Origin of the sequence: Streptomyces bobili, from assembly GCF_002154575.1 — a bacterium.
In the GTDB taxonomy this organism is placed as follows: domain Bacteria; phylum Actinomycetota; class Actinomycetes; order Streptomycetales; family Streptomycetaceae; genus Streptomyces; species Streptomyces bobili.
Genome location: NZ_MUBA01000039.1, coordinates 1 through 54298 on the forward strand (window position 1 = coordinate 1; position 54298 = coordinate 54298).

General features: G+C 70.8%; 54 protein-coding genes, 1 tRNA gene and 2 pseudogenes. 32 read left to right on the plus strand and 25 right to left on the minus strand.

Going from position 1 to position 54298, the window contains the following annotated elements:
- Both BZL64_RS03645 and BZL64_RS03650 read right to left on the minus strand, forming a co-directional pair.
- A partial coding sequence (locus tag BZL64_RS03645; protein WP_483025091.1) for a recombinase family protein occupies positions 1 to 255 on the minus strand: 255 nt, incomplete at its 3' end.
- A gap of 347 nt (positions 256 to 602) precedes the next feature.
- Positions 603 to 1265 carry a GntR family transcriptional regulator gene (locus tag BZL64_RS03650; protein ID WP_086766079.1) on the minus strand — a complete coding sequence of 221 codons (663 nt, stop codon included), beginning with the start codon at positions 1263 to 1265 and terminating at the stop codon, positions 603 to 605.
- A gap of 128 nt (positions 1266 to 1393) precedes the next feature.
- Between BZL64_RS03650 and BZL64_RS03655 the strand changes: the two genes are divergently transcribed.
- The 6 genes from BZL64_RS03655 to BZL64_RS03680 all read left to right on the plus strand — a co-directional run bounded on the left by BZL64_RS03655 (position 1394) and on the right by BZL64_RS03680 (position 5759).
- Positions 1394 to 1825: a VOC family protein gene (locus tag BZL64_RS03655; protein WP_086766081.1), complete on the plus strand. Its 432-nt coding sequence runs from the start codon at positions 1394 to 1396 to the stop codon at positions 1823 to 1825.
- Positions 1826 to 1874: 49 nt separating this feature from the next.
- Positions 1875 to 2528: an NAD(P)H-binding protein gene (locus tag BZL64_RS03660; RefSeq protein WP_086766083.1), complete on the plus strand. Its 654-nt coding sequence runs from the start codon at positions 1875 to 1877 to the stop codon at positions 2526 to 2528.
- Positions 2529 to 2576: 48 nt separating this feature from the next.
- The gene (locus BZL64_RS03665) at positions 2577 to 2978 is read left to right on the plus strand and encodes a RidA family protein (RefSeq protein WP_086766085.1); all 402 of its coding nucleotides are present in this window, start codon (positions 2577 to 2579) and stop codon (positions 2976 to 2978) included.
- 2 nt (positions 2979 to 2980) lie between these two features.
- Positions 2981 to 3649: an SDR family oxidoreductase gene (locus BZL64_RS03670; RefSeq protein ID WP_086766087.1), complete on the plus strand. Its 669-nt coding sequence runs from the start codon at positions 2981 to 2983 to the stop codon at positions 3647 to 3649.
- Positions 3650 to 3731: 82 nt separating this feature from the next.
- Positions 3732 to 4841: an NADH:flavin oxidoreductase/NADH oxidase gene (locus BZL64_RS03675; RefSeq protein ID WP_086766089.1), complete on the plus strand. Its 1110-nt coding sequence runs from the start codon at positions 3732 to 3734 to the stop codon at positions 4839 to 4841.
- Positions 4842 to 4922: 81 nt separating this feature from the next.
- Positions 4923 to 5759, plus strand: coding sequence for an ATP-grasp domain-containing protein (locus BZL64_RS03680; protein WP_086766091.1), 837 nt, complete (start codon positions 4923 to 4925; stop codon positions 5757 to 5759).
- Positions 5760 to 6024: 265 nt separating this feature from the next.
- On the opposite strand, the pseudogene BZL64_RS03685 reads toward BZL64_RS03680, so the two are convergent.
- A pseudogene (locus BZL64_RS03685) lies at positions 6025 to 6536 on the minus strand (Tn3 family transposase); the annotation flags it as partial.
- Positions 6537 to 6542: 6 nt separating this feature from the next.
- Entirely contained in the window at positions 6543 to 7481 is a 939-nt protein-coding gene (gene sigJ, locus BZL64_RS03690) for an RNA polymerase sigma factor SigJ (protein ID WP_086766093.1), read from the minus strand.
- A gap of 275 nt (positions 7482 to 7756) precedes the next feature.
- Here sigJ and BZL64_RS03695 point away from each other — a divergent pair, with 275 nt between their 5' ends.
- From BZL64_RS03695 to BZL64_RS03705, 3 genes are all read left to right on the plus strand, one after another.
- Positions 7757 to 8293, plus strand: coding sequence for an allene oxide cyclase barrel-like domain-containing protein (locus BZL64_RS03695; RefSeq protein ID WP_086766095.1), 537 nt, complete (start codon positions 7757 to 7759; stop codon positions 8291 to 8293).
- A 92-nt stretch (positions 8294 to 8385) separates the two neighbouring features.
- A complete protein-coding gene (locus BZL64_RS03700; protein ID WP_244205163.1) occupies positions 8386 to 8808 on the plus strand; it encodes a YybH family protein in 423 nt (140 codons plus the stop codon).
- A gap of 53 nt (positions 8809 to 8861) precedes the next feature.
- Positions 8862 to 9527, plus strand: coding sequence for a YceI family protein (locus BZL64_RS03705; RefSeq protein WP_208639352.1), 666 nt, complete (start codon positions 8862 to 8864; stop codon positions 9525 to 9527).
- Between the two features lie 302 nt (positions 9528 to 9829).
- On the opposite strand, the pseudogene BZL64_RS42110 reads toward BZL64_RS03705, so the two are convergent.
- Positions 9830 to 10893 (minus strand): annotated as a pseudogene (locus tag BZL64_RS42110) (Tn3 family transposase); the annotation flags it as partial.
- Between the two features lie 93 nt (positions 10894 to 10986).
- Between BZL64_RS42110 and BZL64_RS03715 the strand changes: the two are divergent.
- Positions 10987 to 11409 (plus strand): helix-turn-helix domain-containing protein, encoded by a 423-nt coding sequence (locus BZL64_RS03715; protein ID WP_086766101.1) that lies wholly within the window; start codon positions 10987 to 10989, stop codon positions 11407 to 11409.
- A 21-nt stretch (positions 11410 to 11430) separates the two neighbouring features.
- Here BZL64_RS03715 and BZL64_RS03720 read toward each other — a convergent pair whose 3' ends face one another.
- Together BZL64_RS03720 and BZL64_RS03725 are read right to left on the minus strand one after the other, a co-directional pair.
- Positions 11431 to 12033: a ClpP family protease gene (locus tag BZL64_RS03720; RefSeq protein ID WP_086766103.1), complete on the minus strand. Its 603-nt coding sequence runs from the start codon at positions 12031 to 12033 to the stop codon at positions 11431 to 11433.
- 1 nt (position 12034) lies between these two features.
- Positions 12035 to 12688, minus strand: a complete 654-nt coding sequence (locus tag BZL64_RS03725; RefSeq protein ID WP_086766105.1) for an ATP-dependent Clp protease proteolytic subunit — start codon at positions 12686 to 12688, stop codon at positions 12035 to 12037.
- Between the two features lie 256 nt (positions 12689 to 12944).
- Here BZL64_RS03725 and BZL64_RS03730 point away from each other — a divergent pair, with 256 nt between their 5' ends.
- The gene (locus BZL64_RS03730) at positions 12945 to 13427 is read left to right on the plus strand and encodes a VOC family protein (protein ID WP_086766107.1); all 483 of its coding nucleotides are present in this window, start codon (positions 12945 to 12947) and stop codon (positions 13425 to 13427) included.
- Between the two features lie 16 nt (positions 13428 to 13443).
- On the opposite strand, the gene BZL64_RS03735 is transcribed toward BZL64_RS03730, so the two are convergent.
- Positions 13444 to 14337: an aminoglycoside phosphotransferase family protein gene (locus BZL64_RS03735; RefSeq protein WP_086766109.1), complete on the minus strand. Its 894-nt coding sequence runs from the start codon at positions 14335 to 14337 to the stop codon at positions 13444 to 13446.
- Between the two features lie 450 nt (positions 14338 to 14787).
- Between BZL64_RS03735 and BZL64_RS03740 the strand changes: the two genes are divergently transcribed.
- A complete protein-coding gene (locus BZL64_RS03740) occupies positions 14788 to 16488 on the plus strand; it encodes a cellulase family glycosylhydrolase (RefSeq protein ID WP_208639353.1) in 1701 nt (566 codons plus the stop codon).
- 126 nt (positions 16489 to 16614) lie between these two features.
- Positions 16615 to 17379, plus strand: coding sequence for a cupin domain-containing protein (locus BZL64_RS03745; RefSeq protein ID WP_244205166.1), 765 nt, complete (start codon positions 16615 to 16617; stop codon positions 17377 to 17379).
- Positions 17380 to 17458: 79 nt separating this feature from the next.
- On the opposite strand, the gene BZL64_RS03750 is transcribed toward BZL64_RS03745, so the two are convergent.
- The 5 genes from BZL64_RS03750 to cpt all read right to left on the minus strand — a co-directional run bounded on the left by BZL64_RS03750 (position 17459) and on the right by cpt (position 21498).
- Positions 17459 to 18043 carry an AMIN-like domain-containing (lipo)protein gene (locus BZL64_RS03750; RefSeq protein WP_208639354.1) on the minus strand — a complete coding sequence of 195 codons (585 nt, stop codon included), beginning with the start codon at positions 18041 to 18043 and terminating at the stop codon, positions 17459 to 17461.
- A gap of 238 nt (positions 18044 to 18281) precedes the next feature.
- On the minus strand, positions 18282 to 19028 hold the full coding sequence (locus BZL64_RS03755; RefSeq protein ID WP_086766113.1) for an SDR family oxidoreductase: 747 nt from the start codon (positions 19026 to 19028) through the stop codon (positions 18282 to 18284).
- A gap of 180 nt (positions 19029 to 19208) precedes the next feature.
- Entirely contained in the window at positions 19209 to 20114 is a 906-nt protein-coding gene (locus BZL64_RS03760; protein WP_086766115.1) for an RNA polymerase sigma-70 factor, read from the minus strand.
- A 56-nt stretch (positions 20115 to 20170) separates the two neighbouring features.
- A complete protein-coding gene (locus tag BZL64_RS03765) occupies positions 20171 to 20806 on the minus strand; it encodes a DUF4232 domain-containing protein (RefSeq protein ID WP_086766117.1) in 636 nt (211 codons plus the stop codon).
- Between the two features lie 167 nt (positions 20807 to 20973).
- Entirely contained in the window at positions 20974 to 21498 is a 525-nt protein-coding gene (gene cpt / locus BZL64_RS03770) for a chloramphenicol phosphotransferase CPT (protein WP_086766119.1), read from the minus strand.
- Positions 21499 to 21694: 196 nt separating this feature from the next.
- Here cpt and BZL64_RS03775 point away from each other — a divergent pair, with 196 nt between their 5' ends.
- The 6 genes from BZL64_RS03775 (at position 21695) to BZL64_RS03805 (ending at position 25454) form a co-directional block, all read left to right on the plus strand.
- Positions 21695 to 22261 carry a snapalysin family zinc-dependent metalloprotease gene (locus BZL64_RS03775; RefSeq protein ID WP_086766121.1) on the plus strand — a complete coding sequence of 189 codons (567 nt, stop codon included), beginning with the start codon at positions 21695 to 21697 and terminating at the stop codon, positions 22259 to 22261.
- A gap of 537 nt (positions 22262 to 22798) precedes the next feature.
- Positions 22799 to 23002, plus strand: coding sequence for a cold-shock protein (locus BZL64_RS03785; protein ID WP_073499692.1), 204 nt, complete (start codon positions 22799 to 22801; stop codon positions 23000 to 23002).
- Between the two features lie 49 nt (positions 23003 to 23051).
- Positions 23052 to 23125, plus strand: a tRNA-Met gene (locus tag BZL64_RS03790).
- A gap of 112 nt (positions 23126 to 23237) precedes the next feature.
- Positions 23238 to 23735: a winged helix-turn-helix transcriptional regulator gene (locus BZL64_RS03795; protein WP_086766176.1), complete on the plus strand. Its 498-nt coding sequence runs from the start codon at positions 23238 to 23240 to the stop codon at positions 23733 to 23735.
- A 118-nt stretch (positions 23736 to 23853) separates the two neighbouring features.
- Positions 23854 to 24387 carry an SRPBCC family protein gene (locus tag BZL64_RS03800; protein WP_086766125.1) on the plus strand — a complete coding sequence of 178 codons (534 nt, stop codon included), beginning with the start codon at positions 23854 to 23856 and terminating at the stop codon, positions 24385 to 24387.
- A complete protein-coding gene (locus BZL64_RS03805) occupies positions 24387 to 25454 on the plus strand; it encodes an LLM class flavin-dependent oxidoreductase (RefSeq protein WP_086766127.1) in 1068 nt (355 codons plus the stop codon). Before BZL64_RS03800 ends, BZL64_RS03805 begins: the two co-directional genes overlap by 1 nt.
- 61 nt (positions 25455 to 25515) lie before the next feature.
- Here BZL64_RS03805 and BZL64_RS03810 read toward each other — a convergent pair whose 3' ends face one another.
- Complete coding sequence (locus BZL64_RS03810) at positions 25516 to 29178, minus strand: LamG-like jellyroll fold domain-containing protein (protein ID WP_086766128.1); 3663 nt, start codon at positions 29176 to 29178, stop codon at positions 25516 to 25518.
- A 399-nt stretch (positions 29179 to 29577) separates the two neighbouring features.
- Here BZL64_RS03810 and BZL64_RS03815 point away from each other — a divergent pair, with 399 nt between their 5' ends.
- The 5 genes from BZL64_RS03815 to BZL64_RS03835 all read left to right on the plus strand — a co-directional run bounded on the left by BZL64_RS03815 (position 29578) and on the right by BZL64_RS03835 (position 35622).
- The gene (locus BZL64_RS03815; protein ID WP_086766178.1) at positions 29578 to 30624 is read left to right on the plus strand and encodes a LacI family DNA-binding transcriptional regulator; all 1047 of its coding nucleotides are present in this window, start codon (positions 29578 to 29580) and stop codon (positions 30622 to 30624) included.
- A 58-nt stretch (positions 30625 to 30682) separates the two neighbouring features.
- Positions 30683 to 31936, plus strand: a complete 1254-nt coding sequence (locus BZL64_RS03820) for a sugar ABC transporter substrate-binding protein (protein WP_086766130.1) — start codon at positions 30683 to 30685, stop codon at positions 31934 to 31936.
- Positions 31937 to 31956: 20 nt separating this feature from the next.
- Positions 31957 to 32928 (plus strand): carbohydrate ABC transporter permease, encoded by a 972-nt coding sequence (locus BZL64_RS03825; RefSeq protein ID WP_086766132.1) that lies wholly within the window; start codon positions 31957 to 31959, stop codon positions 32926 to 32928.
- A gap of 11 nt (positions 32929 to 32939) precedes the next feature.
- On the plus strand, positions 32940 to 33761 hold the full coding sequence (locus BZL64_RS03830; protein WP_086766134.1) for a carbohydrate ABC transporter permease: 822 nt from the start codon (positions 32940 to 32942) through the stop codon (positions 33759 to 33761).
- Positions 33762 to 33837: 76 nt separating this feature from the next.
- Positions 33838 to 35622 (plus strand): amylo-alpha-1,6-glucosidase, encoded by a 1785-nt coding sequence (locus BZL64_RS03835; RefSeq protein WP_086766136.1) that lies wholly within the window; start codon positions 33838 to 33840, stop codon positions 35620 to 35622.
- A gap of 21 nt (positions 35623 to 35643) precedes the next feature.
- On the opposite strand, the gene BZL64_RS03840 is transcribed toward BZL64_RS03835, so the two are convergent.
- Positions 35644 to 35934 (minus strand): hypothetical protein, encoded by a 291-nt coding sequence (locus tag BZL64_RS03840; RefSeq protein ID WP_086766138.1) that lies wholly within the window; start codon positions 35932 to 35934, stop codon positions 35644 to 35646.
- Positions 35935 to 36027: 93 nt separating this feature from the next.
- The gene (locus BZL64_RS03845; protein WP_086766139.1) at positions 36028 to 36690 is read right to left on the minus strand and encodes a phosphoribosyltransferase; all 663 of its coding nucleotides are present in this window, start codon (positions 36688 to 36690) and stop codon (positions 36028 to 36030) included.
- Between the two features lie 297 nt (positions 36691 to 36987).
- Between BZL64_RS03845 and BZL64_RS03850 the strand changes: the two genes are divergently transcribed.
- The 5 genes from BZL64_RS03850 to BZL64_RS40480 all read left to right on the plus strand — a co-directional run bounded on the left by BZL64_RS03850 (position 36988) and on the right by BZL64_RS40480 (position 40401).
- On the plus strand, positions 36988 to 37494 hold the full coding sequence (locus BZL64_RS03850; RefSeq protein WP_143662969.1) for a hypothetical protein: 507 nt from the start codon (positions 36988 to 36990) through the stop codon (positions 37492 to 37494).
- An 8-nt stretch (positions 37495 to 37502) separates the two neighbouring features.
- Positions 37503 to 38132 carry a baeRF2 domain-containing protein gene (locus BZL64_RS03855; RefSeq protein WP_143662971.1) on the plus strand — a complete coding sequence of 210 codons (630 nt, stop codon included), beginning with the start codon at positions 37503 to 37505 and terminating at the stop codon, positions 38130 to 38132.
- A 109-nt stretch (positions 38133 to 38241) separates the two neighbouring features.
- Positions 38242 to 38946: a dienelactone hydrolase family protein gene (locus BZL64_RS03860; RefSeq protein WP_086766145.1), complete on the plus strand. Its 705-nt coding sequence runs from the start codon at positions 38242 to 38244 to the stop codon at positions 38944 to 38946.
- Between the two features lie 55 nt (positions 38947 to 39001).
- On the plus strand, positions 39002 to 39865 hold the full coding sequence (locus BZL64_RS03865; RefSeq protein ID WP_086766147.1) for a universal stress protein: 864 nt from the start codon (positions 39002 to 39004) through the stop codon (positions 39863 to 39865).
- A 200-nt stretch (positions 39866 to 40065) separates the two neighbouring features.
- Positions 40066 to 40401: a DUF6343 family protein gene (locus BZL64_RS40480; RefSeq protein ID WP_086766149.1), complete on the plus strand. Its 336-nt coding sequence runs from the start codon at positions 40066 to 40068 to the stop codon at positions 40399 to 40401.
- Positions 40402 to 40461: 60 nt separating this feature from the next.
- Here BZL64_RS40480 and BZL64_RS03875 read toward each other — a convergent pair whose 3' ends face one another.
- From BZL64_RS03875 to BZL64_RS03910, 8 genes are all read right to left on the minus strand, one after another.
- The gene (locus BZL64_RS03875; RefSeq protein ID WP_086766151.1) at positions 40462 to 40914 is read right to left on the minus strand and encodes a YbhB/YbcL family Raf kinase inhibitor-like protein; all 453 of its coding nucleotides are present in this window, start codon (positions 40912 to 40914) and stop codon (positions 40462 to 40464) included.
- Positions 40915 to 41117: 203 nt separating this feature from the next.
- On the minus strand, positions 41118 to 43502 hold the full coding sequence (locus BZL64_RS03880; protein ID WP_086766153.1) for an Orn/Lys/Arg family decarboxylase: 2385 nt from the start codon (positions 43500 to 43502) through the stop codon (positions 41118 to 41120).
- A gap of 294 nt (positions 43503 to 43796) precedes the next feature.
- The gene (locus BZL64_RS03885) at positions 43797 to 44732 is read right to left on the minus strand and encodes a carbohydrate kinase family protein (protein ID WP_086766154.1); all 936 of its coding nucleotides are present in this window, start codon (positions 44730 to 44732) and stop codon (positions 43797 to 43799) included.
- Between the two features lie 37 nt (positions 44733 to 44769).
- On the minus strand, positions 44770 to 45507 hold the full coding sequence (locus BZL64_RS03890; RefSeq protein WP_086766156.1) for a CPBP family intramembrane glutamic endopeptidase: 738 nt from the start codon (positions 45505 to 45507) through the stop codon (positions 44770 to 44772).
- 5 nt (positions 45508 to 45512) lie between these two features.
- The gene (locus tag BZL64_RS03895; protein WP_086766158.1) at positions 45513 to 48083 is read right to left on the minus strand and encodes an MMPL family transporter; all 2571 of its coding nucleotides are present in this window, start codon (positions 48081 to 48083) and stop codon (positions 45513 to 45515) included.
- A complete protein-coding gene (locus BZL64_RS03900) occupies positions 48080 to 49012 on the minus strand; it encodes a class I SAM-dependent methyltransferase (protein ID WP_086766159.1) in 933 nt (310 codons plus the stop codon). The genes BZL64_RS03895 and BZL64_RS03900 overlap by 4 nt, the downstream gene beginning before the upstream one ends.
- A 150-nt stretch (positions 49013 to 49162) precedes the next feature.
- Positions 49163 to 49720, minus strand: coding sequence for a hypothetical protein (locus tag BZL64_RS03905; protein WP_086766162.1), 558 nt, complete (start codon positions 49718 to 49720; stop codon positions 49163 to 49165).
- Entirely contained in the window at positions 49717 to 50955 is a 1239-nt protein-coding gene (locus BZL64_RS03910) for an aminotransferase class I/II-fold pyridoxal phosphate-dependent enzyme (RefSeq protein WP_086766164.1), read from the minus strand. The genes BZL64_RS03905 and BZL64_RS03910 overlap by 4 nt, the downstream gene beginning before the upstream one ends.
- A 454-nt stretch (positions 50956 to 51409) precedes the next feature.
- Here BZL64_RS03910 and BZL64_RS03915 point away from each other — a divergent pair, with 454 nt between their 5' ends.
- Genes BZL64_RS03915 through BZL64_RS03925 form a run of 3 tightly spaced genes read left to right on the plus strand, consistent with a single transcriptional unit; the run spans position 51410 to position 52769 of the window.
- Entirely contained in the window at positions 51410 to 51952 is a 543-nt protein-coding gene (locus tag BZL64_RS03915) for a TetR/AcrR family transcriptional regulator (protein ID WP_086766180.1), read from the plus strand.
- The gene (locus BZL64_RS03920) at positions 51952 to 52278 is read left to right on the plus strand and encodes a DMT family transporter (RefSeq protein ID WP_086766166.1); all 327 of its coding nucleotides are present in this window, start codon (positions 51952 to 51954) and stop codon (positions 52276 to 52278) included. The genes BZL64_RS03915 and BZL64_RS03920 overlap by 1 nt, the downstream gene beginning before the upstream one ends.
- On the plus strand, positions 52278 to 52769 hold the full coding sequence (locus BZL64_RS03925; RefSeq protein ID WP_086766168.1) for a DUF5360 family protein: 492 nt from the start codon (positions 52278 to 52280) through the stop codon (positions 52767 to 52769). Before BZL64_RS03920 ends, BZL64_RS03925 begins: the two co-directional genes overlap by 1 nt.
- A gap of 53 nt (positions 52770 to 52822) precedes the next feature.
- Here BZL64_RS03925 and BZL64_RS03930 read toward each other — a convergent pair.
- A partial coding sequence (locus BZL64_RS03930; protein WP_086766170.1) for a DUF4139 domain-containing protein occupies positions 52823 to 54298 on the minus strand: 1476 nt, incomplete at its 5' end.

Here is a 54298-nt window from a genome sequence, read left to right on the forward strand (position 1 = left end):
GGCGGCCCGCAGCCCGTCGTAGGTCAGTTCCCGCTGGAGGTCGCGCTGGAGTTCGCCGGCGGCGGCGAGGGTCTGCACCATGAACTTCACGGTGGACAGCAACTCTCCGGTGCGCGGGTGGCGGGCGGTGAGGTCCGGCGCGGAGAACGCGCCGTCGTGGATGCGCAGGGCGAGACGGTCGCGGTGCAGGACGTCGAGCACGTCGAGGATGTGCCCGGTGCCGCGTACGAGGCGGAACATCTCGGAGATGTGCACGGTGTCGCCCGGCCGCGCGTACGTCAGCAGTTCGCCTTCGGTCGCTGGAGCGCCTGGAGGCGGCTGGAGGTGCCGGCCTCCTCCTCGAACGGGATGGGGTCCTCGATCCCGGCCTCGTCCAGGACGAGTTCTGACGGTCGGTCGACTGCTGGTCGGTCGAGACACGCTGGTAGACCAGGTTCGCCATCGGGGACCCCTCCGTGCGGAGGATCGGACCCTACCTGTCACCAAACCCTGTCATCAATCGCCAACGGATCTGATGGGATTCGAGCCGCCGTGAACCCCCGGATTGCACGGGTTCATTGGACGTCCGGGTCGTCTGTCGTCATGGGTTCGTTTGCCGACACTCAGGCAGTGGTTCCGGCGACCACGTCGACGGCGTGGCGCCGGTGTGCTGCGAAGAGGTCGAGGGCGCTGTTGGTGTCCCGGGCGCGCAGTGCGGTGACGAGTCCGTGGTGCTCGCGCGGGATGCGGTCGAGGTAGCCGGCGGTGCTGCGGCTGATCCGGGTCAGCAGGAACAGGTGGACCTGGCACCGTATGCCGTCCCAGGCGTCGGCGAGGCGCTGGTGCCCTGCGGCGGCGAACACCGCGTCATGGAAGGCGATGTCCAGGCGCACCATCTCGTGCGCATCGCCGGCCCGCTCCATCATGTCGGCCGTCTTCGCGATGGACGCGAGGTCCTCGTCCGAGGCGTGGGCGATCACCTGCCGTACGGCGAGGTCCTCCAGCGCGCCGCGCAGGCTGTCGAGCTCAGCCACGTCTTCGGCGGACAGCGTCGTCACCGTCGTGCCCCGGTGCCACGCACAGTGCACCAGGCCCTCGCGCTCCAGCAGCCGCAGCGCCTCGCGCACCGGGCCGCGGCTGACGTCCATCTCGCCGGACAGCTCCACCTCGCGCAGCTGCTCGCCCGGGGCGTAGGCCCCGTTGAAGATGGCCTCGCGGATGCGGTCCGCGACCTCGTCGGCCAGACCCCGGCGGCGGGCCGGGGCCACCTTGCCCTGAGCACCCATGTCCGAATTGCACCTCCTCAGTCAATGGCCTAATGTTAACATTCAATCGTTGTCGTGATGTCAACATTAGGACAAGTCGAGCAGGATCGCCCACGGGCCACTCCGCTCCCCGGCAGGAAGGCAGTGCCATGACCGTTCTCGACTCCCCGATCCCCCGCTTCCACCTGGCCGTTCCGGTCGATGACCTGGCTGCGGCGCGCCGCTTCTACGGCGACGTCCTGGGCCTGGAGCAGGGCCGCAGTGCGGACACGTGGGTGGACTGGAATCTGCACGGCCACCAGTTCGTCACGCACCTCGCACCGGGGCGCGCCCAGCGCACACACAACCCGGTCGACGGCCACGACGTCCCGGTGCCGCACTTCGGTCTGGTCCTGACGATCCCGGCCTTCCAGCAGCTTGCCGAGCGGCTGCGGGCGGCGGGCACCGAGTTCGTCATCGAGCCGTACGTGCGTTTCGCGGGCCAGAAGGGTGAGCAGCGGACGATGTTCTTCCTCGACCCGGCCGGCAACGCGCTGGAGTTCAAGGCGTTCGCCGACGACTCCCAGGTGTTCGCCGCCTGACCGGCGGCCGATACCACCCACCCCCACACGCGACAGACGGGACGAGCTCATGAAGGTGTTCCAGATCGGCGCCGCCGGAGAAGTCGGCCGCCGCCTCACCCCACTCCTCACCCAACGCGGTGACGTCGTGACCGGCATGCACCGCGGGCCCGCTCAGGGCGAGACCGTACAGGCGGGCGGCGGAACTCCCGTAATCGGTGATCTCATCGCCGACTCGGTCGACGACCTGGCCAAGAAGATGCGCGGCCATGACGCCGTGGTCTTCTCGGCCGGCGCACACGGCACCGGTCAGGACAAGACGACCCTCATCGACGGCCGCGGCCTTCAAAAGGCCGCCGACGCGGCCGTGCTGGCCGGGGTGGCGCGGTTCGTCCTCGTCTCGGTGTTCCCCGACGCGCTGCGCGACGGGACACGTAGTGAGGGCTTCGAGCACTACATCAAGGTCAAGAAGACCGCTGACGTCTATCTGACGCACACCGATCTGGACTGGCTGATCGTCCGTCCCGGAACCCTTCTGGACACCCCCGGCTCCGGCCGGGTCACCGCCGGTCCTGCCGTCGAGTACGGCGACGTGCACCGCGACGACGTCGCCGCGTTCCTCGACGCCGCCCTGCACGCTCCGGCCCTCAGCCGCGTGATCGTCGAGCTCACCTCCGGGGACACCCCCGTCGCGGACGCCGTCACCCGCCTCGCGGCCGCCTGAGCTCACACCAGCACCTCAACCACAGCACCATCAGCAAGGAGAAGCACCATGACCGCCATCGATTCCTACAGCCACGACGTCTCCGGTGAGAAGGAGTTCGGTTTCGCCCAGGCCATCAAGGTCGGCGACACGATCTACGTCTCCGGGCAGCTCTCGCACGACGAGCAGGGCAACTTCCTCTACCCGGGCGACTTCGACGCCCAGCTGAAGCAGTCCTACGCCAACTTCGAGAAGGTGCTTGCCCACTACGGCGCCACCCGCAACCAGGTCGTCTCCGAGACCCAGTTCATCGTGGACCTGCCGCGATACAACATGGCGATGGCCGCGGCGAACCTGGCCTACTTCGGTGACCACCGCCCCACCAGCTCCACCATCGGCGTCGCGTCGCTGTTCTTCCCGGGCCAGCTCATCGAGGTCAACTTCGTCCTCGACACCCGCCTGCCGGCCTGATCATGAAGGTCGTGATCGCCGGAGGGCACGGCAAGATCGCCCTTCTCCTGGAGCAGCTGCTGTCCCGGCGCGGCGATGCGGTCACCGGCCTCATCCGCAACCCGGCCCAGGCCGAGGCGTTGGAGGAGGCCGGGGCCCGGGCCCGGCTCGTGGATCTGGAGAAGGCCACCGGCGACGAGGTCGCCCGCCATCTGACGGGTGCCGACGCGGTGGTTTTCGCCGCCGGGGCGGGTCCCGGGAGTTCGGTGGGCCGTAAGGACAGCGTGGACCGCGGCGCGGCGATCCTGCTGGCGGACGCCGCCGAGAGCGCCGGTGTCGGACGCTATCTGCTGCTCTCCGCCATGGGCGCCGATCTGCGGGCCGTCGACGATGAGAGCCTCGCCCCGGTCTTCCGTACCTATCTGCGGGCCACGCTCGCGGCCGAGAACGCGATGCGGTCCCGGTCCGCGCTCCGGGCGACGATCGTCCGCCCCGGTCTGCTCAACGACACCCCCGGCACCGGCCGGGTCACGCTCGCCGAGCGGACCGGTCCGGGCCCCATCTCCCGGGCCGATGTCGCCGCCGTCCTGCTGGCACTGCTCGACGAACCGCGGCTGACCGGCCGGACCGTCGAGGTCATCGGCGGCGCCACCCCTATCGCGGATGCCGTGGCGGCCCACGCAGCCCACTGAACTGCCCGTTCCGCCTCTCCCCTCATCTCCCCATCGACGGCGTTGTCCCGGCCGGCGATGCCCCACCTGAAAGAGAAACACCGTGAGCACTCTGTTCACCCCCCTCAAGCTGCGCTCCCTCCAGATACCCAACCGGGTGTGGATGTCGCCGATGTGCATGTACTCCGCCGCCCCCACCGGCCTGGAGACCGGCGCGCCGACCGACTTCCACCTCACCCACCTGGCCTCACGCGCCGCCGGTGGCACGGGCCTGGTCATGGCCGAGGCCACCGGGGTCCGCCCCGACGGACGGATCAGCCCCTGGGACCTGGGCCTGTGGAACGACCGTCAGCAGGAGGCGTTCGCCAGGATCACCCAGGCCATCAAGGCGTACGGCGCCGTCCCGGCCATCCAGCTCGCCCACGCTGGCCGCAAGGCTTCCGTCGACAAGCCATGGCTGTCCGACCGGTACGTGCCCCAGAGCCAGGGCGGCTGGCAGACGGTGGCGCCCAGCGCGGTCGCGTACGACAGCCTGCCCGTCCCGCACGAACTGACCGTGGCCGAGATCCAGCAGCTCGTAGCCGACTTCACCGACTCCGCCAAGCGCGCCCTGGCCGCCGGCTTCCAGGTCGCCGAGGTGCACGGCGCCCACGGCTACCTCATCAACTCCTTCCTCTCCCCGGTCTCCAACCACCGCACCGACGCCTACGGCGGCAGCTTCGAGAACCGGATCCGCTTCGCCCTGGAGGTCGTCGACGCAGTGCGCGCCGTGTGGCCCGCCGAGCTGCCGGTCTTCTTCCGCACCTCGGCCACCGACTGGCTGACCGAGGACCGCGAGGACACCCGCGAGGGCTGGACCGGTGAGGACACCGTCCGCCTCGCCAAGGAACTGACCGCTCACGGCGTCGACCTGCTCGACGTCTCGACCGGCGGCATGGTCCGCGACGCGAAGATCGTCGCCGGGCCGAACTACCAGGTCCCCTTCGCCGCCCAGGCCCGCAACCAGGCCGGTATCCCCACCGCCGCCGTCGGCATCATCACCGAGCCGCAGCAGGCCGAGGACGTCATCGCCTCCGGCCAGGCCGACGCCGTCTTCCTCGGCCGCGAACTGCTCCGCAACCCGTACTGGGCACAGCACGCCGCCCTCGCACTCGATGCCGAGCCGACCTGGCCGGACCAGTACGCCTACGTCGTCCAGCGCCGCAAGTGCTGACCCTCAAGCCACCCTCCTGACCACCAACCGTCTGCCTCACCAGGCACGATGCGTTGCACCACCTGCCTAGGAGATTGCACGATGGCCGAGCGCCGCAGAGTTCTGTTCGTGACCGACCTCGCCTACCCAGCCCGGGGGCGGCGCTACGGCGACGAAGACATCTTCCTGACCTCCCGACTGCGCGACGCCTTCGACATCGCCCTGTGCCACCCCCTGGACGCCGCCGCGCTGATGGACGCCTTCGACGTGGTCGTGGTCCGCAACAGCGGGCCCGTGCTGCACTACCAGAAGGAGTACGACGCCTTCCGGCAGCAGGCCGTGGCCCGTGACATCCGGGTCTACAACCCGCTGTCCGGCCGGGGCGACATGGCCGGCAAGCAGTACCTGCTGGACCTGACCGCCGCCGGATACCCGGTCATCCCCACCATCGACCGGCCCGAGGACCTGCACCTACTGCCCGAGGCCGCCCAGTACGCGGTCAAGCCGAAAGCGGGCGCGGACTCCATCGGCCTGACTTTCCTGCCCCGAGAGCAGCTGAGCGACCTCGTCTACGGCGACATCCTGGTCCAGCCGCGCATCGACTTCCGCTACGAGGTGTCCCTCTACTACGTCGACGACACCTTCCAGTACGCCCTTCACGCCCCCGATCCCGAGCGGCGCTGGGTCCTCGAGCCCTACGAGCCCACCGACCCCGACCTGGCCTTCGCTCGGCCCTTCATCGACTGGAACACCCTCGACCACGGCATCCAGCGCGTGGACGCCTGCCGCACCCAGGAAGGCGAGCTGCTCCTCGTAGAGCTGGAGGACCTCAACCCGTATCTGTCCCTGGACCTGGTCTCCGACCGGACCCGTGACGCGTTCGTGGCGAGCATGGCGGCATCCCTCCACCGGTTCCTGGACGCTCAGCCCCGCGTCTGAGGTGACCTACGAGCCCTCAAGAGCGATCGCGGCCCTGGGCAGGCATGCCCCGACACAGGTTGACGACAGGCGGCAAGGCTGCCGGTGCTCAGGCAGCTCGGAGCACCGCAGCCCAGGTCGCCCCGCCGGACGAGCATGTTCGGCCAGGTGACGACCTCGCACCAGCTCTAGGACGCCTTGGGGAAGGTGAAGGTCAGGTGCCGGTAGATCCCGTCGTCCTTGAGGACGGTCATCGTCGCGCCCTTGCGGTCGGCGGCGAACCGCTCGTGAGCTGCTTGTGCATCTGCCGCCGGTAGGTGTCGTCGACCGGGTCGACGACAGCGAGCAGGTGCAGGGTCTTGGCGATCCGCCCGTACTCGGCGAACGCCTGCCCCAGCGGGGCGGGGTGGCCCTCGCGGCCGAACATCCGCAGCAGGTCGTAGGCGCGGACCTGGTTGGTGACCAGGGAGCCGGCCACCCGCAGCATGTCTGGCCAGTTCGTGATCACCTTCTTCACGTTCACCTTGTTCCGCGCGATCGCCTCCAGCGGCCCGTACCCGCCCGCCGGCTCCCGATGCCGATCACCTGGTCGTTGATCGCGTTCAGCCACGTGATGCCGGTCTTCTTCGCGAAGCACTTGGGCGAGGGCGCGGCGTTGATGGTGCGGACGGGGACGACGAAGCGCAGGCCGTCGACGGAGGCGAGCAGGCCCTTGCCCCAGAACTGCACGATCGGCACCTGGGCCTGGGCTTCGATCAGCGCCGCGTTCGCCGCGGCGATGGTGTCGGCGCGCAGGTACACGCCTCAACCCGTCGTCCAGCGATGGAGCTTCTCGGGGTTGCGTACGACCCAGATGTGCTTGATCCGGTCGTCCGCGACCTCGAACGCGTACACCGACACGATGACGCCGTCCTGCTGGGCCACCAGACCGGGCTGACCGTTGACCGTCCGTTCCAGGAGCGTCATGGTGTCGGGCTTGCGGTGGGCGATCTCTCGCCAGACGTGCGCGATCTGCTCGGCGCCTTCGATGGGGTGCGGGAAGGTGATGGCAAGGCCACCGCCGTCGGCGATCGCCGTGGCATCGGGGTCGAGCAGGCCGATCAGGGCGTCGATGTCCTTGGCCTCCCAGGCTTGCTTGAAGTCCCTGACGAGGGCGGCGCGTTGGGCTGCCGAAGTCGTGGGAAACCGCGCGGCCCGGATGCGGCGGCGGGCCGAGGAGGCCAACTGGCGGCATGCCGCCGGGGTACGGCCGACGATCTCGGCCACTTCGGTAAACGAGTGGCAGAAGACGTCGTGCAGGATGAAAGCGACGCGTTCGGCCGGGGTCATCGCTTCGAGCACGACCAGGAAGGCCAGATTGACCGACTCGTCCAGGGTGACCCGGTCGGCCGGATCGGCCGCCGCACCGTCCGCCCGCCCACTGATCCACTCCGAATTCTCGGGCAGTGGCTCTGGGATCCATTCGCCCACGTAGGTCTCTCGCCTGGCCCGTGCCGAGCCGAGCAGGTTGAGGCAGATGCGACCGGCGACTGTCGTCAGCCAGGCGCCGGGGTTCTCGATGGCGTCCTGCTGTTGCCGTGACATGGCGTACCAGCGGGTGTAGGTCTCCTGGACGGCGTCCTCGGCCTCGGCCAGGGAGCCCAGAAGCCGGTACGCGCGGTTGATCAGTTGGCGCCGCTCGCTCATGAGCGCGTCCAGGCCCGGATCGGGCCGGCCGTGTCCTGGCTCGGATCTGGTGTTCATGGTGCCGAAGGCTCCCTTCGTCGCATCTGGCCTTACCGGTTCGACAACACAGCGCCGCGGAATGTGAGGCGACGCACCAGCCTCACATTCCGCGGGCCTGTGTTGTCGAACCGCTGAGACGAACACATCACCCAGCGAGCACGTCGGCGCTCAACTCGTCGGCGTACCTGCCGGGTGCTCCAGGGCCGGCGGCGAGGTCGGCCCTCCGGCGCCCGCTTGACCGGCAACGCCCACCAGGGGCAGAAGCTGCTTGAGCAGATGAGGAGGTTTCCATCATGGTCACCAGAAGACTGGGATCCGTTGGCGCGCATGACAGGGAACGGACGAACAACAACACACGAGCGTCGCTCACAAAACTCTTCTTCATTTCGCTGGTCACCGCTTTGGTCGGCGTCTTTGCCGTAAATAGCGCAGACGCCGATACGCCGGAAAGGCGACAAGTCGAGGTCCTCGAACTCAAGGTTCAGAACGATCAGTACGCGTATACCGATCTCGACCCGAAAGGGCCGAGCCTGGGTGATACGCACGTCTACTCCGGCACCGCGATAAAGGACGGCCGCAGTGTCGGACGCGGGGGCGGGTCGTGCCAGGTCATCCACATCAAGGGCGACGAACTCACGACCCAGTGCCTGATCACGATGGAACTTGAGCGCGGCTCTCTGACGATGCAGTCGCTCTGGGGGAGCGGAACGAGCTCGCTCGACATGGCGATCACCGGCGGTACGGGGGACTTCCGTGAAGCGCGGGGCACCGTCCGCTACTGGGACATCGCAACGCCGGAAGAGAGGGTGCGGGCCGAAATTCTGCGCTGATAGGTGAAGCGTAATCCGCAGAGCGGAGCGTGTGAGAAGCCAAGGTTCCACCACGAAAGGGAAGTGAGGTCGCGATGCCTACGCAACGCGAGATGGACGAAGCCGAGATTCGCCGGCAAGTCGACATGATCGCCCAGGGACTCCAGGCCAAGGATCCCGGGGGCCTGAAGAATCTGTACGCAACGGACATCGTGTCCTTCGACATCGAGCCGCCGCTCCAGAGTGTGGGGATGGAGGCGAAACTCAAGAACTGGGCGCCCGTGTTCGCGTTCTTCGAGAGCGTGACCTACGACGTTCGCGAGCTGACCCTCACCGTGGGCGATGACGTGGCCTTCGGGCACGCCTTTGCTCGTCTCAGCGGCACGCTGAAGGACGGGACGGCGATGAGCGGTATGTGGGTCAGGGTCACGTACTGCTTCCGGAAGATCGACGGGACCTGGCTGATCACGCACGACCAGGTCTCGGTGCCGCTCGACATCGCGAGCGGCAAAGGAGCGGTCGACCTCGAGCCCTGACAGATCACGGGAGTTCGAGCAATACCAGGCAACTGTCCGCGACGACCGACGTCTTGGGCCCCAAGCGCCGACGGGCGCGCCGCTCGCGATGGATCACGGGCACCAACCCCGACCCACCATCCCCCTCGCGGCGCTGCCGCGGCCGCACAACCACAGAGGAAGCCATGAATGAAACCATGAACAGCGCTCCCGCGACCGAGATTCCGGGCTATCTGGCCGGCACGTGGAAGGCCGACCCGGCGCACTCCGAGATCGCCTTCTCAGTCCGCCTCCTCGGGATCAGCAAGACGCGGGGCCGTTTCACCACCCACGACGTCACGCTCGTCACGGACAAGAACCCACTGCGCTCGTCGGTCACCGCGACGATCGACCTCGCATCCATCGACACCGGCAACGAAAAGCGAGACAGCCACCTCCACGCCGCCGAATACCTCGACGTCGGCACGTACCCGGCGATGAGCTACCGCTCGACCGGCATCCGCCAGACAGTCGACGGTTGGGCCGTCGACGGTGAGCTGACCTTGCACGGCGTCACACGGCAGGTGCCGCTGACCCTCAAGGTGAACGCCTTCAGCTCGGACCAGCGGGATGGACAGCGGGCCGGCTTCTCCGCGACCGCAGAGATCGACCGGCGCGACTTCGGCATCAACGCCGGTGGCGTGGCACTCAGCAACAAGGTGTCGATCGGCCTCGAAATCCAGGCCGTTCTCCACAAGTGACCCGCCCAGGACGGGCGGCCACGCCCCCATCCACCGATCGTGCATTGTCCCGATTCCGCAGTTCGACCGAGCGGGATCGGGGCACCCCCCCCCGCCACCCTTCACACGTGGACACGTGGAATCACCATGCCCACCTGGACCAGGTCGCCGTCGCCCTCGACCAGCAGCAATGGCAGCACACGAACCCGGCCGGAGGCGAGTCCTGCACGCGCCGGAACGCCAACCCCTTCTCACAAACGACCCTTTGCGGGAGCAAGATCGGAAACGGTCGCCGGAAACGGCCCAGGGCCCCCGATCGGTTCTCAGAACTCGTTCTCACGCAAGTGGTGACGGACCATGTTCTGGGAATCGGCGGCGTCCTTGTCCCGCAAGGGGCGCAGACCGCGGGTGGGCAGGTCGGGGAGCTGGAACGAGTACCGGCCGAGCATGTTGATGTGGTGCCGCACGAACGGTGACAGCTGGGCGACGTCCTCGTCGCGGACGTCGAACCCGTCCGCCCGCAGCTGCGCCACCGCGGCGTCCATGTAGCGGGTGTTGAAGAGCACGACGGCGTTGAGGACCAGGCCGAGCGCGCCGATCTGGTCCTCCATGCCTTCCTGGTAGCGCTGGTAGAGCTGCCCTGAGCGGCCGTGGAAGATCTTCCGGGCGAGGGAGTGGCGGCCCTGCTGGAGGTTGGCCTGCGCCTTGATCTGGCGGCGGTAGCCGGGCTCGTCGGCCAGGCGCAGGATGTGCAGGGACTTGGCGATCCGCCCGTAGTGCGCGATCGCGTCCCCCAGCGGGGTCGGCCGCCCGTCCCGCGACAGCATCCGGATCACGTCGTACGCACGGAGGGCGCCGGTGTGGACGGAGCCGATGATCCGAAGGATGTCCTCGCACAGGCCCGGTAGGTGGCCAGCCGCAGCTACGTCTGGTCCACGTGGGACAACCTGCCGTATTTCAGCTCGTCGGTCCCGCCGATGACCGGTGTGTAGCCGACGTTGCAGCCGTGCGCGACCAGCAGCGCGGCGACCGTCACGTGCAGGTCCTTGAGCCTGGCCTCACCGCCGGTGATCGAGGTGAACGCCTGGTCGGCGCCGGTCCAGGAGAACACCTCTAGCAGGACCTCCGGCAGGTCGACGCGGGGCATCATCGCCTCCACCGCCTCCACCGCCTTCCGCAGGTCGATCAGGGAGACGGGTTCGGGCTCCGGCTGAAGGGCGGCGAAGTGCAGGCGGCCGTCGTCGCCGAACACGATCTGTGAGGTCGCCGGCACCCGCCCGGCGACCTCCCGGTACGTGCCGTCCAGCAGCGCGGCCCGCGCCGCCAGGTGCTCCCCGGCCTAGGCGGGCAGGTTCAGGGAGGCCAGCACGGTCGGGCGGACCTTCTCACGCGAGGGCGCGCGCGTCCGGGCGCCGGGATTTCCCTGAGGGCGGAACGTCGGAGCCCTCCCCTCGGCGGCCGGTCCTCCTAGGCTGGGAAGGTGAGCAACCAAGCGCCGAACCACGCCCGCGTGATCCCGCTGCGCCCCTCGGCGGGGCGCCCGGGGACCACCCGCCCCGCCGACCGGCAGCCCACCCCCAGAGAACCTCTCTGGCGCGACCTGGTGGGCGACGTCCTGCGTCGCGAACGCCAGGCCCAGGAGCGCACGTTGAAGGACGTCGCCGACACCGCCCGCATCTCCATGCCGTATCTGTCGGAGGTGGAGCGCGGCCGCAAGGAGGCCTCCTCGGAGGTCCTGGCGGCTGCCGCCCGCGCCCTCGGCCTGAGCCTCGGCGACCTGCTGGCGCGCGCCCAGGGCGAGCTGGTCAGGCTCACCAGCCGGACCTCGCGCACCACGCAGACCTCGCACGCCGGCAGCACGGCGACCACGTCCTCGTACAACGGGCTCTGCCTGGCCGCCTGACGGCACCAACGGGCCGGCGTCCTACACCCGCACGGGGCGCCGGCCCAGTACCTCGTCGACCAGGCCGTACGCCACCGCCTCCTGCGCGGTGAACACCTTGTCGCGGTCCATGTCCGCGCGCAGCGTCGCCACGTCGTGGTGAGTGTGCCGGCTCAGCACCTCCTCGACCTGGGCGCGGATGCGGACCATCTCCTTGGCCTGGAGCGCCAGGTCCGACACCGTGCCCTGCCGCCCGCCACTCGCCGGCTGCCCGAGCAGCACCCGCGCGTGCTCCAGCGCGAACCGCCGCCCGGGGTCCCCGCCCGCCAGCAGTACGGCCGCGGTGGACGCCGCCTGGCCGACACAGAACGTCGCGATGGGCGCCTGCACGAACGTCATCGTGTCGTAGATCGCCATCAGCGAAGTGAACGAGCCGCCGGGGGAGTTGATGTAGATCGCGATCTCGTTCTCCGGCCCCGACGACTCCAGATGCAGGAGTTGCGCGATGACGACGTTGGCCACGCCGTCGTCGATCTCGGTACCGAGGAAGATGATCCGTTCGGCCAGCAGCCGGCTGTAGACGTCGTAGGACCGCTCGCCCTGCGGGGTCCGCTCGACCACGTTCGGAATCGTGTACGTCCCCATGTCAGAGTCCCATCCGTCGCTTCGAGGCGGCCGGGCGGACGTCGGCCAGCGACTCCACGACCCGGTCGACGATGCCGTACTCCCTGGCCTCCTCGGCCGTGAACCAGCGGTCGCGGTCGCCGTCACGGGAGATGGTCTCCGGGCTCTGACCGGTGTGCTCGGCGGTGATCCGCTCGATGGTCCGCTTGGTGAACTCCAGGTTCTCCGCCTGGATCTCGATGTCCGCGGTGGTGCCGCCGATCCCCGCCGACGGCTGGTGCATCATGACGCGCGCGTTCGGCAGCGCGTACCGCTTGCCCGCCGTACCGACGCTCAGCAGGAACTGCCCCATGCTGGCCGCGAATCCCATCGCCAGCGTCGAGACGTCGTTGGGGACGAGCCGCATCGTGTCGTAGATGGCCAGGCCCGCGTGGACCGAGCCGCCGGGGCTGTTGATGTACAGGCTGATGTCGGTGCGCGGGTCCTCCGCCGACAGGATCAGCAACTGCGCGCAGACCCGGTTCGCGGACACCTCGTCGACCTGGGTACCGAGCAACACGATGCGCTGGTTCAGCAGTTGGGCCGCGAGCTGGTCGTCGAAGCGGCCGGGAGAGGTGTCGCCCTCCTCGGCCCGAGGGAGCAGGGCCGGCGCGGCACCGGCGAGGAATGGGGACATGGGCGCTCCTTGTCGAGGGGTGGTGCGGCAGCGCTCCTGCCGCGCCACCCACTCTCGGCGCGTGACCGCCCCCGTGGCGGATTTCCCTGCCCTGGGCAGATTCGCCGACAGCAGAGGCCGAAGCCGGGGGAGGCCCGCATCGGCAAGACGGCGAAGCCGGTCGAACGAGTACGCCTTCGAGCGATGAGTTTCGGGACGCGGACCGGTCCACACCCATGACCGCGCTCCACGTACTCCCGCGCTCCCGGAGGAACTCATGACCACCGACGGATTCACCACGTGTCTCTGGTTCGACGGCCAGGCGGAGGAAGCCGCCCACCACTACGTGTCCATCTTCAAGAACTCCAGCGTCGGCACCGTCGCCCGCTACACCGAGGCGGGACCGGGCCCCGCCGGCTCAGTGGTCACCGTGGAGTTCACGGCGAACGGTCAGAGGTTCATCGGCCTCAACGGCGGCCCGCAGTTCACGTTCAACGAGGCCATCTCCTTCCAGATCGACTGCGCCGACCAGGAAGAGGTCGACCACTACTGGAACAAGCTCGTCGAGGGCGGTGGCGAACACGGTCCCTGCGGCTGGCTCAAGGACAAGTACGGCGTGTCCTGGCAGGTCGTGCCCACCGAGCTGACCGAGATGGTCACCGACCCGGACCAGGAGAAGGCCGCCCGCGCCATGAAGGCCATGCTCTCCATGAGCAAGCTCGACATCGCCGCCCTGCGCAAGGCGTACGACGGGGAGTAGAGGCGCCGCTTTCCCGTCAGCCTCCGGTCTCCGCCAGGATCTCCCTGATCACATGCCGGGAGTTCTCCGCCAGCGATGGATTGGTCTCCCAGTAGTACGGCAGCTGGATCAGCGAGATCGACAGCGCCCAGCCCCGGCCGCGCGCCCACTCGGCGTCGTCCGCGCCCACCTTCTCCCGGAAGGTGGCGCGGGCCGACGCCGGCAGCAGGTTCCAGGCCACGATCAGGTCGACGGCCGGGTCCCCGATCCCCACACAGCCGAAGTCGATCACCGCGGCGAGCCGGCCGTCCGCGACCAGCACGTTTCCCGGCGACAGGTCGCCGTGGGCCCACGCGGGCGGCTCCGTACGGCCCGGCGCGCGCAGCGCCTCCTCCCACAGGGCGGTGACCGCGGCGACGTCGATCCGGCCCTCCAGTTGGGCCAGGGCCGAGCGGGTCGGCGCATCCCGTTCCGCCAGCGGCATACCCCGGTATCCGGGCGGCCCGCCCCGCGCGTCGACCTCGCGCAGCCCCGCGACGAACGCCCCCAGATCGGCGGCCAGCGCCTCGGGCCGCTCCAGGGCTCCCGCGACGGGATTACGGCCGTCCAGCCACCCGTAGACGGACCAGGGCCACGGAAACCCGTCGCCGGGGCCGCCCCGCGCCAGCGGCACCGGCGCGGCCACGGACAGCCGCGGCCCGAGCCGCTCCAGCCAGCGCACCTCGTACGCCACGCTCTCCACCGCCCCCGGATGCCGGGGCAGGCGCACCACCTTGTCGGCGCCCAGCCGGAACATCGCGTTCTCCGTCCCGGAGGACGTCAGCCGCTCCACGGGCAGCGACGCCCATCCCGGGAACTGCGCGGCCACCAGCCGCCGTACCAGCGCGGAGTCCACGTCGACCTCGTCGGGGTGCATCTTCAGGGCACACATGCCGCTCACTCCAGGTGATCGGAGCGACGGCTGTCCAACGAATTGCGGGGCCGCGAGCCCGGCCGCGACCGAGGGCGGCACATGGTGGTCGAACCCCACGTCGACGCTCGCCCTCCGGACGGTCAGGACCTGACGTGGGAAACCGGCTGCGAAAACTTTCGAGAAGCCGCGGCAAAAGGCCCCGCCGAGAAGCTGCCGCGGAACGCCCGCCCGGAAGCCGCGGTGAAAACGTCGGAAACCGGTACGGAAACTGCTGCGGAAGTAGTCCGTCGGCCGCCACACCGCTCGGACCGGGCGGCCGACGGCCTCTGCGCGATGCCTTGACGTGTACTTGCCGCAGTGGCTTCATGGGAGCGCTCCCACCCATCACCTCCCTCGTATCACCTCCCACCCGTCACCTCCCATCCGTCCTCCCTGCCTGAGTTTCTGGCGCTCACTCCTGGAGTCGCAGTGAGAAGAGCACGCAGCACGACACGAAAGAGGTTCCCGACCGCCTCCGCCGCCCTCTCCGGCCTCACCCGCCTGCCCGCCCTCGCCGCTCTGTTCGCGCTCACCGTGGTCCTGGGCCTCCTCGCCCCGGCCGGCGCGCAGGCCGCCGAGTCCCCCCGTGCCCTCGCCACCGGCCTGCACATCAGCGACGGCCGTCTGCTGGAGGGCAACGGGAACGACTTCGTCATGCGCGGCGTCAACCACGCCCACACCTGGTACCCCGGCGAGACGCAGTCCCTCGCCGACGTCAAGGCGCTGGGCGCCAACACCGTCCGCGTCGTCCTCTCTGACGGCCACCGGTGGACGAAGAACTCCCCCGAGGACGTGGCCGCCGTCATCGGCCAGTGCAAGGCCAACCGCCTCATCTGCGTCCTGGAGGTGCACGACACCACCGGCTACGGCGAGGAGGCCGCCGCCGGCACCCTCGACCACGCCGCCGACTACTGGATCGGCCTGAAGGACGTCCTCGCCGGCCAGGAGGACTACGTCATCGTCAACATCGGCAACGAGCCCTGGGGCAACACCGCCCCGGAGGGCTGGACCGACCCGACGGTCGCCGCCGTGAAGAAGCTCCGCAACGCCGGCTTCCAGCACACGATCATGGTCGACGCGCCCAACTGGGGCCAGGACTGGCAGGGCGTCATGCGCGCCAACGCCCGCACCGTGTACGACGCCGACCCCACCGGCAACCTGATCTTCTCCATCCACATGTACAGCGTCTTCGACACCGCGGCGGAGATCACCGACTACCTCAACGCCTTCGTCGGCGCCGGACTCCCGCTCCTCATCGGCGAGTTCGGCGGACCCGCCGACCAGTGGGGCGACCCCGACGAGGACACCATGATGGCCGCCGCCGAACAGCTCGACCTCGGCTACCTGGCCTGGTCCTGGAGCGGCAACACCGACCCGATCCTCGACCTCGCGATCGACTTCGACCCGACCCGCCTCAGCTCCTGGGGCCAGCGCATCTTCAACGGTGTCAACGGCATCGCCCAGACCGCCGAGGAAGCCACCGTGTTCGGCGGCGGCAACCCCGGCGACACCCAGGCGCCGACCGCCCCCGGCGCTCCGGTCGCCTCCGCCGTATCGGCCACCTCCGCGACCCTCACCTGGGGCGCGGCCACCGACAACGTTGGCGTAAGCGGTTACGACGTCGTACGGATCAGCGGCGGTACGGAGACGACCGTGGCCGCCTCCACGACGAACACCGCGACTTTGACGGGCCTCACCGCGGAAACGGCGTACACATTCGCGGTCTACGCCCGTGACGCGGCCGGCAACCGCTCGGCGCGCTCGGCCACGGTGAACGTCACCACGGACGAGGACGGCGGCACCCCGGGCGCCGCGTGCTCGGTCGGCTATCGCGTGGTGGGGCAGTGGCCCGGCGGTTTCCAGGGCGAGATCGCCCTCCGCAACACCGGCACCGCGCCGGTCAGCGGCTGGACCCTTGCCTTCGCCTTCGCGGACGGCCAGACCGTGTCGAACATGTGGGGCGGGACCCCCACCCAGACCGGCGGCACGGTCAGCGTGGCCGCGGCGTCCTACACCTCGGCCGTCCCGGTCGGCGGCACGGTGACCGTCGGCTTCATCGCCACCAAGGGCGCCACCAACACGGCACCGGCCGCGTTCACCCTCAACGGCACCACCTGCAGCACCGCTTGAGGCACTCGGCACCGGCCGGCGCGGGCATCGAGCCCTCGCCGGCCGACGCGCTTGTCCCGGCCCGGCCCCTGGCCTAGGCTCACAAGGAGGGGGTAAGCGCTTTCTGACCTGAAAGGTCCGCTGCTGGTGAGCCACTCCGACTCCGACTCCGACGGCGAGTCCGCGCTGCCGCACCCGCTGCCCGGCGCGGTCGGGCTGTCCCATCTGACCGCGTACGACTGGGAGGCCGCCGACGGCGTGTGCGGCGGCAGCCCTCACCTGCACCTCGTGTGCACCGAGGCGTACGTCGTCACCGGCGGCCGGGGAGCGGTGCAGACCCTGAGCCCCGACGGCTACCGGGACATCCCCCTGGAGCCCGGCTCGGTGGCGTGGTTCACGCCGGGCACCGTGCACCGGATGGTGCAGGGCGGCGGCTTGCGCGTCACGGTGCTGATGCAGAACAGCGGCCTGCCCGAGGCGGGGGACGCCGTCTTCACGTTCCCGCCCGAAGTGCTCGCCGATCCGGAGAGGTACGCGGCAGCGGCCGTACTCCCGCCCGGTACCGGCGCGGAGGTGGCGCGGGCCGCACGCAGCCGCCGGGACCTCGCGGTCGAGGGCTACCTCGGTCTGCGGAAAGCGCTCGTCGCCGGGGACACCGAGCCGTTTCTGGCCTTCCAGCGGGCCGCCGCCGCTCTGGTGCGGGAGCGGGTGCCGGTGTGGCGCGAGCTGTGGCGTGCGGGCGCACTGGCCACGGCCGTGCGCACCGGCGCCCAGTTGGACGCGCTGGCGGCGGGGCAGCCCTCGTATCTCGGCGAAGCGACCGCCTACGAGGCCGCTCCGACCCGGCTGGAGGGCTTCGGGATGTGCGGACGCAGGGACGAGTACACGCTGCCCGGTACCACGGTGGTGTGACCACCTACGGCTCCTCGCGCCCCGGCGCCGTCGGCCCGTCGTGGGCCGGCGGGCACCGGGGCGGCGGTGTGGGCCGGCCTCAGCGGGTGGCGGTCCAGCTGTGGGCGACGTCGATCACGAGGCGGCCGTCGAGCGGCAGCACGCGGAAGGGCAGCCTCGCACGCACCCCGAGGCCGAGCTGCGTGTCGCCCTCGAAGCTGCCGGCGTACCGCGTGTCGCGGAACGTGCGGTAGCCGGTGATGTTCACGCCGGGCAGTGGCTGGCCGGCCCGCGCGGGATAGGTCGGGGTGCCGGTTTCGGGGTCGTAGGCGGGCGCGGTCACCCGCACTTCGAGGATCGCTCCGCCGGCGACGGGGATGTAGCGGCCGGAACCGTCCTGGTAGAGCCGGGTGACGTACTGGACCGTGTACCCGAGCTGGGCGGCGGTCGCGCCGGGGACGTCGATGACGAGCCGGTCGTAGCAGGTGTGCTGCCCGGTCCGGGCGTTGCGCACCGACTCCATCGTGCCGGCGCTGTACGTCTTGGCGATGCTGCCCCAGCCGGTGGCGCAGACGGTGGCGGTGCGGGCGGCGGCGGCCGGGGCGGCCTGGGCCGGGATCGCGGCCACGCCGAGCGTGGCGGTCATGAGAGCGGCGGTGGCCCAAATGGTTCTGGTTCGCACCATGGTGTCCCCCTTGAGGTGCGTGTGACTGATATCAGGTAGGACATTCCGATCGGCTGAATGGTTGCACCGTTCGGGGGACCAGTCACCAGGGAGTTTCCTCGGCGAGGATGTCGGGCGGCGCGGCGGTCGGCCACCGGATCGCCGGCGTCCAGCCCGACCACCAGTGGCCCCTGCCGTCCGGACGCGTCCGCTCGGCAGGGGCCACTGGTGGGAACCCGACCCTTGGGGGAGGCGGGAACTACCGCTGCCGCGCGAGCCAGTCGGCGAACCTCGTCTCCGCGAGGTGCGCGTCGGCACCCGGCAGAAGGGTGGTCTCCTGCAACTGGGCGCCCGAGTAGAGGGCGTTCGGGTCCGTGACGACCGTGCGCGGGTCGTTGTCGGCGGCCAGCCGCGTGCGGATCAGCTCGTCGAGCTGGAAGGCGTCGGGGCCCGCCACCTCCACGATGCCGTTGAGCGGGGTACCCACGGCGGTACGGCCGACGGCCGCGGCCACGTCGTCGGAGTACACGGGCTGGATCTTCGCCGGCGACACACGCACGGTGTCGCCCTCGGTCGACATGTCCGCGAGCGCCCTGACGAACTCGAAGAACTGGGTGGCGTGGACGATGGAGTAGGGCACCCCGGAGGCCTTGATCAGCTCCTCCTGGGCCTGCTTGGCACGGAAGTAGCCACTTTCCTGGAGGCGGTCGGTGCCGACCACGGACAGTGCCACGTGGTGCGTCACACCGGCCTGGACCTCCGCCTTGAGGAGGTTGGTCGTGGAGGTGCGGAAGAACTCCATCACCGCCCGGTCCTCGAACGAGGGCGAGTTGGACACGTCGACCAGGACCGACGCGTCCTCCATGGCCTCGGCCAGGCCCGCACCCGTCAGCGTGTCCACGCCGGTACTGGGGGCGGCCGCGACGGCCTGATGACCGTGTTCGCCGAGCTTGCCGACCAGCTTGGAGCCGATGAGCCCGGTGCCACCGATCACTACGATCTTCATGACGTTTCCTCTCGGGGGGTGGTCGTGGTGCGGGCACGATGCCTTCCGCTGCGAGCGGCTCACCGGCACCGCGTTCTGCCCGCACTGGAAGAGACCGGACAGCTTCCCCGGCTGTGACACGGGATCCGGGGACCGGGGCCACGGACACCACGACGCTTCCGCGGGGAGCGGCATGGGGCCTCAGGCGTCCGGGGCGTCCAGGGCGGTCACGTAGGGCGCGAGCTTGTCCGGATTCATGATCCACATGATGCGTTCGATGCCTCGTGCCGACACGTCGACGCTCAGCAGAGCGACCGGCTGTCCCGCGGCCGAGACCAGGACGGCCGGCCTGCCGTTGGCCTCGACCCGGCGAACGTCCGCCGAGGGCCAGAAGCGGGGCGCGAACGCGGCGAGGTACCTGGAGACGTGCGTACGCCCGACGACCGGGATCCTGGACGCCCCGCGCATCCCTCCGCCGTCGGAGTAGCTGACCACGTCCGCGGTCAGCACCTCCTCGAGCGCCGACAGACTGCCGGTCTGCGCCGCGGTGAGGAAGACCTCCAGCAGCCGCCGGTGGGCCTCGGGACTGACCGGCGCCTTGCGCTCCGCCGCCAGATGCCTGCGGGCACGGCTCACCAGCTGGCGCGTGTTGGCCTCACTGGTCTCCAGCATGTCCGCGATCTGCCGGTAGGGGTAGTCGAAGGCTTCCCGCAGCACGTAGGCGGCCCGCTCCACCGGGTTCAGCTTCTCCAGGAGGAACAGCAACGCCAGGTCGAGCGCCTCGGCCCGCTCCGCACCGAGCTGCGGATCGTTGCTCGTGTCGACCGGCTCCGGGAGCCACGGCCCGACGTACGTCTCACGCCGTACCCGCGCCGACCGGGCCAGGTTGATCGCGAGCCGGGCGGTGACCGTGGCCAGGAACGCCGCCGGCTCCTGGACGTCGGCCCGGTCGGCCTTCTGCCACCGCAGCCACGCCTCCTGGACGATGTCCTCGGCCTCCACGGCACTGCCGAGCACGCGGTACGCGATACCGAAGAGCCGGGGCCTGGCGGCCATGAAGTCCCTCGTCGCCAGGGCGAGGGAGTCTGCGTCATCCCCGGCTTGCATACACGTCCTTCCCGAGCCGGCCACCATGCTAAGCCGCGGTGCGGGACAGCGCCCGCCTACAGGCTCAGTGCGTCCTCCACGTTGTTCACCCACGGGGTCACGGAGTTGATGTCGGGCGAGACGTACAGGTCGGGGGTCGACGCGGTGAGAGGGGTCTGTTCGAGGTCGGACTCGGTGTTCATGGTCATCGCGATCGAACCGACCGTCCTGCCCCTGCCGTCGTCGGCGCCGCCCATGAGGCCGGCGTACGCCGATTCACCCGGCTCCAGCCGGAGCGCGTCCTCGATGCCGGGGGCCGTGCCCCGTTCCGTGGCCGCGCCGTCCAGGTCGCCGAAGGTGACGACCGGGTGGCCGAGCGCACGGCAGGCCTTCGTGCCCTTGTTGGTGACCTTCAACAGATAGCTGCTGGTGGTCGGTTCGGCGAGGCTCGCGGTGAACGTGACGTCGAAGGTGCTGCACGGGAAGACGTCGTGGTCGGCCGAGGAGCCGCCGCCGGAGGACGTCGACGGTGCTGAGGGCTTCGACGGCTTTGACGGCTTCGACGGTGGCTCGGACGACGCCGTGGAGGGGACGGCGGGCGTTGCCGTGACGGTCCCGCCCGCCGCGTCGTCCTCGGCGGGCCCGCAGGCGGTCAGTGCCAGCGCGGCGGACAGGGTGGTGAGGACGAGTGCGGCTCTGCGTACGGTGCTCATGGCGTGGTTCCCCCGACGTGAAGCGTGATGTTCCGGACTGCTGCTCCAGAGTCCCGCTGATTCTTCACAGCTTGGTGACAGGATCTCGCCGGAACCAACACCGTTGACGGCGGCGGGGGAGCCGACTCGTCCACCGGACGTTGGCCGGTGAGCCGTACTCCGCCCCGTCAGCCGCCGACGCGGTCGGCGATGGCCAGCGCACACTCCAGCGACTCGGTGCGACTCGTGTCGACCTCCAGGTCGTAGATCACCCCGTGGTGCACCGCGTCCGCCTGCGACGCGGCCATGCCCCGCACGCGGTCCCCTCGTGCGATCTCGCGGCCGGCGGCGACCACGCCGTCACATCTGACGCCGACCCACAGCACCGGCACGTCACCCAGAGCCTTCTGCCACCGCTGCTGGGACGCCGCCCCGCCGAGGAAGACGTCGTCGACGACGATGCGGGCGCCGGCCCGTGCCATCGCCACGATCCCCTCGGTCCAGGCCTCCTCCAGTGCCCGGAAGTCCGCTCCGACGCTCACCCGGCCGTCCGCCGCGACCTCGAGGCCCGCGTCGGACGCCTGAAGCCTCGCGGGCAGCGCGTCGACGAACGAATCGACCCCGAAGGCCAGCCAGGGATCCGGCAGTACGGCCTGGAGGCACCGCACGATCCCGGTCTTCCCCGAGCTGGAACCGCCGTTGAGAATGATCATCCGCGTCGTCGTCACCGCGCCACAGTAGGGGTGCGTCCGCCGGACATGAAACGAATTTCGGGCGGCCCCGTGCCCCTCGCGCGGCAGACCGGCCCGAGGGCCCGCAGATTGACGGATTGACGGCCGGGAGCCATGGGCAGAGGGTTCAGCAGCACGTGACATGAGCACGTCCACCTTCCCCCACAGGAGGTCGATCATGCACTCACGCACCTACGTCCCCGCCCTCGCCGCCACCCTCACGGCAGCCGTCAGCCTGTTCGGCGGCCCCGCCTACGCGCAGGCGGACGCTCCCGTCGATCAGCCCCTCGCGGCCCGTGTCGTGACGTACGACGCCGGGGCCTCCGCGGAGTTCAGGGGCGCCGTCGACCGGGGCGCGGCGATCTGGAACGAGAGCGTGGACAACGTCGAACTGCGCCCGGTCGCCGCCGGGCAGCGCGCCGACATCCGCGTCCTGGCGGACGACGGCTGGCCCCGGGCCCTGACCACCTCGCTCGGCAGGGGCACCGTCTACATGGGACGGCAGGCCGTGAACGAGGGATACGACACCGTGCGCATAGCGGCGCACGAACTCGGCCACATCCTCGGCCTGCCGGACCGTAAGCCCGGCCCCTGCAGCAGTCTGATGTCGGGTTCCAGTGCGGGCGTCCCGTGCACGAACCCGTACCCGAACGCGGCCGAGAAAGCCGAGGTCGAGGGCGACTTCGGTGCCGCGCTCGCCCGCCCGTCCGCGACGGCGCCGCGCCAGGTGATGACCGTGGACTGACCCGCCCCGCCCCGTGGTGGCGGCCGAAGCTCTGGAGTTGCTCAAGACGCGCTTGGCCCACCGATGTTCCGGGGCATTGCCCTCGTACGAGTTCCAGCAGGACGACTACGGGGGCTGAACGCAGTGGAATATGTCGTGATCGTGGGGATCGTGCTCGTCGTGATCCTTCTCGTGGGGTCACGTGGTGGCCGGGGCGCAGGCAGGTCGCGGGGTCGCTCCCGAGGCGGCGACGGGGGTGGCCACGGCGGCGGAGGCGGTTGGTCGTGCGGCGGCGGGTCGTCCTGTGGCGGTGGATCGTCCTGCGGAGGCGGTGGCGGAGGCGACTGACCGCTACGGGCCGTATTGCCCCGAACGCCCCACGTCACTTGCCCTCCATTGGCTGACAAGAGGTCACGATGGAGAAGTTTTTGAGCGACAACTGCGGATTGCGGGGCCATTCGTGGGGTAGAACGGGTCTGGGACACAGTCCATGATCATGGACTGGACCCACACCCATTCCAGCCGGCGTCCGCCGGCGAGAACGAAGGACACAGCAGTATGGCCAGCGGCACCGTGAAGTGGTTCAACGCCGAAAAGGGCTTCGGATTCATCGCCCAGGACGGCGGCGGCCCCGATGTCTTCGCGCACTACTCCAACATCTCCGGCAACGGCTACCGTGAGCTGGTGGAGGGAGAGGCGGTCACCTTCGACGTGACCCAGGGACAGAAGGGCCCCCAGGCGGAGAACATCGTCCGCGGCTGACCCCCTGTTTCCAGCCCGCCCGGATCGCCGTGTAGAGTGGCAGAACCGACGCGGGGTGGAGCAGCTCGGTAGCTCGCTGGGCTCATAACCCAGAGGTCGCAGGTTCAAATCCTGTCCCCGCTACAAAAGGAAGGGGCCCGGCTGATGCCGGGCCCCTTTCGCTTGTGTTCGTCAACCCCGTCCTGGGTCGTCGACCTGCTGGGTCTTGTCGCGAGACGAACCTATGCTGGCGGACATGAGGCGGACATCCTTTGCGCAGTGGCCCTGCTCGATCGCGCGGACCATGGACCTGCTCGGTGACTGGTGGACGCCGCTGGTGCTGCGTGAGGCCTTCTACGGCATCCGGCGCTTCGACGCGTTCCAGGAGTCGCTGGGCATCGCCCGCAACACGCTGACCGACCGGCTGCGCCGGCTGGTGGAGGAGGGGCTGCTGGAGAAGCGGCCGTACCAGAGCGAGCCGGTCCGGTACGACTACGTGCTCACCGACAAGGGGCGCGATTTCTACGGCGTGCTGCTGGTCATGAACCGGTGGGGGGATCGCTGGCTGGCGGATGAGGCGGGCCCGCCGGTGCTCATGCATCACGACGTGTGCGGGCAGGAGAGTCATGCCGAGGTGGTGTGCGCCGCCTGCGCCGAGCCCATGACCGCCGACAACACCCGTCCCCGGCTGGGGCCCGGCTACCCGCCGCGTCTCGCCGAACGGCCCGACGTGCGGGAACGCTTCACGGGCTGACCCGAGGTGTGCGTGGGTCCGCGCACACCCTTGACATGAAGGTCTATCTACGCAACTTTACTGGTCAGACGCATTGTCGCAGTGCGGACCACGCTAGGGGCAAGGAGGCCACGAGGCGATGGAGTGGACAGGTGCGCGGTACGCGGACAAGCCGACGGTCGAGGTGCACACCTGGATCGCCGCCCCGCCGGAGCGGGTGTGGGCGCTGGTGGCCGACATCGACCTGATGCCCAGCCTGAGCGCCGAACTGCAGGCGGTGGAGTGGCTGGACGGCCGGAGCGGCCCCGCCTGCGGAGCCCGGTTCGTGGGGCGGAGCAAGCACGATTCGCTGGGGGAGTGGGCGACCACGTCCCACATCGTCGAGTGCCGGCCGCCGGAGGTGCTCGCCTGGGCGGTCGAGGACCCGCAACACCCCACGGCGCTCTGGCGGTTCACCCTGGAGCCGCAGGACGACGGCACGCTGCTGCGGCAGTGGATGCAGATGGGTCCGGCCCGCTCGGGCCTCTCCTTCGCCATCGACCGCATGCCGGACAAGGAACAGAAGATCGTCTTCGTACGGATGCGGGAGTTCGAGACCGGCATGACCGCCACCCTCGCAGCGATCAAGGAACTGGCCGAGAACCCCCGGACCTCCAAAGAGGTGAGCAACTGATGCGTACATCCACCACGATCGAGGCCTCCGGCGGCGACTGGCGGGAGATCGTCGACTACGTCACCGAGGCGGAGAGGCTCGGCCTCGACATCTGCTGGGTGGCCGAGGCCTGGGGCTCCGAGGCGCCGTCACCCCTGGGCTATCTCGCCGCGAAGACCGAGCGCATGCTCCTCGGCTCCGGGATCATCCAGCTCGGCACCCGCACCCCGGTGGCCATCGCCCGCGCCGCAATCACGCTCTCGCAGATCACCGAGGGGCGTTTCCTCCTCGGGCTCGGGCCTTCCGGACCGCAGGTGATCGAGGGGCTGCACGGTGTGCCCTTCGCCCGGCCGCTGTCACGGATGCGCGAGACCGTCGACATCGTGCGACGGGCCGCGACCGGAGAGAAGATCTCCTACTCCGGGCGGGAGTACCAGGTTCCGCTGCCGGGCGGCGAGGGGAAGCCCATGCGGCTGTCGATGCGCGCCGAGCACGACATCCCCGTCTACCTGGCGACGCTGTCGCCCAAGATGCTGCACCTGACGGGGGAGATCGCCGACGGCTGGCTGGGTACCAGCTTCGTCCCCGAGGGCGCCAAGGAGGCGTACTTCGACCATCTCGACGAGGGGCTGGCCGCCGCCGGGCGCAAGCGTGCGGACCTGGACATCTGCCAGGGTGCCGAGGTCGCCTTCGCCGACGACGAGGACGCGCTGCGCGCGATGGTGGCCGGACGCAAGAAGGAACTCGCCTTCAGCCTCGGCGGCATGGGCTCCGAGAGCACGAACTTCTACAACAAGGCCTACAGCCGCCAGGGCTGGGCCGAGGTCGCGGCCGACGTACGGGCCCGCTGGCAGGCCGGGGACCGGGACGGCGCGGCCACACTGGTCACCGACGAGATGGTGTTGGCGACCACTCTGATCGGCACCGAGGACATGGTCCGCGAACGGCTGCGCGTCTGGCGCGACGCGGGCGTCGACACCGTCCGCTTCTACCCGGCGGGCGAGACCCTCGACGCCCGGCTCACCACCCTGGGCCGGGCCATCGAACTGGTGCGGTCAGTCGAGGGTGAGGGCGGGGCCGGGGGGTGACCGGACGGCGTACGCCGACGTGGTGTCGGAGTACGCCGCCGGCCGCCCTTGTTCAGCTACCTCATCGCGTCTCCCGTGCGTACGGCGCGACGGTGATCCGGTCGATCAGCGGTGCGTAGCGGGAGCGGAGCGGTACGCCGGGGAAGGTGTCCGAGGCGTAGGTGGTGCCGTCGAAGTTGGGCAGTTCCTCGGAGCGGAAGGTGATCGTGTTCTGTCCCTTCCTCAGCTGGACGGGGACGGTCAGCTCCCAGAAGTTGTTCTGGTGGAAGCTGTGCGGGAAGCCGACGCGCCGTGTCTCGCCGCCGTTGACGCCGATGTCGGCGTGACGGGCGAGCGGGTCGGGGTTGTAGTGGGTGGCCTCGGCCTGCTCGGGGTTGGCGTACCGGATGCGCAGCGCGTGCAGGCCGGCCCGGTCGGCGGTGACGGTGAACGTGGCGGTGTTGCCGTTGCCGGGCTCGCCGCCGATGCCGGTGATCGCCGTGCCGGCCGTGGCCAGGGAGAGCGGGGCGAGCGCGGCCGTCCCGGCGAGCTCGGCGTCGCCCGCCTCGTACGTCCGCGTCGTGAGCGTGCCGTCGGTGGGAGTGACGGTGAGCCGGTCGACGAGGGTGGTGGACGAACCTCCGGTCACCGTCACCTTGTTGATGCCGCCGGACAGGGAGACCGCCGCGCTGTTCCTGCCCTTGGCCAGGCTCAGGACGTCGTGTCCGTTGACGGCGAGGCGGGCGCCCGTGCCGCCGAGGGTGTCGACCTTGAGGGTGGCCTCGCGGTCGGCGGGGGAGTAGACCCAGAAGGTGGCGCTCTGGTTCTTCTTCAGCTGGATCGCGCCCGAGCCGGTGGCGGGGATCCCGGCCCGCTTCGGCAGGTCGTAGACGGGCAGTGCTCCGCCGGCCGGCCAGGCCAGCTCACCCTCGTAGACCTGGGTGCCGGCCGAAGCCTCGGGGAGGGTGAGGGTGAGGCGGTCGACGATGGCGTCGCCCTTCGTGACGCGCTTGCCGTCGGCGCTCTTGGCGGCGAGCGTGAGGGTGTGCTTGCCCTTGGTGAGCTGGACCTTGGTGTCGGTGTGGTCCCAGACGACCCACTTGTAGCCGAGCGGAAGGTACAGCTCCTGCTCGCTGTCCGCCTTGCCGTCCACGCGGAGGAAGACGTTGGTGGGGCCCTGCTCCTTCACCTTGTCGAAGGTGTTGAGGGAGTTGGCGAAGACGCTCAGGTCGTAGGTGCCGTCCTGCGGCACGTCCACGGTGACGTCGAGGGTGACGTCCGAGCCGGTGCGCAGGCCGCCCACGTCGTAGCCGCCGGAGGTGTAGAACTTCGACACGTCGCGGGGTGAGCCCTCCGGGCCGTTCCTGGTGTAGCCGGACCCGGTGTGGGCGGCGTCCTCCGCCTCGTACGAGGCCTGCCAGCGCACGGGCGGGGACTGCGTGCCCGTCGCCTCGCCGGCCGGGCTGAGGACGATCTCGTACGCCGAGGACTCCTTCAGCGGCGGCAGCGTGCCGTTGCCGAAGTCGACGGAGACCGTGGCGTCGTCGGCGACCTTCAGGTTCTGCTCCGTGAGCAGTTTCGGGCCGGACGAGTCGCCGAGCTGCCCGCTCCAGTCGATCTCCCGCACCCAGGCGTGCACGCGGTCCCCGAAGAGCTGCTTGGGTACGTCGGCGAAGGTGATGTGTCCCTTGCCGGTGGAGCCGCCGAAGATCAGCCGGGCCTGCTTCTTCTTCTCGTCGAGTGTGCCGACGCCCTGCATCGAGTAGTTCTCGCCGGGGAACGGCGGGGTCACGTTCACCGTGTGCCCGCTCATCGAGGCGTAGGAGTTGAGCAGCCACCACTGGCCGTTGCCACGGTTGGACTGCACCGCGGAGTCGGAGAGGTTGCCGTCGATGTTCCAGTACGCGATGTCGGCGTCCACCTTGGACTCCTCGATCGCGGACACCCACTGAATCATCTGACCGGGGACCGAGGTGTGGTAGTTGAAGGCGTACTCGTTGATGTTGACGGGGATTTGAGTTCCCTCGCGATCGGTGCCCTTGAACAGGTCCTTCTCCCACGCCCGGTACTTGGCGACGCTCGCGCGTACCGCCTCCGGGTGGCTCAGCTCGTGCCAGGTGATGACCTCGGGGAGGGTTCCGGCGGCCAGGGCGTGCGTGAGGAAGCCCTTCACCTGGTCGTAGAGGACGCTGGTGTTGGGCCCGGCGATGCGGGCGTCCGGCATCTTCGACTTGATGAGCTTGTACGCGTCGTCCCAGGCGGCGAAGTAGTCCGCCGGGTCGTTGAGCCAGCTGACCTTGTCGTAGCTCCACTCGCCGGTGCCGAACATGTTGCCCTCGGGCTCGTTGAACGGCACGAAGACGATGTTGTCCTGGTACTGCTCGGGCAGGCGCAGGACCTGGTCCACCTGCTTCGCCATCTTCTCCTTGTAGAGCTTGAGCTTCTCCTCTGGCGTGTCGCCGGGCCACTGGTACGGGAAGCCGCGGTGGATGTCGGTCATGTAGATGTACACGTCACCGTCGGTGGAGTCGGCCAGCGGCTTGACCACCTCCAGCGCGTCGGCCCCCGGGTGCTGCGGGCCGTCCTGTGCCTTCGTGGAGACCGTGCGCAGGCCCATGCCCTCGATCAGGTTGTTGGTGGGGACGTCCGGCCCGTACACGCCGTAGAGGGTGCCGGAGGCGCCGCCGTGGAACGCGCCGGTGTCCGAGCCGAGGTCGACGGTGAGCTGCCCCTCGCGGACCACGGTGACGGTCGCCTTCACCGCACGCCCGGCCGCGGTGCCGGCCACCGTGAAGGTGCCGGGCCCGGCGTACTCGTCGGCCGGTACGGCGTCCCAGACGACCGGCGCGTCCCGGTCGTAGCCGTCGGAGAAGGAGGCGCGGACGGCGGCGGGGAGAGCCGGTGCGGTTCCCGTCGTCGTACGGACCTCGAAGGAGGTCCGCGAGAGCTGCTGGAGCGTGGGCACGCTGCCGACCGTACCGGCCACCTGAGCGGGACTGAGCGCCGCGTGCCACACGGTGAAGTCGTCGATCGCGCCCTTGAACAACGGGTCCGGCCAGAAGGACTTGCCGAGGTAGCCGGCGGACGTGGCCGAAGCGTCCAGCAGTTCCTTCGCCTTGACGTCGGTCTCGGCCGAGGAGACGGCCACGCCGTCCACGTACGTGGTGACCCGGCGGGCCGAACTGTCGAGGGTGACCGCGACCGTCCGCCACTGGTCCGCGGGGAGCGGCCCGTACCCGGAGACCTTGACCTCCGCGCCCCCGCCGCCGGTGGTCACGGCCGTGCGCAGCCGCCCGTCGCTGTCGTACGGGGTGGTGAAGAGGTACTTCGTGTTGTCGGTCCCCAGATCGAACACGCGCTGCCAGGAGGACGGGTCGCCGCTCCATTTCACGCGGGCCGACACGGTCAGATCGGCTGCCTCGCCGAGCACTTCGCGGGGCAGGCGGACGTACGCGCCGTTCGAGGTGGGCGCTCCGCCGGGCAGGGCGAGCGCCTTGCCTCCGTCGGCGCCCGCGACGGACCGGGCGGTGTCGCCGTTCACCAGGCTCGCCGTCAGACCGTTGCCGGAACTGTCGGTGATCCTGCCCGAGGCGAGGTCGTCCTGGTCGAAGGTGTAGCGCGCGGCGGGCTGGGGTGCGTCGGCAGCCTGTGCGGGGAGGGCAGGTGCGGCCAGCACTCCCGCGCCGAGAGTCAGGGCCACGGCGGCCGCGGCTCGCCGCCGTGCGGATCTGTGAGCGGATGGCATGGATTACGTCCTCATCCTCGGGAAGGGGTTCCGGTCCTGTCCGCCCCTCGGCCCCGGTCACCGGACTTCATCGCACGGCGGCTCCACGGGTTCCTGACCGTGCGCATGGCGGAGGAGGCATACGAGTCGAACCGGTTCGGCGAAGCTAGCACCGGCGAAACCGGCCAGCAATCCCCCTGACACCCGAAACCTCGGGCGTACACCCCGAGTTGCAGGCTCTTTGCGGGAAACGCGGTCCGAAGTGTTGACAGCCGTCTGGCTTGTTCCTACCTTCACTTCACGCGAACCGGTTCGACAACCGATAGTCGCCTTCCTTCTTTTCCTCAGTCCAGTGCGACCGGCGGGCGGTTCCTTTCGAGGAGTCGAACCAGTTCGATCCAGTTCGATCCAGGAGTGACCGTGAACATCGGTGAGATCGCCCGGCGGGCCGGTGTCTCGCGGAGCACCGTGTCCTACGCGCTGAGCGGCAAGCGCCCCGTCTCCGAGGAGACACGACGCAAGATCCAGCGGGTCGTCGACGAACTCGGTTACCGGCCCAGCGCCAGTGCCCGCGCCCTCGCCAACGGCCGGACCAGCACACTCGGCCTCGTCTTCCCGCCGGCCGGGAATCACTACACCGGCATGCAGCTGGACTTCATCGGCAGCGTGGTGGAAGCCGCCGCCGCCTACGACTACGACGTGCTGCTGTCCCCCAGCGGCGTGGACAGCGACCGCTCCTTCCAGCGGCTCCTGGGAGAGCGGAGGGTCGACGGCGCGATCCTGATGGAGATCAGACTGGAGGACGACCGGGTGGACCACCTGTCCGCACTCGCCTTCCCCTCCGTCGCCATCGGCCGCACCGCCCGCCCCGAGGGCGCGTGGTGGGTGGGACTCGACCACACCGCGCTGGTCGAGCGCTGCGTGCACCACCTGGCGGATCTCGGCCACCGCCGGATCGCCTTCGTCAACCGTCCCGAGCAGCTGCTGCGCACCGGGTACGAGTCCGCGCACCGGGGACTGGAGGGATTCACCAAGGCCGCGGCCGAGCGCGGGCTGACGGTCCGGACGTACTGCTGCGGCGACGACGCCGACTCGGGCCAGACCTGCGTGGAACGCATCCTGCACGACGACCCCGCCACCACGGCGCTGGTCACGTTGAACGAGGCCGCGCTGGGAGGCCTCTACCGCGGCCTCGCCCGCGCCGGCCGCCATGTGCCGCGCGACTTCTCCGTCACCGGGGTCGTGGCCGGCCGCTGGGCGGAGACGGTGACCCCGCAGCTCACCGCGGCGGACGTACCCGCCGCCGAGATGGGCCGGCTCGCCGTCGACCTCCTGGTGGAGCGGCTCGACCATCCCGACGCACCACCCCGCCACCACCTCCTGACGCCGCCCATCTCCCTGCGCGCCAGCACCGGACCGGCGGGAGCCCGGCCCGACACGGACACCGGAACCGACACCGCGCGCTGACCGCAACCCCGCACGCCGGACCCTCGGCACCCGCATGCCAAAAACAGAAGGAACCGCGATGAACAGCTTCAGCTTCTCGAGAAGGCGCCGCCTGACCGCCGCGGCCCTGACCGCCCTGGCGGTCGCCACCACCGCCACCGCCTGCGGCTCCGGATCGGGGAGCGCCGGGAGCGAGGCGGCGGACAGCGGGACGTACACCGTCTGGGACCCGTACCCGCAGTTCGCGAAGGGCTCGGCGTGGGTCAAGCTGCTCGACGCCTGCGGCGCCGAGGCCGGTGTGAAGATCAAGCGGACCGGCTTCGACACCAGCGACCTGACGAACAAGGCGCTGCTGGCGGCGCAGCAGGACAACTCCGCCGACGTCCTCATCGTCGACAACCCGGTGGTCTCGACCCTGGCCGAGGCGGGCGTACTGACCACGACCGACGACAACAAGCTGGACACCTCCGCGGTCGACCCCAACCTGCTGGCGGCGGGTCAGTCGGGCGGGAAGACGTACGGCACGCCCATCGGCGCCAACACCCTCGCCCTCTACTACAACAAGGAGGTCCTGAAGGCGGCGGGCGTGGACATCGCCTCGGTCAAGGACTGGCCGTCGCTGACGGCGGCGCTGGCCAAGGTGAAGAAGGCCGGCAAGAAGGGCATCACCTTCTCCGCGATCGGCACCGAAGAGGGCAGCTTCCAGTTCCTGCCGTGGTTCTGGGGATCCGGCGCGAAGCTCACCGCACTCGACTCGCCCGAGGCCGTCTCCGCGCTGACCCTGTGGAAGGACTGGCTGGCCGACGGATACGCGCCCAACTCCGTACTCAACAACACCCAGACGACCAGCTGGCAGGAGTTCGCGACCGGCGACTACGCGTTCGGCGAGAACGGCACCTGGCAGCTCGCCAACGCCGCGAAGGCCGGCTTCGACTACGGGGTCATACCCGTCCCGGGCGCCGACGGCGGCAACGCCGCCGCACCGACCGGCGGCGAGTTCGTCACCCTCCCGGTCCAGGGCGACACCGGCCGCTACGCCACCACGCAGAAGATCGCGACCTGCCTGACCAGCACCCAGAACCTGTACGACACCGACGCCACCCTCTCCTACGTCGCCCCCACCACCGAGGTCCAGGACAAACAGGTGGCGGCCGACCCCGGCCTGCAGACCTGGGTGAACGCGGTCAAGGCGGCCAAGGGCCGCACCAGTGACGACCTGGGCACCAAGTACCCGAAGATCTCCGAGCAGTTGTGGAAGGCCGTCCAGTCCGCCCTCAGCGGCTCCAAGTCTCCCGAGGACGCGCTGAGCGCCGCCCAGTCCGCCGTCAAGTAACCGCAGCCAAGGGCCCGTTGATGAGTCACACGACACAAGTGCCGCACCGTCGGCCCGTGCCCGACCACAGCGGTGCGGCCCCCACCGCACCGCCCCGAGCGCGCCGCCGCCCCAGTTCCCAGCAGTGGGCCGCCTGGGCCTTCCTCACCCCGGTGACCCTCTACCTCGTCCTCTTCTACGCCTATCCGCTCTACCGCAACCTCGACCTGAGCCTGCGCAACTACACGGTCCGCTCCTTCGTCCAGGGCGACGCGCCCTTCACAGGCCTCGCGAACTACCGGACCGTCCTCGACGACCCGACCTTCGCCCCCGCCCTGCTCCACACCGTCGTCTTCACCGCCGTGTGCCTGGCCTTCCAGTACGCCATCGGCCTGGCGCTCGCCGTCTTCTTCAACCAGCACTTCCGGCTCTCCGCCACCCTGCGGGCGCTGTTCCTGGTGCCCTGGCTGCTGCCGCTGATCGTGTCGGCCTCCACCTGGTCGTGGATGCTCAACAGCGACTCGGGCATCGTCAACACCGCCCTGCACGCCGTCGGCATCGGCCCGGTGAACTGGCTGACCTCCCCGTCCTGGTCACTGACCTCGGTGATCATCGCGAACATCTGGATCGGCGTCCCGTTCAACCTGGTCGTCCTGCACAGCGGACTGCAGTCCATCCCGGCCGGCCTGTACGAGGCCGCCGCCCTGGACGGGGCGGGTGCCTGGCGGCGGTTCTGGAGCATCACCTTCCCACTGCTGCGCCCGGTGTCCGCGATCACCCTGCTGCTGGGGCTGGTCTACACGCTCAAGGTCTTCGACATCATCTGGATCATGACCAAGGGCGGCCCGGCCGACTCGTCCACCACCTTCGCCACCTGGTCCTACCAACTCGGCTTCGGCAACCTCCTCCCCGCGTTCGGCCCCGGAGCGGCCGTCGGCAACCTGCTCGTCGTCGCCGCCCTGGTGTTCGGCCTGATCTATATGAGGGTCCAGCGCAAGCAGGGACTGTCATGACGGGAATCGCCATGAACCGACGCGGCCGCACGTGGTGGAAGACCGCCATCGGCCTCCTGCTGACCGGCATCATGCTCTTCCCGGTGTACTGGATGCTCAACGTGTCCTTCACCCGCGAGCAGGACATGCGCAAGAGCCCGCCCGGCCTGTTCCCCGTGCACGGCACGCTGGAGGGCTACCGGGCGGTCCTGGACCAGCAGTTGCCCTATCTCGGCACCAGCCTCGTGATCGGCCTGGGCACCGTGGTCCTGACCGTGGCGCTGGCCGCACCCGCCGGCTACGCCCTCGCCAAACTGAGGCCGCGCGGCGGCGGCGCCCTCAGCTTCGTCCTCCTCGCCGCCCAGATGATCCCCGGCATCATCATGGCGATGGGCTTCTACGCCATCTACCTCAGCCTCGGCCTGCTGCAGTCCGTCCCCGGCCTGATCATCGCCGACTCCACGCTGGCCGTCCCGTTCGCCGTGCTCATCTTCACCGCGTTCATGTCCGGCATCCCCGGCGAACTCATCCAGGCGGCGAAGACGGACGGCGCAGGACCCCTGCGCACCTTCTGGTCGATCGTCCTGCCCATGAGCCGCAACGCCGTCGTCACGGTGTCCCTGTTCGCCTTCCTGTGGTCCTGGTCGGACTTCGTCTTCGCCAGCACCCTCGCCGGCGGTGGGGCGCACGAGCCGATCACCCTCGGCATCTACCACTACATCGGCAACAACAACCAGGAGTGGAACGCCATCATGGCCACCGCCGTCGTGGCCTCGCTGCCCGCCGCGGTGATCCTCGTCCTAGCCCAGCGTTACGTCGCCGCCGGTGTGACCGCCGGCGCGGTGAAGGACTGAGACCGACCCCTGCGCGACCTCCTGCCACCGTCGGTCCGCCGACGGCCGCCCCCGCACGAGAGACGAGTGACGCTTCATGACCGCCGACCGATCCGGCCCGGCCTTCTCCGTCCACGACATCCCGTTCAGCCTGCACGGATCCTGGTTCGACATCTCGCCCGTGGTGGCGGAGAAGACGTACGCCGAGGACCTCCACCTGGTCTCCCACCAGAACGGCATGCACGGCGTGCTGCGCCTCATGCCGCTCGACGGCGCGAGCGGCGAGCGGGCCGAGACCCGCGTGGAGGCGACGCCCGGCCTGCTGACCTGGACCGGCACGGCCGGCCGCGTCGACCTCGCCTACGAGGCGCCGGACACCGTACGCCTGCGCGGCGAGGGCCTCGCGCTGCGCGTCTGTGCGGCGGTCCGCGAGCTGACCCCGTTCAGCGGCACCTACTTCTTCCGCGACGCGGCTGCCGACGCCCACGTGTTCACGTCCTACGAGACCGGACGCCGCTACCGCGTCACCGTGCTGCGCGGCTCCCTGACCGACACCTTCGGCAGCCAGGCCCTCGGCAGCGCCGACCGTGGCCTCACCGTATCCGCCGCCGACGAAGCGGACGCCGACGGCCCGTGGGAGATCGCGGTCGAGGAACTCGACACGGCTCGCCCGCCGTACGTGCCGGCGGCGCCCTTCGACAAGATCGTCGAGGCCGCACGGAACTCCTTCGCGGACTTCGTCGACACGGTCGCCCCCTGGCGTTCGGCCGCGACCCCGGCCGCCGAACTAGCCGCCTACGTCATCTGGTCCGCGACGGTGGGCCCGGCGGGGCTCGTCACCCGGCCCGCCGTACTGATGTCCAAGCACTGGATGGACAAGGTCTGGAGCTGGGACCACTGCTTCAACGCCCTGGCCCTGGCGCCCGGATGCCCCGAACTGGCCTTGGACCAGTTCCACCTCCCCTTCGACCACCAGGACGCGACCGGGGCACTGCCCGACTCGGTGACCCACTCCGAGGTGCTCTACAACTACGTCAAACCTCCCATCCACGGCTGGACGTTCGCCCACCTGCGGCAGAAGCTGACCGTGCCGCTCGGCCGGACCGAGTTGGCGGAGACGTACGACAGGCTGGCACGCTGGACCGAGTTCTGGCTGACCGCACGCCGAGCCCCCGGCGCCGAACTGCCCCACTACCAGCACGGCAACGACAGCGGCTGGGACAACGCCACCACCTTCGACCCCGAACGCGTGGTCGTCACCGCCGACCTGGCCGCCTTCCTCATCCTGCAACTGCACCAACTGGCAGCGCTCGCCGGTGAATTGGGGCGACCTGAAGAGGCGAGCCGATGGACCCGGACGGCCGCGGAGACCCAGACCGCGATGCTCGGCACACTCTGGAACGGCGACCGGTTCGTCACCCGCGGCGTCGACACCGGGGACACCTGGAGCAGCTCCAGCCTGCTCGACCTGATGCCCATCGTGCTGGGAGAACATCTGCCCGACGACGTCAGCGACGTACTGGCCGAGCGCCTTCAGACCCACCTCACCCGGTACGGCCTGGCCACCGAACTGCCCACCTCACCGCACTACCGCTCCGACGGCTACTGGCGCGGCCCCATCTGGGCCCCCGCCACCGTCCTCATCGAGGACGGCCTGCGCCGCGCCGGACACCACCGCCTCGCCGACGAGATCAGCGCCCGCTTCCGCACCCTGTGCGAAACCCACGGGTTCGCCGAGAACTTCGACGCCCTGACCGGCACGGGTCTGCGCGACCGCGCCTACACCTGGACGGCCGCTGCCTACCTCCACCTGGCCGAGGCACACAGCCGCCGGGGCGACGACGCGACGCCCGCCGAGACGGCCGACCCGGGCGGACGGTGATCAGGACGGCTCGTGCTTGAGTCATATCCGCGGCTTCACCTCGAACCGGGGGCCCATGTCCGGGCTGTCCGAGCCGGCCAGTTCCGTGGCGAGGCCGTGGACGGTCACCAGGTCGTGCAGCAGCTCGGAGGTCTCGTCGGGAGGCAGGTCCGAGGCGCGTGCCACCTCTTCCAGGTGGACCGCCTCGCCCCGGTGTTCCTCCTGCGTGCGGCTCAGCGCCTGGAACACCCGCTCATGCACCTCCGAGTACGGCCCGGAGGCACGGCCCGCGAACGACCTTTCCTCGTGGCCTTCCATGTTCTTGCGCACCATGGACGTGGGGGTCCTCTCCGTGTCGTACGGCAGCGCCGGGTACGGCTTGCCCGCCTCTTCCGCGGGCCCTTCCGTCCGGACCCGGGACCGGTCTCAGCCCCGGCCCGCCGCGGCGCCGTGTTCGTGCAGGGTGCGGACGACCTCCTCGTCGCCGACCTGGTCGAAATCGGCGTACCACAGGCCGACCGCGCGGAAGTCCCGTGGCTGGTGGAGGCAGATGACGTCGTCGGCCTCCGAGCGCATCTCCGCCGCCGACTCGGGAGCGCCGACCGGGACGGCGAGGATCAGCCGGGCGGGACCCCGCCTGCGCAGGTGGCGCAGGGCGGCACGCGCGGTGGCGCCGGTGGCGAGCCCGTCGTCGACGACGATCACGGTCCTGCCCTCGATGTGCGGCGCGGACCGTTCTCCGCGGTACTGCCGTTCCCGGCGGTGCAGTTCGGTCCGCTCGCGGGCCACATCCGGGCGGAGCTTGTCCTCGCTCAGGCCGAGCATCTGCACCGCGCGGCGGTCGAACACCGGCGGATCGTCACCGACGATCGCGCCGATGCCCGTCTCCGGATGCCCCGGGACCCCGATCTTCCGGGCCACGAGGATGTCGAGCGGCGCCCCCAGAGCGCCGGCGACCTCAGCGGCCACCGGGACGCCTCCGCGGGGCAGGGCCAGGACGAGGGGATCGACGAGATCACCGTCGGCCGACCACTCCATCAGCCGGGCGGCGAGCTGCTGTCCGGCCTGGCGACGGTCCTGGAATCGCATGACCTCACACCTGCCTTCCGCGGGACCGGTCGGTCGCTCCGCCCTGACGGCCACCGGCGGGCAGCGACCGGGCCGGCACCCGCGAACCGTTCCCCGTGCGCATGGGCGTGTGCGTGGTCGTCATCCCTCCTGTCCGGGGTTTCCTCCCGGACGGCACCCAAACGGCACGGATCCGTACGCCCCCGCCGCTCAGGGGTACCCGTGTCCGTGCGGCACGTCGCAGGCCGGTGTGCCCGTACGGGACGCCACGGGATGTCACCGCGGCGGCCGACACAGACCTCGACCAGGGGCAGCACGATGAAGCTCTCCTTTCTCGATCCCCTCTTCTCCGAACCCGGCCCCTGGGCCAGCGTCTACCTCGACACCTCGCGGGACATCGACGATCCCGACGCGGCCATCGACCTTCGCTGGCGGCATCAGAGCGATGTCCTGCTCGAGCAGGGAGCCGACCCCGCCACCGTCACCGCCCTGGCCGGGGCCGTGGGGACGGACCGCGCCCTGCCCGGCCGGCACGGACAGGCACTCTTCGCCGCCCACGGACGCCTGGCCCTCGCGGAGGAACTCCCCGAGCCGCCCGCACGGGACACCGCCCGGCTCGACGCGCTGCCCGACGTGGCGCCCCTCGCCGTACAGCGCGCACCCGACATCCCGTACCTGGCCGTCGCCCTCACCCGCTCCGGCGAGTGGCCCCGGGACGAGGCCGTGGAGGCCGGCCGGGACCACGTCCCCGGTGACCATGTGCTGGTCGTCTCGGTGGCCGGGCGGTGGCCCACCGGAAGGGTCGCCCCCCCCGGGAACGGCTGACCCACCAGGTGCCGACCGACGCCTGGCAGCGCACTGCCCCACGGATCGCCCGCGAGCTGGGCGACCTCGCCGAACACCACCGCGCCGAGTCGATCGTGCTGTGCCGGCACCTGGACGACGTCTGGGTCTCGGGCGTGCTGGTCAACCGCTTCCCCGCCGTCCTGCGCAGCCGGGTGACCGTGGTGGACGACGACTCCCTCAGCACCCCCGAATCCGTCGGCCCGACCTTCCTCGAAGAACATGTGGGCCGCGTGCTGGAAGGCTGTCTGAGCGCGGCGGACGAGCGGCAGCTGGAGGACTTCCTGGCCCAGCGCGCCCGGCACCCCCACCGGTCGGAAGGGGTGGCGGCGGCCGTCTCCGCCCTGCAACGCGGACAGGCCGGGTCCCTGCTGCTCACCCGCCGGGCGCGGCTGCCCGAGCGTGTGTGGCTCGGCTCGGCGCCGTCGCAGATCGCGCTGTCCGCCGCCGAACTGGAGGCGTTCGGGGTGACCCCGCCGCAGGAGGAACCGGCTGACGCGGCACTGCTGTACGCCGCCCATCGCACCGGGGCCGAGCTGGTCGTGCCGCCACCGGACCGCGTCCCGTCGGCCGACGGCGTCGGCGTCCTGCTCCGCTACCAGGACGCCTCCGGCCGTTAGCCGGGCCGCAACGGTGAGGGGATTCCCGGCGACAGGGTGGGTACGCGGTGGGGGACATCCGGGTCCTGGCGATCCGCCCGATCGGCCGATGGGGAAGAGGCTGATACCGATGATCTCCGACATGGTTCTGGTGCCCACCGCGGACGTCACGCTCTCCGGTGACCTCGTCGTGCCGGCACCGGCGCGGGCCGTGGTGCTCTTCGCGCACGGCAGCGGCAGTTCCCGGCACAGTCCGCGCAATCGGATGGTGGCCGCCGAACTGCGTACCGCGGGGCTGGGCACGCTGCTGATGGATCTGCTCGGCGAGCGCGAGGAGCGGCGCGACGCGCTGACCGCGGAGCACCGTTTCGACATCGGGCTCCTGGGCCGGCGGCTGGTGGCCGCGGTCGACTGGCTGGACACCCAGCCCGACACCCGCGGCCTGCCCGTCGTCCTGTTCGGCGCCAGTACGGGTGCCGCCGCGGCACTGGTGGCCGCCGCCGAGCGTCCGGAGCGCGTGCTGACCGTGGTGTCACGCGGCGGGCGGCCCGATCTCGCGGGCGACGCCCTGGAGCGGGTGACGGTCCCCGTACTGCTCCTCGTCGGCGGGCGGGACCAGAACGTGCTGGCGCTGAACCAGGAAGCGGCCCGGCGGCTCAGCTGCCCGCACGCCCTGCACGTCGTTCCGCAGGCCACGCACCTGTTCGAGGAACCCGGCGCCCTGGAACACGTCGCCGAGACGGCCAGGCGCTGGTGCGACGACCGCCTGCGCGACGCACAGGAGTCCCGTACGAGCACGCGGACGGCACCGGCACCGTCGCGGGAGACGACATGACCGGCCGGCCGCGGGTACGCCGGACAGCGCGGCCCGCGGCGACGGAGGAGGCCCGATGACCGGCTCGCACGGCACCGTCCTGGTCGGGGTCGACGACACACCGCACTCCTGGCTCGCCGCGGAGTGGGCGGCCACCGAGGCCGAACTGCGCGGCGGCGCCCTGCGTATCGTGCACGCCCTCGGCCCCGGCCCCGAGGTCGGATACGACGAGACCGGAGCCGGCCTCACCCGCGAGGTCTTCGAAGCGGCCACCGGCCAGGTGGACGCCGGCCGGGCCCGGATCGCGGCCGCCCATCCGGGGCTGCGCGTCGACGCCGTCCTGGCCCATGACCGTCCGGCCGAGGCCATCCTCGACTCGGCGGGCGACGCCGACCTCATCGTCGTCGGCACCCGCGGGCGGGGCGGCTTCGCCGGCCTGCTGCTCGGCTCGGTGAGCCTGAAGGTCGCCGCGCACGCCGACCGCCCGGTGGCCGTCGTGCGCGAGCGTCCCGAAGCGGCGAAGGACGCCGGCGTCGTCGTCGGCGTGCGCGACGACCGCGACGAGGAGGCGGTGCGGTTCGCCGTCGTCGAGGCCGCGCGGCGGCGGACCCCGCTGCGCGTGGTCCATGCCTGGACGCCGGTCGTGTGGGCGGGCGAACTGGCGCCGCCGCCGGAACTGCGCGAGGAGGAACAGCACCGCCATCGCGTGCTGCTGAGCCGCGCCGCCCGCCCCGCCGCGGAGTACCCGCACGTGCGGATCGAGACCGACCTGGTGGCGGACGCACCGGCCGCAGCCCTCGTCGAGGCGTCGCAGCGGGCCGGCCTCGTGGTGCTGCCCCGTCACCCGGCCGAGGGTCGGCTCGGACTGCGCCTGGGATCGGTCACGCACGCGGTGCTCCACCACGCGCGGTGCCCGGTCGCGGTCGTGCCCACCCGGTAGGGGCGGCCACGGCCCGCCGACGCACGGCGATGCCCGCGCGTACGGGACAGCCCCCGGTGCCCTGCCCGCGTCTCCGGGACGCCCGGCCGAGGCGCCGGCGCTCGCCGGGACGGCCTGCTCGCCGTGGCCGTCGCGGCGGGCCTCGCACGCAAGGTACGGCGGAGAACGGCGGGAGATGAACCGGTGAGGAGAGAGACGTCATGAGCACATCGAGCCCGGGACACCACGGCGGGGGACGGGCGCGCCGCGCACGCTCCGGCGCGGTCGGCCGCCGCTTTCCGCGGTCCGGCACTGAACCCGTCACCGCACAGAGCCCGCTCGGACTGCGGCTGATCCTGTCAGGTGTCTTCCTGCCGGTGTTCGGCGTCGCGACCGTCGCCTTCGCGATGTGGGCCGAGCAGTCGGGCCCGGGGGACGATCCGGGGCGCGGTCCGCTGGTCGTCCTCGCCGTCGTGTGCGGGGTGCTGGCCCTGCTGGCGGCGGTCGGTCTGCTGGCCGTCCTGCGCCGGCTGAGGCATGAGCGGGGCGAACGGTGACGGACGTGCCGAGGCGCCCACGGCAGGGTCCTGCCACCTGCCGTGGGCGCCGCTCGTCGCTCACCGCTGATAGAGCGCCACGATGGTGCCGCTCGCGAGTTGTCCGCCCTCGACGGCCTGATGGACCTGCTCGGCGCTGGGCGCTTCGGGCAGGACGCACGGCTCGCCGAGCGCGTAGAGGCGGAAGAAGTACCGGTGTGCCTCGTCGCCGGGCGGTGGGTGGGGTCCGCCCCAGCCCTGTTCGCCGTAGCCGTTGACGAGTTCGGTGCCGCCGGGCGGGCTCTTGCCCGCCTCCGTGCCCTCGCTGCGGGGATCGATGCCGACCACCACCCAGTGCACGAACGTGCCCGACGGGGCGTCGGGGTCCTCGCACAACAGCACCAGCTCGGTCGCCTCGTCCGGGATGCCGCTCCACGCCAGCGGCGGCGATTCGTTCTCTCCTTCGTACGCGTACCTGCGTGCCAGAACGGCGTGGTCGTTGAACGCACTGCTGATGAGTTCGATGCCGGCCATGGGACCGGAGTACCCAGGCGAGCCGCCGCCTACCGGGTGCGGTCGAGGTGACAGAAGGCGTGGTGGCGCTCGGCGAGGCCGTGGAGGGGGCCGTCGGGGACCGGGTCCGCCAGTCGTCGGACGACGAACTCGCGCGGCTGCTGTTCGCCGGGAGTAGGGGGAAACCCGCCCGAGTGAGCGGCGCGGTGAGGCGGCGGGCTGGCTCAGGTCCGATCCGGGGTCCGCGCCGTGCGCCCCCGCTGTGCCGGGGGCGCGGCGTGCGGCGCTTCCTCGTGCGCCGTCGGCCGCAGACACTCGATGAGGTAGTCGCCGGTGTCCGGATCGACGGTCACGCCGTGCGTCTCGCTGCCGAAACCGGGGAAGCGGCGGTCGAAGGACTCCAGGGCGGACAGGTACCGCAGCAGCGGGCCGTCGGGGGCGCCGACGTTCTCTCCGGGCATGAGCACGGGGATGCCCGGCGGGGTCACGGTGACCATGGCGGCGGCCACCTGGCCGGGCGAGTCGAGCAGCCGCACCCGGTGCGTGCCGCCCCGGACCAGCCGCTGGTAGCACAGCTGGGGCGGCTCGACCGGCTCCGGCAACTCCCGGAAGGCGGTGTCGAGCAGGTCGACGAGACGGGCCGAGCGCAGATGGTCGTGCATGTCCTGACACAGCTCGCGCAGGGTCGCCCCGGCGTACCGCCTCGGGTGCTCGGCGACCAGCGCGGGCAACACCCGGTCGAGGGGCGCGTCCTGGTCGTAGAGGGACTTGAAGTCCATCAGGGCGTCGAGGAGGGTGCCCCACTTGCCCTTGGTGATGCCCATGGAGAACAGCACGAGCGTGGTGTACGTGTCGGTCTTCTCCACGACGATGTGCCGTGTGGCCAGGTACGCGGTGAGCACCCGCGCGGGGATGCCCCGGTCGGCCATGTCGCCTCCCGCGTCGATGCCCGGACAGGTCAGGGTCACCTTGACCGGGTCGAGCATGCAGTAGCCGGCGGTCAGTCCGGGGAAGCCGTGCCAGGCCGCGCCGGGCTCCAGATGCCAGCAGGACGGTTCGGTGCGCAGCAGGTCGGCGGGCGCCGCGTCGAAGGCGAACCGTTCGCCGCTGCCCGGATCGGTGACGGACTCGGGCTGCCACACGCCGAAGAACCACGGCGGCCGGTCACCGGCCTCCTCGATACGGCGGCGGATGCGGACCATTTCCTGGCGGAACCGGACGGCCTCGGTCACGGCCTCGTCCACGAGCCAGTGCCCCTGCGGGCCGTCCATCATCGCGGTCGCCACGTCCAGCGAGGCGATCATCGGGTAGAGCGGTGAGGTGGTGCCGTGCATCATCAGCGCCTCGTTGAACCGGTCGTGTCCGACGGGTGCCCGGGGCGCGGGCCTGACATGGATCATGGCGCTCTGGGACAGCGCGGCGAGCAGCTTGTGGGTGGACTGGGTCGAGAACACCGTCGGCCGGTCCGGGCCGGGGAAGCTGTCCTCGTCCACGGACATGCCGTACCGGCCCGCGTAGAGCGGGTGGAAACGGGCGTACGCGAACCATGCCTCGTCGAAGTGCAGCCGTGGGGTGCTCGGGGCGAGCGCGTGTGCCGCCGCCGAGGCGTCGTAACACAGGCCGTCGTAGGTGGAGTTGGTGAAGACGGCGTACTGGGCGTCGGGTGAGACGGCCTGTCCGGTCAGTGGATTGGCGGCGATGCGGGCCGCGACCGAGTCCGCCGCCAGCTCCGCCGGGGGCAGCGGGCCCGCCAGGCCGTAACCGTTGCGGGTGGGGATCAGGTACACCGGGCGCGCGCCGGACACCACCAGGCCGTGCAGCACGGACTTGTGGCAGTTGCGGTCCACGAGGGCGATCTCGTCGCGGGTGACACTGAAGTGGCCGACCACGCGGTTGCAGGTGGAGTCGCCGTGCAGCACGAAGTAGGTGAGGCCGGAGCCGAAGACCCGGGCCGCGTTGCGTTCCGCCTCGCCGATCGGGCCGGTGTGCTCGAACAGCGAGCCGAGTTCGCCGACGGAGATCGACAGGTCGCTGCGGAGCAGCCGTTCGCCGAAGTAGTCGTGGAAGGCCCGCCCGGCGGGCGACTTCAGGAGTGCGACGCCGCCGGCGTGGGCCGGGGTGTGCCACGAGTACTCGTGCGCGTCGTCGAAGCGGCGCAGCGCCCGGAAGAAGGGAGGCAGAACCGCCTCGCGGTAGGTGCGGGCGGCGGTCATCACGCGTCCCGCGATGAAACCGGGGGTGTCCTCCAGCGGCCACACATAGCCGACGACCGACTCCGACACCCACAGCGGCAGGTCCCGCACACCGTCGTCCGCCATGATCAGGAACACCGGCAGGTTCTGGAACCGCCGGCCGACGGAGCGCAGCACCGACGCGCCCCCGGGCTCCGCCCCGGCGCCCTGGCGGCGCGGGAGTTCCCAGGCGATCAGCGCGGCGGTCAGTCCGGCCTCGGTCCGCAGCACCGCCTCGGCGTCGGCCGCGTCGACCGCCCATCTCACCTCGAACCCGTGCGCCTCGATCGCCTCACGCAGGCGCCTCAGATGCTCGGCGCTCGCTCCCTCACCCCGCGGATGTTCCGGTACCGCGATCAGGACCTGGCTGTCCGTCATGGTGCTCCTCCCGGCGACCGGCGACCGGCGCCGCCCCGGCACCAGTCTCTGAGCAGGTCGGGCGCCGACGGCGGCCTCACCGCCGTAAACCACCCGGACGACGGACCGGCCGCGCTCCGCCGCGAGGACGGGACCATGCAACGGTGTTGCAACGTTCGGTGCGCCAGCATGGCCGGTGCCGGGCCGCGGCCACGCCCGCACAGGAGTGACCGGCCCCGTATCGACGGCGGTACGGGGCCGGCGCTTCCGGCGTCGCCGCGGTGGTCCGCCGGTCGACGGCCAAGTCGGAGGAGCCTAGAGAGGGACGGTCGTCTTCGTGACGAGTGACTCCAGGTGGACGTCGTACTCCTGGGAGCCCGTCGTCTCCAGGACGCGGGTGGCCAGTGCGCAGCCCAGTCGTGCGGCCTCGGCCGGGGTGTGGTGGTGGGCGAGGCCGGTGAGGAAGCCGGCGCGGAAGGCGTCGCCCACGCCCGTGGGGTCCACCGCCCGTGCGGTGGGCACGGCGGGGATCCGCAGGGTGGGCCGGTCGCGCTGCTCGATGGTCACGCCGTCCGCGCCGAGTGTGGTGATCCAGGCGCCGACCTGTGCGAGTACGCCGGCGGTGTCCCAGCCGGTGTGCCGGCGCAGCAGGGCGTTCTCGTAGGCGTTGGTGAACAGCAACTGTGCCCCGCTGACCAGCCGGCGCAGCTGATCGCGGTCCAGGCGGGCCAGTTGCTGTGCGGGATCGGCCGCGAACGGGATGCCCAGCGTCCGGCAGGTCTCGGTGTGGCGCAGCATCGCGGCGGGATCGTCCGCGCCGATCAGCACCAGGTCGAACGGCCGGTGCGGGTCGGTCGCGGCGGCCAGGTCGATGTCGGCGGCCTCGGCCATGGCCCCGGCGTAGAAGGTGGCGATCTGGTTCTGGTCCTGGTCGGTGGTGCACACGAACCGTGCCGTGTGCAGGGTCTCGCTGATCCGTACGGACGAGATGTCGACGCCCGCCGCGGCGAGCCGCTCGCCGTACGCGGCGAAGTCCTTGCCGGCCGCGCCGATCAGGACCGGCCGCAGGCCCAGCTTGCCGAGGCCGTAGGCGATGTTGGCAGCGACCCCGCCGTGGCGGATGTCGAGTCCGTCGGCGAGGAAGGACAGCGAGACCGTGTCGAGCCGGTCCGCGATGAGCTGCTCGGTGAACCGGCCGGGGAAGGTCATGAGGTGGTCGGTGGCGATGGAACCCGTGACGGCGATACGCATGGTCCGTGACTCTCTCTCGGGCGGGGAGGGACGGCGGTCACATCCACAGCAGGACGGCACCGAGCAGCAGCAGGTTGCACACCCCCTGGGCGGCGGCGCAGGCCAGTGCGGAGCCGGTGACCGCGCGGCAGATGCCCAGGGCGAGGCCCATGAAGAACACCGAGGGCAGTACGCCGCAGACGACCCTCGGGTTGAGCGGGTTGAGGCCGTAGTCGCCGAGGTGGACCGCCGCCCAGCCGGCCGCGGTGACGACGATCGCCGTGCGGGTGCTCCAGCGTTCCTCGACGGCGTGGAAGAGGACACCCCGGTAACAGACCTCCTCGACGAGGGGTACGAGGACACCCATGGCGAGCACCATGGCCGCCGCGTCCGCCCAGCGCGCGCCGGGCACCAGACCGTCGAAGATGCGCGGCACCCACGCCGTCCAGTTGTCGTCCGCGGTCCCGAAGACGGTCCGGTTGGCGAGGAACGTCTCCGCGTACACGAGAGCCACCACGACGGTGCAGACGACGACCGCGCCGGTGCGGTCGCTGCGGCGGATGCCCATGGCGGGCCAGCGGTCCCGGCTCACTACGAGCAGGGCGGTCGCGCTGAGCGCCACGGACAGCGCCATCAGGAGGAAGCTGAAGGCGCCGGCGACCCTGACCGCGGCGAGCAGCGCGAAGAGGAGGATCGCCGCGGTGAGAGGGCTGGCCGCGGTACGGCGGTGCAGCCGGCTCAGGGGTCCGGAGCGTCCGGGGCGTCCGGGCGCGGGTGCGACGCGACTCGTGGTCATCGCCGTCACCCGGCCCTGGGCAGGGGCGACGTGCGCCGGCGGAAGGAAGGGAACCACCAGTTGTAGCGCTGGAGCAGCAGGAGGGTGGCGGGCACGAACAGCATGCGGATGACGGTGGCGTCGAGCAGGACGGCGGTGCCGAGGCCGGCCCCGTACTGCTGCAGCATCAGGGTGGACGACAGTGCCATGGTGCCGAGGCTGCCCGCCATGACCAGGCCGGCGGCGTTGATCACCCGTCCGGTGTCCACGACGGCCGCGATGGTCGCCTCCTCCTGGGAGCGCCCGGCGCGGATGAGGTCACGGACCCGGGTGACCAGGAAGATCTCGTAGTCCATGCCGAGGCCCATCATCAGCACGGTCAGGAAGATCGGCAGGTCGTCGATGACCACCTCGCCGCGCAGGTGATGGAAGATCAGCACGGTGATGCCGATGGCCCAGACGTTGCTGAGCATGATGGTGGCGATCAGGCGGACCGGGACGAGCAGCGACCGCAGGGTGAGCGCGAGCATCACGAACACGCCGATGCTCACCAGCGCGGCCATCTGCCAGAAGCTGCTGCGCAGCGCGGCGCCGTACTGGAGATCCACCTGCGTGGCGCCCCCGACGTCCAGACGTCCGACGTCCGCTCCCGCCCCGTCGAGCACGTCGTCGAGTCTCCCCACGGTGCCGGCCGCGGCCGACGAGTACGGGTCGTCCTCCAGCACGACGACGAAGCGCAGGGTGCCGTCGCGGGCGACGTGGTCGGTGAGGAAGGCCTGGTTCTGCCGGAGTTCCCCGGCGTCCCAGGGCTGTCCGAACGGCTGGGTGGCGGAGTCGACGGACGCGACTCCCTCGGTGGCGGCGATGCGTTCGGTGAGCCGGGCCACCGCCCGCCGGCCCTGTTCGGTGAGCTGCCCGTCCCGTACGACGCCCTCGGCGGCCTCGCCCACGACGGTGGTGGGCAGGACCGCGCTGTCGCCCCAGGTGGCCGCGAGCCTTTCGAAGCCGGTGCGGGAGTCCGTGACGGGGCTCAGCTTCACCGGGTCCGACGTCGAACGGTTGCCGGCCGTCAGCAGTGCGAAGGGCACCGTGGCGACGAGGAAGACCACGACGATCGCGGCCTTGCGGCGCCTGGCGAACTCGGCCGTACGCAGCAGATGCCGGCCCATCGCGCCGTTCCGCTCGAGGTCGGACAGCGGGGAGCGGCCGAGCGCGAAGAAGCGGTCGCCGAGCAGTACCAGCAGGCACGGCGTGAGGGTGAGCGCGGCGGCGAACACGATGGGGATGCCGACGAGTCCGCCGTAGCCCAGCGGCGGGATCCAGTCCACCGGCGACAACAGGGTGGCGCCGAACGCGAGCACCACGGCCACGGCGGCGAGCAGCATGCTCTCCCCGGCGTGCACGGTGGCCTGTACCGCCGCCTCCTTGGGTGGCCGCCCGGCCAGGCGCTCCTGGCGGTACCGGGAGGACAACAGCATGCTGTAGTCGACCCCGGCTCCCAGCATGACGAACTGCATGATGGTGACCGTGAACTGAGTGAGCGTCACCTGATGGGCCAGACCGTAGAGAGCCGCCTGGCTGACGCTCATCGACAGGCCCACCACCGCCAGTGTGAGGACGGCCGGGACCAGCGCACGGAAGAAGAACAGCAGGACGACGAAGATGATGCCGTACGCCACGGTCTCCATCAGGGCGTTGTCCGACTCGGCCTTCTGATACGTGTCGTGGATGAGCGCCAGCTCACCGGTGATGTGGACGTCGGCGGAGCCGTTCGCGCCGGCCGAGGCGAGCGCGGTGCGAGCGGTGTCGCGCAACCAGTCGACGTCCGGATCCTCGTCGCCCTCGGCCGGGTGGGCGACGGACACGACGGCGGTCTTCGCGTCCGGGGCGATGAGCCGGTCCACGGCGTCGGCCGGCACGGGCAGCGGGAAGTTCCGCCAGTCGGCGGCGACGGTCGCGTCGCGGGCGATCCCGGCCACCTGGCCCGCGGTTTGCGCGCGGGCGGTCCGGCTCGCGGCCGGGACGAGTGCCTCGGGAATCCGCCCCTGACGCACCTCGCTGTCGACCGCCGCGGCACGCTCCGCCGGTGTGGCGCTCGCGCCGCCCGCCCGCCGCCACACCTGGGTGAGGAACTGCGCGGTCGCGTCCCGGAACACGGTGTACGCCGACGACGTGGCCGTCACTTCTCCGGTGCGCCGCCGGTCGGCGAGCCGTTCGTCGAGTCCGGCCAGGAAGGCCCGTACGCGAGGCGTGTGGATGTCGGGGGCCGTGACGACCACGGTGAGTTCCCGCTCGGAGCGTTGCGGGAACGACCGCTTGGTCAGCTCGTCGACATGGGCGCTGCTGGTGCCGGGCACCACCTTGGACGCGCCCTGCTCGGTGAGCTGGGACGTCAACTGCCCGCTGATGGGAATGCACACCGCGATGAGCACCGCCCACAGCAGGATCACGGTCTTGGGGCGGGCGGTGAGCCGGCGGGCGAAGGCGTACAGCGCGCGGTGCACGCGTCCGCCCCCGTCGGCCGGAGGGCCGCCCGCGCCCGGCTCACGCGCGGGCGCGGGCCCGGTGGCGGGCCGGGGCGCGGGGGACTTCGTCATGCGACGCCGACCTCCTCGCCCTGCGGGCCCTGCCGGTCGTCCCGGGCGGACACCGGCTTGTGACCGGTGACGATCACGAACGTGTGCTCGATGTCGAGCCGGCCCTGCCGGCGCAGGAGTTCCGCGAGGCCCTCCTCCACCCGGCTCAGCACGAGCTGTTCACGCGAGTTGTCCACGGCGGTCTTGAACCCCGCCGCCGCGCCCGACCGCTGCACCCATTCCAGGACCGCCTGCGGGGTGTGGGCGGGAATGACCTGCGTGCCCTCCCGCTGGACGTCGACGGTCAGCCCCGCCTTGGTGAACCAACGCGCCACGACCGCCGCGCTCTTGGGCAGCGCGACCCGGATAAGGCTGGTCAGCAGGGAGGGGTCGTCGGCGAAGACCCGCTCCAGCCGGTCGGTGAGCGCCTTGTGGGCGTCCGCCCTGGTCTCGATGACCATGACCCGGCCGCCGGGGCGCAGGATCCGTTCTATCTGGGCGAGCAGCCGGGGCGGCTTGGCGTAGCAGATGGCCCAGCCGACGACGACCAGGTCCGCGCTGCCCGACGGGATGCCCCTGGCGAAGGTCTCCATGTCGCCGTCGGACAGTTCCACCAGCAGGCCGGGCGCCCCCGTGACCAGGGGCAGCACCTTCTTCCTGGCCACCTCCAGCATGCCGAGCGACTTGTCGACCGCGAACACCGCGCCACGGCCGTCCAGCCTGCGCACGATCTCGGCGGTCAGGTGGCCGGTGCCGCAGGCCAGTTCGACCACCGTGTCGCCGGGGCGGACCGGGACCTCGTCGAGGGCGGCGACGGAGTGACGGCCCATCACCGGGCTGAAGAAGGTGTCGTAGTCGGAACTGGCGGCGTCGTAGTCGGCGGTGGGATCGGCGTGGGCCTTGTTGAGGGTGAGGCGCAGGGCTCGGGCGACGAGTCCGATGCGGGACATGAGGGCTCCTTGGTGCTCACGAAGTCGAGAGGCATGAAGTCGAGAGACATGAAGTCGGCGGTCAGGAGGTCGCCGGTCATGAAGTCGCAGACATGGAGTCGGAGTGGAGGCGGTCGGGAGGGGCGGGCAGTCGTCGACGGTGGGGTGATGTCAGCCCGGGGGCGGCGCCACCCGGCGGGCCTGCGACATCGAGGCCAGCCACAGCAGTGCGAAGGCGCAGGCCGACGCGCTGGCCGCGGCCCGGGTCTCCGGCAGCCGCCAACTGCCCACGGCGCAGCCCGCGCCCAGTCCCGTGCCGAACCAGAGGAGGGCGTACGCGGTCCGGGCGAGTTCCCCGGATCCGCGCACGAGGTGTCCCGAGCCTGCGGCCGGCGTGCCGGTGAGGAGGCCCGAGGCCGACGCGGTGACGAGGAGCTGGGCGAGAGCCGCCCCGTCGGCGGCGGGAACGGCGACCGCGACGCTCAGGAGGAGCAGCCCGGCGGCGACCACGACGGCACGGCTGTCGTCCCGGTTCGCCATCGCCACCGGGACCGGGATCGTCCGGGCCAGAAGCATGCCTGCGGTGAACGACAGCGCGGCGCCGGGCAGGACGACGCCGAGACTTCCGACAAAGCCGGCCGAGGACGCCGATGCCGCGGCGCACGCCCCGGTGGCGAGGCCCGCGACCGTCAGCGCCGGGACATGGCCCCGGGCCGGGACGCCGTTCACGCGACGCTCACCGAGCGGCCCTCGTTCCCGGGCCGTTCCAGCAGGGCGTCCTGCGCGGCACAGGCCTCGACGACCCGGTCGAGCTGGTCGAGGGTGTGCGAGGCCATGTAGCTGGTGCGCAGGCGCGGTTCGGCGGCGGGCGGGAGCACCGGATTGACGTACACGCCGTCGTGGAGCAGCCGCTGCCAGGTGGTGAGGGTCTCCAGGGCGCCCGGTGTGGGCAGCGACACGATGGGTGTCGAGCTGGGAGTGGAGCGTACGCCCGCCTCGGCCAGTCCGCGCCGGACGTAGGCGGCGTTGGCCTGTACCGCCGTGGCGAGTTCGGGCCGGGCCCGCAGGAGGCGCAGGGCGGCGAGCGCCGCGGCGGCGTTGGTCGGGGTCGTCGACGCGCTGAACATCAGGCTGCGGGCGTGGTGCCTGAGGTAGTGGATGGCCTCCTCGCTGCCCGCGACGGCGCCGCCGAGGGAGGCGAGGGACTTGCTGAAGGTGACGGTGATCAGGTCGACCTCGTCGGTGAGACCGAAGTGCGCGGCAGTGCCCCGCCCTTCGGCGAGTACGCCCAGCCCGTGGGCGTCGTCGAGGAGGAGGCGTGCGCCGTACGCCGAGCACATCTTTACGACGGCCGGCAGATCGCAGACGTCGCCCTCCATCGAGTAGACGCCGTCGACCACGACGAGCCGGCCGGCTTCGTCGGGTATGCGCTCCAGCGTCTGGCGCAGTCCCTCGGCGTCGTTGTGCGGGAACCAGCGGACCTTGGCCCCGCTCAGCCGGCAGCCGTCCAGGAGTGAGGCGTGGGCGCTGCGGTCCAGGACGACGTGGTCCCGGGGCGTGAGGACAGTGCCGAGGACGCCGAGGTTCGTCTGGTAGCCGGTGGACATCACCAGTGCGGCCGGCTTGCCGAGGTAGTCGGCGAGTTCCGCCTCGAGTTCCTGGTGCAGGTCCGTGTTCCCGTTGAGGAACCTCGAACCGGTGCGGGAGGAGCCGTACCTGTCGAGCGCGGACCGGGCGGCGGCGAGCACCTCCGGATGACCGGTGAGCCCCAGGTAGTTGTTGGACCCGCACATGATCAGGGTGCGGCCGTCCCGGCGGACGGTCGGGCCCTCCCCGCCCTCCAGGGGCAGGAAGAACGGATAGAGATCGGCGGCCATGAGGTCGCGGGCCGCGGTGAAAGAGCTGAAACGCGAGTAGAGGTCAGTGGGATTACCCCGCTGAGATAATGCCTGTATCGCACTCATTTTCATCGTTCCTTGATCGGTCGATCAATGACGAACGTGCTCGATGGGCATGCGTGCACCAGAAAGTGGCACGGCGAATTGGCCATTCGTGCACAAGGCCAAGGAATGCGCGCGGCAACGAGGGGAAGCGTTTTTGCGTCCCCTGGTCACGCGCAGATGATTACCCGGTCTGCCGGGCTGCGTCTTCTAGGCGGAGTTACCGATCATCCTGTCCCCCGTTGGTTCCGCGATGCCGGCCGTCAGCCGGTGACGATGCCCGAAAATATCCCCGCAGGCTCAAAAGTGTCAACGACGGCAAGGTAAAGGCGCTTCTCTTGACGTGGAGGTAACGAATCCGGTTGGCGTGGAAAGCGTTTGTCCGATCTTTCTCCACCGCCATTGACCAGCATGGTACGCTTTCACGACCGTCCAGACGGTCGGGAATTGGCCACGGTGACGAAGACGGGTGGAACACATGCGCGACGAGATCCTCGACGCGGTGGAGAGACTCCTGGTGAAGGGTGGCGTCGATGCCGTCCGTCTGGACGCGGCGGCCGCCGAGGCCGGCGTGAGCAAGGGCGGACTCCTCCACCACTTCCCGTCCAAGCTCGCGCTGGTGCAGGGCGTCGTCCGCCGGCTCGTCGACCGGTTCGAGGCCGTCCTGCCCGGCCCCGACGCGCCCCCCGGAGCCTTCACCAGAGCGTGGCTGGACGCCTCGATTCCCGTGGCTGCCCCCGACGAGGACGGGGCCGGCCCGTCCGCCGTACCGGTCGCTCTGCTCGCGGCGGCAGGGGGCCCCGCGGTCCTCGACGTCCTCCAGGAGCGCTACCGCACCTGGCAGGCCCGTCTCGACCAGGACGGGCTGCCGCCGGGCGTCAGCTCCCTCGTTCGCATGGCGGTCGACGGCTGGTGGACCGCATGCCTGCTGGGACTGGCCCCGCCGCGGGGAGCCGACCACCACCGGCTGCGCGCCCTCGTCGAGGACCTGATCGCGGCCCGGCCCACGGAGGACGAGTGATGGGGATCCTCCTGGTCGCCGGGGCCATCGTCTCCGAGGTGGCCGCCACGCTCGCCCTGCGCGCCTCCCACGGACTGACCCGGCTCGCCCCGAGCGTCCTGGTCGTCGTGGGCTACGGTCTCGCCTTCGTGCTCCTCGCCCAGGCCCTCAAGTCCCTGAACGTCGGCCCGGTCTACGCCGTCTGGTCCGGGGTCGGCACGGTCGGCGCCTTCGCCGGAGGCGTCCTGCTCTTCGGCGAGTCGGTGCGCCCCGCCACCGTGATCGGAGTCGCCCTGGTCGTCCTGGGCGTGGCCGTGATGTACCTGGGCGGAGGGATGGAGCACTGATGACGACGGCACCGGACCGCACCTCTCGCGGCGTGCGCACCATCAAGGCCGCGATGCTCGTGACCGACGTCGGCTTCCTGCTGTACTGGTCGGTCGCACTGCTCAACCTGATTCCGCCGAAGCACGCCTACAAGGACTACGGCGACCCGGTCATGAGCGACTGGAACTACTCGTTCCTGCCCCTGGACATCGCCGCGAGCGTCACCGGCCTCGTTTCTCTCTACCTGGCCGGAAACCGCAGCGACCGGGCAAAGGCGCGTTACGGCGGACTTCATCTTCCGTTGACCCTGATTTCCCTCACGCTCACCAGTACCGCCGGACTTCAGGCCGTCGCGTTCTGGTCATTGCGCGGCGACTGGTCCCTCACCTGGTGGATTCCGAACCTCGCCCTGCTCCTCTTCCCCATTCCGTCGATCGTGTATTTGCTACGGAGATCGACGGCAAGTGCGACCCGGACGGAAGAATCTATGGCGGCGACCGGGCGGCGCTGAGGGAATTTCTTCGTCGTCCGTCCGCGGCTCACAATATTTTGTGGCCCCTCGTCTCAGAGCCCGGCCACCTTCGCGCTCGCCGACACCTCGTAGACCAGGGTGACCGTGCGTCGGCGACCGGGCGGCAGGACGACGTCCCAGCGGGCGATGCCCTCCGCGTCGAGCGTGTCCGGGGCGGGGGAACAGGCTTCCCCGCGCAGCCGTACCTCCACCGCCGAGACCTCGGAGACGGGGATGCGCTCCCGCACGGCGACCGATTCCTCGGCCTGTTCCGCCGGGGCGGAGAAACGGGAGAGGTGCAGCCGGACCGTGTGGGTGGTCACGGTCCGCTGGGTCAGGCCGGGCGAGGCGTGGGACTCCTCGGTCTGCCGGACCACCCGGTAGTCGTCGCAGCTGCCGAAGGCCAGCTCGACGGGGGCGCCGGGGGCGGTGAAGTCCAGCGTGCCGCGGCCGGTGAATCCGCTGCCGCGGACCAGGTCCACGGGTCCGGCGAGCAGCGCGTGGCCGGACCGGTTGTCGAACCGTGCCACCCGGGTGACCAGCGGGGACACCTCGGGAGCGCAGGCGTACTCGGCGCGCGCGGGCGTGGTGAAGGCGGAGAGCGGCACACGGTGGGCGCGGCCGTCCGCCGGCACCGAGACCGGGGCGGGGGCGTTGAGCACCCGTGTCTCGCCGCCGTCGGCGACTCCCGGCAGGCCGAGCACGGGGGCCGGGCCGAGGTCCCCGATCTCCTGCTCGCGCAGCTCCACCTCGACCGTGCGGCGCTCCTCCGCGGTGCGGTCCTTCAGCGTCAGCCGGTCCTCGCGCAGCCGCGGCGGTTCCGCGGCCAGCGCGGACCGGGCGGTCGACAACGTCAGCCGTACGTCCGACCAGTCCTCGCCGGTGCGCTGCCAGACCATCGCGTCGGTCTCCAGCGTCAGGGACTCACCGTCGAGGACGGCACGGTAGGCGGGCCGCCACAGCGCGCACGGGGTGAGGTGCGTCAGGCGCAGCCCCACCGGACCGGCGGTGGCGGCCTCGACGGTCAGCTCGATGTGACCGACCAGCTCGGCGGGTTCCGTCTCCGCGAGGTCCATGGCCCTCTGGGCTTCCCCGAGTTCGACGCCGAGGGCGGTCAGCCGGGCTTCGGTGGCGCGGAGTCGCTCACCACAGGTGTCGCGCTCGCTGTCCACCCGGTCGAGTTCCCGGGCCCAGCGGGTCCCTTCGGTCTCTCCGGAGCCGGCGCCCTCGCCGATCTCCCGCAGCAGGTCGGCGGCGAGGCGGCCGAGCAGGTCGAGACGGGACCGCAGCCGGTCGCGTTGCCGCTCCACGCCGAGGCGTTCCTCTTCGAGGGCGTGCACGCGACGGCGCAGGGCGGAGTCGTCGTCGGGGGACGGCAGCGGACCGCGTGGCGTCCACTCGCGGACGATCCGCACGTCGAGCACGGTCGCGGGGTGGCCGGAGGTCAGCTCGGCGTGGAGGGTTCGGTCGACGGCCAGCGCGCTGACCGGGCCCAGCCGCAGCCGCTGGACGCCGGGTTCGAGGTGGAG

Coding starts and splice junctions, on each gene's coding strand:
- BZL64_RS03825 (WP_086766132.1), top strand. CDS start 31,957: ATGAGTCACACGACACAAGTGCCGCACCGTCGGCCCGTGCCCGACCAC.
- BZL64_RS03865 (WP_086766147.1), top strand. CDS start 39,002: ATGACCGGCTCGCACGGCACCGTCCTGGTCGGGGTCGACGACACACCG.
- cpt (WP_086766119.1), bottom strand. CDS start 21,498: ATGATCATTCTCAACGGCGGTTCCAGCTCGGGGAAGACCGGGATCGTG.
- BZL64_RS03830 (WP_086766134.1), top strand. CDS start 32,940: ATGAACCGACGCGGCCGCACGTGGTGGAAGACCGCCATCGGCCTCCTG.
- BZL64_RS03720 (WP_086766103.1), bottom strand. CDS start 12,033: ATGGGGACGTACACGATTCCGAACGTGGTCGAGCGGACCCCGCAGGGC.
- BZL64_RS03755 (WP_086766113.1), bottom strand. CDS start 19,028: ATGAAGATCGTAGTGATCGGTGGCACCGGGCTCATCGGCTCCAAGCTG.
- BZL64_RS03655 (WP_086766081.1), top strand. CDS start 1,394: ATGACCGTTCTCGACTCCCCGATCCCCCGCTTCCACCTGGCCGTTCCG.
- BZL64_RS03810 (WP_086766128.1), bottom strand. CDS start 29,178: ATGCCATCCGCTCACAGATCCGCACGGCGGCGAGCCGCGGCCGCCGTG.
- BZL64_RS03885 (WP_086766154.1), bottom strand. CDS start 44,732: ATGCGTATCGCCGTCACGGGTTCCATCGCCACCGACCACCTCATGACC.
- BZL64_RS03765 (WP_086766117.1), bottom strand. CDS start 20,806: ATGAGCACCGTACGCAGAGCCGCACTCGTCCTCACCACCCTGTCCGCC.
- BZL64_RS03895 (WP_086766158.1), bottom strand. CDS start 48,083: ATGACGAAGTCCCCCGCGCCCCGGCCCGCCACCGGGCCCGCGCCCGCG.
- BZL64_RS03785 (WP_073499692.1), top strand. CDS start 22,799: ATGGCCAGCGGCACCGTGAAGTGGTTCAACGCCGAAAAGGGCTTCGGA.
- BZL64_RS03875 (WP_086766151.1), bottom strand. CDS start 40,914: ATGGCCGGCATCGAACTCATCAGCAGTGCGTTCAACGACCACGCCGTT.
- BZL64_RS03850 (WP_143662969.1), top strand. CDS start 36,988: ATGAAGCTCTCCTTTCTCGATCCCCTCTTCTCCGAACCCGGCCCCTGG.
- BZL64_RS03880 (WP_086766153.1), bottom strand. CDS start 43,502: ATGACGGACAGCCAGGTCCTGATCGCGGTACCGGAACATCCGCGGGGT.
- BZL64_RS03840 (WP_086766138.1), bottom strand. CDS start 35,934: ATGGTGCGCAAGAACATGGAAGGCCACGAGGAAAGGTCGTTCGCGGGC.
- BZL64_RS03800 (WP_086766125.1), top strand. CDS start 23,854: ATGGAGTGGACAGGTGCGCGGTACGCGGACAAGCCGACGGTCGAGGTG.
- BZL64_RS03915 (WP_086766180.1), top strand. CDS start 51,410: ATGCGCGACGAGATCCTCGACGCGGTGGAGAGACTCCTGGTGAAGGGT.
- BZL64_RS03735 (WP_086766109.1), bottom strand. CDS start 14,337: ATGTGTGCCCTGAAGATGCACCCCGACGAGGTCGACGTGGACTCCGCG.
- BZL64_RS03695 (WP_086766095.1), top strand. CDS start 7,757: ATGGTCACCAGAAGACTGGGATCCGTTGGCGCGCATGACAGGGAACGG.
- BZL64_RS03910 (WP_086766164.1), bottom strand. CDS start 50,955: ATGAGTGCGATACAGGCATTATCTCAGCGGGGTAATCCCACTGACCTC.
- BZL64_RS03820 (WP_086766130.1), top strand. CDS start 30,683: ATGAACAGCTTCAGCTTCTCGAGAAGGCGCCGCCTGACCGCCGCGGCC.
- BZL64_RS03760 (WP_086766115.1), bottom strand. CDS start 20,114: ATGCAAGCCGGGGATGACGCAGACTCCCTCGCCCTGGCGACGAGGGAC.
- BZL64_RS03775 (WP_086766121.1), top strand. CDS start 21,695: ATGCACTCACGCACCTACGTCCCCGCCCTCGCCGCCACCCTCACGGCA.
- BZL64_RS03900 (WP_086766159.1), bottom strand. CDS start 49,012: ATGTCCCGCATCGGACTCGTCGCCCGAGCCCTGCGCCTCACCCTCAAC.
- BZL64_RS03650 (WP_086766079.1), bottom strand. CDS start 1,265: ATGGGTGCTCAGGGCAAGGTGGCCCCGGCCCGCCGCCGGGGTCTGGCC.
- BZL64_RS03700 (WP_244205163.1), top strand. CDS start 8,386: ATGGACGAAGCCGAGATTCGCCGGCAAGTCGACATGATCGCCCAGGGA.
- BZL64_RS40480 (WP_086766149.1), top strand. CDS start 40,066: ATGAGCACATCGAGCCCGGGACACCACGGCGGGGGACGGGCGCGCCGC.
- BZL64_RS03860 (WP_086766145.1), top strand. CDS start 38,242: ATGATCTCCGACATGGTTCTGGTGCCCACCGCGGACGTCACGCTCTCC.
- BZL64_RS03665 (WP_086766085.1), top strand. CDS start 2,577: ATGACCGCCATCGATTCCTACAGCCACGACGTCTCCGGTGAGAAGGAG.
- BZL64_RS03845 (WP_086766139.1), bottom strand. CDS start 36,690: ATGCGATTCCAGGACCGTCGCCAGGCCGGACAGCAGCTCGCCGCCCGG.
- sigJ (WP_086766093.1), bottom strand. CDS start 7,481: ATGAACACCAGATCCGAGCCAGGACACGGCCGGCCCGATCCGGGCCTG.
- BZL64_RS03725 (WP_086766105.1), bottom strand. CDS start 12,688: ATGTCCCCATTCCTCGCCGGTGCCGCGCCGGCCCTGCTCCCTCGGGCC.
- BZL64_RS03835 (WP_086766136.1), top strand. CDS start 33,838: ATGACCGCCGACCGATCCGGCCCGGCCTTCTCCGTCCACGACATCCCG.
- BZL64_RS03730 (WP_086766107.1), top strand. CDS start 12,945: ATGACCACCGACGGATTCACCACGTGTCTCTGGTTCGACGGCCAGGCG.
- BZL64_RS03795 (WP_086766176.1), top strand. CDS start 23,238: ATGAGGCGGACATCCTTTGCGCAGTGGCCCTGCTCGATCGCGCGGACC.
- BZL64_RS03925 (WP_086766168.1), top strand. CDS start 52,278: ATGACGACGGCACCGGACCGCACCTCTCGCGGCGTGCGCACCATCAAG.
- BZL64_RS03890 (WP_086766156.1), bottom strand. CDS start 45,507: ATGACCACGAGTCGCGTCGCACCCGCGCCCGGACGCCCCGGACGCTCC.
- BZL64_RS03920 (WP_086766166.1), top strand. CDS start 51,952: ATGGGGATCCTCCTGGTCGCCGGGGCCATCGTCTCCGAGGTGGCCGCC.
- BZL64_RS03750 (WP_208639354.1), bottom strand. CDS start 18,043: ATGGTGCGAACCAGAACCATTTGGGCCACCGCCGCTCTCATGACCGCC.
- BZL64_RS03680 (WP_086766091.1), top strand. CDS start 4,923: ATGGCCGAGCGCCGCAGAGTTCTGTTCGTGACCGACCTCGCCTACCCA.
- BZL64_RS03660 (WP_086766083.1), top strand. CDS start 1,875: ATGAAGGTGTTCCAGATCGGCGCCGCCGGAGAAGTCGGCCGCCGCCTC.
- BZL64_RS03805 (WP_086766127.1), top strand. CDS start 24,387: ATGCGTACATCCACCACGATCGAGGCCTCCGGCGGCGACTGGCGGGAG.
- BZL64_RS03670 (WP_086766087.1), top strand. CDS start 2,981: ATGAAGGTCGTGATCGCCGGAGGGCACGGCAAGATCGCCCTTCTCCTG.